Annotated in this window: 52 protein-coding genes, 1 tRNA gene and 1 pseudogene (2 of these 54 cut by a window edge); 29 read left to right on the top strand and 25 right to left on the bottom strand. The window is 55.9% G+C overall.

What is annotated here, in order from left to right; genetic code table 11:
- On the bottom strand, nt 1-1,489 hold the 5' portion of the coding sequence (locus H6G53_RS11570) for a Ppx/GppA phosphatase family protein (protein WP_242030691.1). It extends 152 nt beyond the left edge of the window; only the first 1,489 of its 1,641 coding nucleotides appear in the window; it begins with the start codon at nt 1,487-1,489; its stop codon lies off the left edge, out of view.
- Between the two features lie 156 nt (nt 1,490-1,645).
- Between H6G53_RS11570 and H6G53_RS11565 the strand changes: the two genes are divergently transcribed.
- Nucleotides 1,646-3,226 (top strand): NAD(P)/FAD-dependent oxidoreductase, encoded by a 1,581-nt coding sequence (locus H6G53_RS11565; RefSeq protein WP_190533069.1) that lies wholly within the window; start codon nt 1,646-1,648, stop codon nt 3,224-3,226.
- Nucleotides 3,227-3,253: 27 nt separating this feature from the next.
- Here the strand turns inward: H6G53_RS11565 and H6G53_RS11560 are convergent, their stop codons facing one another.
- The 3 genes from H6G53_RS11560 to H6G53_RS11550 all read right to left on the bottom strand — a co-directional run bounded on the left by H6G53_RS11560 (nt 3,254) and on the right by H6G53_RS11550 (nt 5,151).
- A complete protein-coding gene (locus H6G53_RS11560; RefSeq protein ID WP_190533066.1) occupies nt 3,254-3,868 on the bottom strand; it encodes a biopolymer transporter ExbD in 615 nt (204 codons plus the stop codon).
- A gap of 96 nt (nt 3,869-3,964) precedes the next feature.
- Nucleotides 3,965-4,375: a biopolymer transporter ExbD gene (locus tag H6G53_RS11555; RefSeq protein WP_190533063.1), complete on the bottom strand. Its 411-nt coding sequence runs from the start codon at nt 4,373-4,375 to the stop codon at nt 3,965-3,967.
- 29 nt (nt 4,376-4,404) lie between these two features.
- Nucleotides 4,405-5,151 carry a MotA/TolQ/ExbB proton channel family protein gene (locus tag H6G53_RS11550; protein WP_190353486.1) on the bottom strand — a complete coding sequence of 249 codons (747 nt, stop codon included), beginning with the start codon at nt 5,149-5,151 and terminating at the stop codon, nt 4,405-4,407.
- 1,373 nt (nt 5,152-6,524) lie between these two features.
- Here H6G53_RS11550 and H6G53_RS11545 point away from each other — a divergent pair.
- The 5 genes from H6G53_RS11545 (at nt 6,525) to H6G53_RS11525 (ending at nt 11,437) form a co-directional block, all read left to right on the top strand.
- A complete protein-coding gene (locus H6G53_RS11545; protein ID WP_190533061.1) occupies nt 6,525-7,502 on the top strand; it encodes a PstS family phosphate ABC transporter substrate-binding protein in 978 nt (325 codons plus the stop codon).
- Between the two features lie 174 nt (nt 7,503-7,676).
- A complete protein-coding gene (gene pstC / locus H6G53_RS11540; protein ID WP_099532366.1) occupies nt 7,677-8,603 on the top strand; it encodes a phosphate ABC transporter permease subunit PstC in 927 nt (308 codons plus the stop codon).
- The gene (pstA, locus tag H6G53_RS11535) at nt 8,603-9,544 is read left to right on the top strand and encodes a phosphate ABC transporter permease PstA (RefSeq protein ID WP_190533058.1); all 942 of its coding nucleotides are present in this window, start codon (nt 8,603-8,605) and stop codon (nt 9,542-9,544) included. Before pstC ends, pstA begins: the two co-directional genes overlap by 1 nt.
- Nucleotides 9,545-9,561: 17 nt before the next feature.
- Nucleotides 9,562-10,341 carry a phosphate ABC transporter ATP-binding protein PstB gene (gene pstB / locus H6G53_RS11530; RefSeq protein WP_099532364.1) on the top strand — a complete coding sequence of 260 codons (780 nt, stop codon included), beginning with the start codon at nt 9,562-9,564 and terminating at the stop codon, nt 10,339-10,341.
- Nucleotides 10,342-10,510: 169 nt separating this feature from the next.
- The gene (locus H6G53_RS11525) at nt 10,511-11,437 is read left to right on the top strand and encodes a hypothetical protein (RefSeq protein WP_190533055.1); all 927 of its coding nucleotides are present in this window, start codon (nt 10,511-10,513) and stop codon (nt 11,435-11,437) included.
- Nucleotides 11,438-11,490: 53 nt separating this feature from the next.
- On the opposite strand, the gene H6G53_RS11520 is transcribed toward H6G53_RS11525, so the two are convergent.
- The 6 genes from H6G53_RS11520 to H6G53_RS11495 form a co-directional block, all read right to left on the bottom strand.
- Entirely contained in the window at nt 11,491-12,447 is a 957-nt protein-coding gene (locus tag H6G53_RS11520; RefSeq protein ID WP_190533052.1) for an anti-sigma factor, read from the bottom strand.
- Between the two features lie 4 nt (nt 12,448-12,451).
- A complete protein-coding gene (locus H6G53_RS11515) occupies nt 12,452-13,087 on the bottom strand; it encodes a sigma-70 family RNA polymerase sigma factor (protein WP_190533047.1) in 636 nt (211 codons plus the stop codon).
- A 324-nt stretch (nt 13,088-13,411) separates the two neighbouring features.
- Nucleotides 13,412-14,128 carry a CHRD domain-containing protein gene (locus tag H6G53_RS11510; protein ID WP_190533043.1) on the bottom strand — a complete coding sequence of 239 codons (717 nt, stop codon included), beginning with the start codon at nt 14,126-14,128 and terminating at the stop codon, nt 13,412-13,414.
- A gap of 359 nt (nt 14,129-14,487) precedes the next feature.
- The gene (locus H6G53_RS11505) at nt 14,488-14,895 is read right to left on the bottom strand and encodes a peptide chain release factor 1 (RefSeq protein WP_190353492.1); all 408 of its coding nucleotides are present in this window, start codon (nt 14,893-14,895) and stop codon (nt 14,488-14,490) included.
- Between the two features lie 21 nt (nt 14,896-14,916).
- Complete coding sequence (gene queF / locus H6G53_RS11500) at nt 14,917-15,330, bottom strand: preQ(1) synthase (RefSeq protein ID WP_099534845.1); 414 nt, start codon at nt 15,328-15,330, stop codon at nt 14,917-14,919.
- A complete protein-coding gene (locus H6G53_RS11495; protein WP_190533040.1) occupies nt 15,311-15,478 on the bottom strand; it encodes a hypothetical protein in 168 nt (55 codons plus the stop codon). Before H6G53_RS11495 ends, queF begins: the two co-directional genes overlap by 20 nt.
- An 88-nt stretch (nt 15,479-15,566) precedes the next feature.
- Between H6G53_RS11495 and H6G53_RS11490 the strand changes: the two genes are divergently transcribed.
- Nucleotides 15,567-16,262 (top strand): septum formation initiator family protein, encoded by a 696-nt coding sequence (locus H6G53_RS11490; RefSeq protein ID WP_143473160.1) that lies wholly within the window; start codon nt 15,567-15,569, stop codon nt 16,260-16,262.
- Nucleotides 16,263-16,288: 26 nt separating this feature from the next.
- On the opposite strand, the gene ispF is transcribed toward H6G53_RS11490, so the two are convergent.
- Nucleotides 16,289-16,771: a 2-C-methyl-D-erythritol 2,4-cyclodiphosphate synthase gene (ispF, locus tag H6G53_RS11485; RefSeq protein WP_190353495.1), complete on the bottom strand. Its 483-nt coding sequence runs from the start codon at nt 16,769-16,771 to the stop codon at nt 16,289-16,291.
- A gap of 104 nt (nt 16,772-16,875) precedes the next feature.
- Entirely contained in the window at nt 16,876-18,534 is a 1,659-nt protein-coding gene (locus H6G53_RS11480; RefSeq protein WP_099534848.1) for a DUF2079 domain-containing protein, read from the bottom strand.
- A gap of 376 nt (nt 18,535-18,910) precedes the next feature.
- Here H6G53_RS11480 and psaK point away from each other — a divergent pair, with 376 nt between their 5' ends.
- Nucleotides 18,911-19,177 carry a photosystem I reaction center subunit PsaK gene (gene psaK, locus H6G53_RS11475; protein ID WP_099534849.1) on the top strand — a complete coding sequence of 89 codons (267 nt, stop codon included), beginning with the start codon at nt 18,911-18,913 and terminating at the stop codon, nt 19,175-19,177.
- Nucleotides 19,178-19,650: 473 nt separating this feature from the next.
- On the opposite strand, the gene H6G53_RS11470 is transcribed toward psaK, so the two are convergent.
- Nucleotides 19,651-21,459, bottom strand: coding sequence for a hypothetical protein (locus tag H6G53_RS11470; protein WP_190533037.1), 1,809 nt, complete (start codon nt 21,457-21,459; stop codon nt 19,651-19,653).
- Between the two features lie 428 nt (nt 21,460-21,887).
- Here H6G53_RS11470 and H6G53_RS11465 point away from each other — a divergent pair, with 428 nt between their 5' ends.
- Complete coding sequence (locus tag H6G53_RS11465) at nt 21,888-24,464, top strand: ATP-binding cassette domain-containing protein (protein WP_190526559.1); 2,577 nt, start codon at nt 21,888-21,890, stop codon at nt 24,462-24,464.
- A gap of 72 nt (nt 24,465-24,536) precedes the next feature.
- On the opposite strand, the gene H6G53_RS11460 is transcribed toward H6G53_RS11465, so the two are convergent.
- The 3 genes from H6G53_RS11460 to H6G53_RS11450 form a co-directional block, all read right to left on the bottom strand.
- Complete coding sequence (locus H6G53_RS11460) at nt 24,537-25,493, bottom strand: glycosyltransferase family A protein (protein ID WP_190533034.1); 957 nt, start codon at nt 25,491-25,493, stop codon at nt 24,537-24,539.
- A 74-nt stretch (nt 25,494-25,567) separates the two neighbouring features.
- Nucleotides 25,568-25,771 carry a hypothetical protein gene (locus H6G53_RS11455; RefSeq protein WP_190533031.1) on the bottom strand — a complete coding sequence of 68 codons (204 nt, stop codon included), beginning with the start codon at nt 25,769-25,771 and terminating at the stop codon, nt 25,568-25,570.
- Between the two features lie 55 nt (nt 25,772-25,826).
- A complete protein-coding gene (locus tag H6G53_RS11450; protein ID WP_190533028.1) occupies nt 25,827-26,012 on the bottom strand; it encodes a hypothetical protein in 186 nt (61 codons plus the stop codon).
- A 164-nt stretch (nt 26,013-26,176) separates the two neighbouring features.
- Here H6G53_RS11450 and ureE point away from each other — a divergent pair, with 164 nt between their 5' ends.
- From ureE to H6G53_RS11430, 4 genes are all read left to right on the top strand, one after another.
- On the top strand, nt 26,177-26,773 hold the full coding sequence (ureE, locus tag H6G53_RS11445; RefSeq protein ID WP_347343075.1) for an urease accessory protein UreE: 597 nt from the start codon (nt 26,177-26,179) through the stop codon (nt 26,771-26,773).
- On the top strand, nt 26,700-27,458 hold the full coding sequence (locus H6G53_RS11440) for an urease accessory protein UreF (RefSeq protein WP_242030673.1): 759 nt from the start codon (nt 26,700-26,702) through the stop codon (nt 27,456-27,458). Before ureE ends, H6G53_RS11440 begins: the two co-directional genes overlap by 74 nt.
- A gap of 75 nt (nt 27,459-27,533) precedes the next feature.
- Complete coding sequence (locus H6G53_RS11435; RefSeq protein ID WP_190533022.1) at nt 27,534-28,127, top strand: Uma2 family endonuclease; 594 nt, start codon at nt 27,534-27,536, stop codon at nt 28,125-28,127.
- A 105-nt stretch (nt 28,128-28,232) separates the two neighbouring features.
- Complete coding sequence (locus tag H6G53_RS11430) at nt 28,233-28,592, top strand: nucleotidyltransferase domain-containing protein (protein ID WP_190533019.1); 360 nt, start codon at nt 28,233-28,235, stop codon at nt 28,590-28,592.
- A gap of 259 nt (nt 28,593-28,851) precedes the next feature.
- Here the strand turns inward: H6G53_RS11430 and typA are convergent, their stop codons facing one another.
- Complete coding sequence (gene typA, locus H6G53_RS11425; RefSeq protein ID WP_099532669.1) at nt 28,852-30,645, bottom strand: translational GTPase TypA; 1,794 nt, start codon at nt 30,643-30,645, stop codon at nt 28,852-28,854.
- Nucleotides 30,646-30,958: 313 nt separating this feature from the next.
- Nucleotides 30,959-32,203: a (E)-4-hydroxy-3-methylbut-2-enyl-diphosphate synthase gene (ispG, locus tag H6G53_RS11420; RefSeq protein ID WP_099532671.1), complete on the bottom strand. Its 1,245-nt coding sequence runs from the start codon at nt 32,201-32,203 to the stop codon at nt 30,959-30,961.
- A 47-nt stretch (nt 32,204-32,250) separates the two neighbouring features.
- Between ispG and H6G53_RS11415 the strand changes: the two genes are divergently transcribed.
- The 5 genes from H6G53_RS11415 to H6G53_RS11395 all read left to right on the top strand — a co-directional run bounded on the left by H6G53_RS11415 (nt 32,251) and on the right by H6G53_RS11395 (nt 36,347).
- Nucleotides 32,251-32,514: a hypothetical protein gene (locus H6G53_RS11415; RefSeq protein WP_190533016.1), complete on the top strand. Its 264-nt coding sequence runs from the start codon at nt 32,251-32,253 to the stop codon at nt 32,512-32,514.
- The gene (gene tatA / locus H6G53_RS11410; RefSeq protein ID WP_190353443.1) at nt 32,481-32,687 is read left to right on the top strand and encodes a twin-arginine translocase TatA/TatE family subunit; all 207 of its coding nucleotides are present in this window, start codon (nt 32,481-32,483) and stop codon (nt 32,685-32,687) included. The genes H6G53_RS11415 and tatA overlap by 34 nt, the downstream gene beginning before the upstream one ends.
- 258 nt (nt 32,688-32,945) lie before the next feature.
- A complete protein-coding gene (locus H6G53_RS11405) occupies nt 32,946-33,944 on the top strand; it encodes a zinc-dependent alcohol dehydrogenase family protein (protein ID WP_190533013.1) in 999 nt (332 codons plus the stop codon).
- Between the two features lie 113 nt (nt 33,945-34,057).
- Nucleotides 34,058-34,633: a Uma2 family endonuclease gene (locus H6G53_RS11400; protein ID WP_190353439.1), complete on the top strand. Its 576-nt coding sequence runs from the start codon at nt 34,058-34,060 to the stop codon at nt 34,631-34,633.
- A 25-nt stretch (nt 34,634-34,658) separates the two neighbouring features.
- Entirely contained in the window at nt 34,659-36,347 is a 1,689-nt protein-coding gene (locus H6G53_RS11395; RefSeq protein ID WP_190533010.1) for a glycosyltransferase family 39 protein, read from the top strand.
- A 124-nt stretch (nt 36,348-36,471) separates the two neighbouring features.
- Here H6G53_RS11395 and H6G53_RS11390 read toward each other — a convergent pair whose 3' ends face one another.
- The gene (locus H6G53_RS11390; protein WP_099533996.1) at nt 36,472-37,434 is read right to left on the bottom strand and encodes a protochlorophyllide reductase; all 963 of its coding nucleotides are present in this window, start codon (nt 37,432-37,434) and stop codon (nt 36,472-36,474) included.
- Between the two features lie 68 nt (nt 37,435-37,502).
- On the opposite strand from H6G53_RS11390, the gene H6G53_RS18985 reads away from it, so the two are divergent.
- Entirely contained in the window at nt 37,503-37,634 is a 132-nt protein-coding gene (locus H6G53_RS18985; RefSeq protein WP_255512360.1) for a hypothetical protein, read from the top strand.
- 209 nt (nt 37,635-37,843) lie between these two features.
- Nucleotides 37,844-37,916: transfer RNA gene (locus H6G53_RS11385), tRNA-Met, on the top strand.
- A gap of 446 nt (nt 37,917-38,362) precedes the next feature.
- On the opposite strand, the gene H6G53_RS11380 is transcribed toward H6G53_RS11385, so the two are convergent.
- The 3 genes from H6G53_RS11380 to H6G53_RS11370 form a co-directional block, all read right to left on the bottom strand.
- Nucleotides 38,363-39,670, bottom strand: coding sequence for a dihydrolipoamide acetyltransferase family protein (locus H6G53_RS11380; RefSeq protein ID WP_190533118.1), 1,308 nt, complete (start codon nt 39,668-39,670; stop codon nt 38,363-38,365).
- 174 nt (nt 39,671-39,844) lie between these two features.
- Complete coding sequence (ilvN, locus tag H6G53_RS11375) at nt 39,845-40,363, bottom strand: acetolactate synthase small subunit (RefSeq protein ID WP_099533066.1); 519 nt, start codon at nt 40,361-40,363, stop codon at nt 39,845-39,847.
- 299 nt (nt 40,364-40,662) lie between these two features.
- Nucleotides 40,663-41,385, bottom strand: coding sequence for an ABC transporter ATP-binding protein (locus tag H6G53_RS11370; RefSeq protein WP_370567073.1), 723 nt, complete (start codon nt 41,383-41,385; stop codon nt 40,663-40,665).
- Between the two features lie 115 nt (nt 41,386-41,500).
- On the opposite strand from H6G53_RS11370, the gene H6G53_RS11365 reads away from it, so the two are divergent.
- The 3 genes from H6G53_RS11365 (at nt 41,501) to H6G53_RS11355 (ending at nt 44,162) form a co-directional block, all read left to right on the top strand.
- The gene (locus H6G53_RS11365) at nt 41,501-42,358 is read left to right on the top strand and encodes a sulfurtransferase (RefSeq protein WP_190533007.1); all 858 of its coding nucleotides are present in this window, start codon (nt 41,501-41,503) and stop codon (nt 42,356-42,358) included.
- A 234-nt stretch (nt 42,359-42,592) separates the two neighbouring features.
- Nucleotides 42,593-43,261 (top strand): hypothetical protein, encoded by a 669-nt coding sequence (locus H6G53_RS11360; RefSeq protein WP_190533004.1) that lies wholly within the window; start codon nt 42,593-42,595, stop codon nt 43,259-43,261.
- A gap of 445 nt (nt 43,262-43,706) precedes the next feature.
- Nucleotides 43,707-44,162 (top strand): Fur family transcriptional regulator, encoded by a 456-nt coding sequence (locus H6G53_RS11355; RefSeq protein WP_099531468.1) that lies wholly within the window; start codon nt 43,707-43,709, stop codon nt 44,160-44,162.
- 389 nt (nt 44,163-44,551) lie between these two features.
- On the opposite strand, the pseudogene H6G53_RS11350 reads toward H6G53_RS11355, so the two are convergent.
- Nucleotides 44,552-44,881, bottom strand: a pseudogene (locus H6G53_RS11350) (winged helix-turn-helix transcriptional regulator); the annotation flags it as partial.
- 580 nt (nt 44,882-45,461) lie between these two features.
- On the opposite strand from H6G53_RS11350, the gene H6G53_RS18730 reads away from it, so the two are divergent.
- The 3 genes from H6G53_RS18730 (at nt 45,462) to H6G53_RS11335 (ending at nt 47,210) form a co-directional block, all read left to right on the top strand.
- Nucleotides 45,462-45,557 carry a CDGSH iron-sulfur domain-containing protein gene (locus H6G53_RS18730; protein WP_370567816.1) on the top strand — a complete coding sequence of 32 codons (96 nt, stop codon included), beginning with the start codon at nt 45,462-45,464 and terminating at the stop codon, nt 45,555-45,557.
- 307 nt (nt 45,558-45,864) lie between these two features.
- The gene (locus H6G53_RS11340) at nt 45,865-46,617 is read left to right on the top strand and encodes a pirin family protein (RefSeq protein WP_190532998.1); all 753 of its coding nucleotides are present in this window, start codon (nt 45,865-45,867) and stop codon (nt 46,615-46,617) included.
- Nucleotides 46,618-46,745: 128 nt separating this feature from the next.
- A complete protein-coding gene (locus H6G53_RS11335) occupies nt 46,746-47,210 on the top strand; it encodes a YggT family protein (RefSeq protein WP_190353521.1) in 465 nt (154 codons plus the stop codon).
- A gap of 109 nt (nt 47,211-47,319) precedes the next feature.
- Here H6G53_RS11335 and H6G53_RS11330 read toward each other — a convergent pair whose 3' ends face one another.
- Both H6G53_RS11330 and H6G53_RS11325 read right to left on the bottom strand, forming a co-directional pair.
- Complete coding sequence (locus H6G53_RS11330; protein WP_190532995.1) at nt 47,320-48,825, bottom strand: DUF3685 domain-containing protein; 1,506 nt, start codon at nt 48,823-48,825, stop codon at nt 47,320-47,322.
- 15 nt (nt 48,826-48,840) lie between these two features.
- The gene (locus H6G53_RS11325) at nt 48,841-49,419 is read right to left on the bottom strand and encodes a hypothetical protein (RefSeq protein ID WP_099531474.1); all 579 of its coding nucleotides are present in this window, start codon (nt 49,417-49,419) and stop codon (nt 48,841-48,843) included.
- A 426-nt stretch (nt 49,420-49,845) separates the two neighbouring features.
- On the opposite strand from H6G53_RS11325, the gene H6G53_RS11320 reads away from it, so the two are divergent.
- The 3 genes from H6G53_RS11320 to H6G53_RS11310 all read left to right on the top strand — a co-directional run.
- On the top strand, nt 49,846-52,791 hold the full coding sequence (locus tag H6G53_RS11320) for an S-layer homology domain-containing protein (RefSeq protein WP_199309217.1): 2,946 nt from the start codon (nt 49,846-49,848) through the stop codon (nt 52,789-52,791).
- 295 nt (nt 52,792-53,086) lie between these two features.
- Complete coding sequence (gene metH, locus H6G53_RS11315) at nt 53,087-56,695, top strand: methionine synthase (protein WP_190532989.1); 3,609 nt, start codon at nt 53,087-53,089, stop codon at nt 56,693-56,695.
- A 198-nt stretch (nt 56,696-56,893) separates the two neighbouring features.
- Nucleotides 56,894-56,954 carry the beginning of a hypothetical protein gene (locus H6G53_RS11310; protein ID WP_190532986.1) on the top strand. The gene runs 656 nt beyond the window's last position, so the window shows 61 of its 717 coding nt (coding positions 1-61); the start codon lies at nt 56,894-56,896; the stop codon falls past the right edge of the window.

Here is a 56,954-nt window from a genome sequence, read left to right as displayed (position 1 = left end):
GCCGAAACTGGCATTGCACCCGGCGCACCGCTTGAATTTGACGGCGATCGAGGGCTGCGGCCAGGCGCAAAATGGCGCTCAGCTCGTCCACCATTTGCCGATAGCGCTTGCCAGCCAGGGCCTGATAGCCCTCGTGTCGTTTTTTGGGAGCGCTCTTGCGGTGGTAGCGGGCCAGGTTGGCAATCACTTCAATTTCCGTTTCCGTGTAGCCCAGCAGTTGCCCGTGGCGGATCAGGTAATAGGCGTGCTTGTGGTGGGCATCATGGCCCACGTGATGGCCGCATTGGTGCAGGACGGCGGCGGCCCACAGCAACTCGCGGCTATTGTCATCCCAGTTGTGCAATAGCCCTTGGGTTTGGTCAAACAGGGTGAGGGCCATGGCGGCCACATGCTCGGCGGAAGGCAGGTTCACCTGATATTTTTTGGCCAACGCCAGAACGCTGCGTTCGCGCACGGAGCTTTGGAACCGCAGGCGATCGTCAATCAGTTGGTGCTGCAACATCCAGTCAACGATTACGCCTTCCCGGAGCGATCGCTCGCACACCACCAGTCGATCGACTCCCAACAGATCCATAGCCTCTTGCAACACCACGGCTCCGGCCAGGATAATTTCCGCCCGCCGATCGCTCATTTCCGGCAGGGTCGATCGCTCCTCAATGTCCATGCGGCGCAGTCGATCGACCCATTCTCGCAAGGCCGCCAACGGCAACTCACAGCCCTGCAACGGGGAGGGAACATAGCCCGTGCTGTCCGCCGCATGGATGGCCGCCAAGCATTCTGCCGTGCCCGACGTGCCCACCAGGGTCAGTTGATCTGCGAGGGGATGTTTGACCAGTTCCCCATGCAATTCTTCCACCGCCCGCTCCAACATGCCCCGGGCATAGGCCCGCAGCGCCTCATAGTCCATGTCCGTGATCGGGTCGGTGCGGACAAATTCCGTGGTGAGCCGCACGGCCCCCACCTTGGTGCTGCTCAGGTAAAGGGGTTCACGCCCATCCCCCAAAATCAACTCCGTGGAGCCACCGCCAATGTCGATGATGGCGTGGGGCTTGCCATCTAACTCCATGGCCGACAACACCCCTAGATAAATGCGGCGGGCTTCTTCGGGCCCGGCGATCGCATTCACCTTCATGCCCACATCCCGCGCCACCCGTCGCAAAAAGTCTCGGCCGTTGGGAGCTTCCCGCACGGCACTGGTGGCCACGGCAATCACTTCATCCACTTGCAGGCTCAGGGCCAGGTCATAGCACCGTTGCAGGGCAGCGATCGCCCGATCCATGGCTGCCTCTGTCAAATCACCGGTTTTGGGATCGCGCTCACCCAACCGCACCGTACTTTTCTCGCGGGAAATGATGTCGAAGGCGGGCAAACTGGGATCCACCTGCACAATGGCCATGTGAATGGAGTTTGTGCCGATGTCGATGGCGGCCACAACGGGACGGCTCGATCGAAAAGCGAGCGGGGCAGGCGAAGGAGACAGGGTTTGCATGGTTTGCATGGCGGGTCTAGGCCGATTTTAATACCGCAGTTGATCAGATGCGCATTCCAGTTTGTGGATTGGCTGAACAGCAGAGAAACTCCGGATTGGGCACTTGATTTTGCGAAGTGTATTGCAACGCTGCTTTACACCCTGCGAGTGCGTCCGATGCTGTTGTCTACTCTTCGATCGATTACAGCCCATAGCCAATTGTGGATGAATCCGGTGATGGATCAGGCGGCGGCCACCCACTCGCAGCCCGATCGCGCCATTGTCCTCGGAGGAAGTTTGGCGGGTCTGTTGGCCGCCCGAGTTTTGGCCGATCGCTTCCAAACCGTCTTGGTTTTGGAACGGGATCCCCTGCCCACCCCCTGGGAACGACCCGAAACCCCGGACGAAACCTGGTGCAATCGCCGCCCTGGCACGCCCCAGGCTGACCATGTGCATGTGCTGTTGGCGCGGGGACAGCAGATTTTGGAATCGCTCTTTCCTGGATTCGCCAATGATTTGGCCACATCCGGAGCAGTGGAAGTGAACTGGACAGCCGACTGCGCCATGATGGGCCTCGGCAGTTGGAATCCACGGGTTTCATCGGATTTGGTGACCCGCACCAGCAGCCGATCGCTCTTGGAAAACTTGGTGCGGCGACGGTTACAGGCCATTCCCAACGTGATTTTTATGTCGGGGGTTGCGGTTCAAGGGCTAGTGGTGGCGGGCGATCGGGTGACGGGAGTGCGCCTAGAAGGGAACTCTGCCCAAAACCTGGTGAGCACCTTGGCCACGGAAACCCTCTTGGGGGCCCAATTGGTGGTGGATGCCATGGGACGCAATTCCCAAATGCCCCGCTGGCTGCAACAGTTGGGCTATGGCTCCGTTCCGGAAGTGACGATCGATGCCAAGTTGGGTTACGCCAGCCGTTGGTATCAAATGCCCGCCGACTATTTGGCCCAGGTGGCCCAGGATCCGGAAAACACCTGGAAATCGATTTTGCTGTGGGCCAAGCCGCCCCACCAACCCCGCGCCGGGGTGCTCTATCCGGTGGAGGGTAACCGCTGGGTGGTGACGGTTTCGGGAACCAATGGCGACTATCCCCCGGCCGATGAGGAAGGGTTTCTGGCCTTTGTTCGCAGCTTGCGGGATCCGGCCATTGCGCGGGCGATCGCCTCGGCGCAACCGATTTCAGACATCAAGCTCTATCGGGGCACGGCTAACCGCTGGCGACATTACGAACAGTTGGCCACGTTCCCGATCGGGCTGGCCCTGTTGGGGGATGCGGTTTGCACCTTCAACCCAATTTATGGCCAGGGCATGACCGGGGCCGCACTCGGCGCGGTGACCTTGGGTGATTGTCTCGATCGGGCCCAATCGGAACTGGGCTTAGATTGGGGACAATTTACCCACCTGTTCCGGCAAGAGTTGGCCCGCGTGATTCAGTTGCCTTGGTTGATGGCCACGGGGGAAGACCTGCGTTGGCCCGCCACCGAAGGGCCGCGACCCGATCGCCCTACGCGCTGGATGCAAGCTTATCTGGAGCGAGTTTTGCATCTCACCGATGCCCACAAGGACATCCATGAAACTGTCTGGAAAATCCAGCACATGATCCTCTCTCCCCAAGCTCTATTTCATCCCTCGATCATGATGCGGGTGGGGGGCGCTTGGCTCTATCAACGGCTGCTGGCCAATTGGTTTCCCGCCTGGGGGCCCGAAAACCTGAACCTCACGCCCTCGTTCTTGGGGGCCCGACGTTAGGGGCCGATTCTCCAGGGGCCGATTCTCCTAATCGTTCGTTACGTCCGGCACATCCGAGAGCACTCGGCCGGGAGTCGAAGCCGCTGGGGCTGTTTCTGCCTCGGCGGCTTCGTTGTTGTTGGCATCGTTGGTGGCTTCGTTGGTGGCATCTTCCGCCGGGGCGGCCGCTTCCGCATTCGATGCGGCTTCGCTTTCCGGGGCATTCTCCGCAGGCGTTGCCCATTCTTCCCCGATCGCCAGGGTGACCCGATCGGGGCCGGCGGCCCGCAGCTCACTGACCAACTGCAACACCTTTTCGTAGGGCAAGTTGCGATCGGGCTGAATTAACACCACACCCTTGGGATTCTTGAGGTAGTTCTGAATATCCGCCTTGAGTTGATCCTTGGGAATGGCGCGATCGAGCACCACCGTTTGTCCCTGGCGATCCAGCTTAATCAACAAGGGCGGTGGCGGCGGCCCCTGGTCGGGTTCCGCAGGCGCATCCTCACCGCTGGCGGGCAGGTTCACTTCCAGGCTGTTTTGGCTGCCCAACACCATGGACAAAATGATGAAAAAGGTGAGCACCGTCATCAACACGTCCAGCATCGGCACAAGGTTGACTTCCGGGGGCTTGTGGTGAGTCTGTCGATTGCGCGATCGCATGGTTGAGAATCCACTCCGGTTGAGGGGGGCATGAGCGCCAAAGGAACAAGGCAGCGGCAGGCAACGGCCACAAGAACTAACCGGCCTGGCGGTTGATTAACCCTGCTCGAAGGAAAGACCGACCCGATCGCCCCCCACAGCTTTCAGGCGCGTCAAGACTTCTTCAATCGATCGAAACGGCAAGGTGCGATCGGCCTTCAACACCACCATCCCATCCGGCTGTTTGGCAAAATAGTCCGCCACGGCTTGGTCCAGTTCCGCCGGGGTCACCGGTTTGTCATTCAGCAAAATCTGCTTTTTTTGGTCTAGCCCCACCAGCAGCGGATCCTTGGGAACTGTCGCCGCCGCTGAGGTTTTGGCCTTGGGCAACTGCACGTTGGGCATCTGCGCCCCGGTCAGGGTCATCGACACCAAAATAAAGAACGTGAGCACCGTCATCAACACGTCCATCATCGGCACGAGGTTGACATCTGGGAGCTGATTGGCCGATCGGGTCTTGGGTCGCATGGGGCCTGGTTTCCTGTCCTAATCCACTCCTAATCCACCAACGACGGCGGGCGATCGGCATAGGGCAAGGGGTCAAACCCATGGGTTGGCCGTTCCCCACCGGGCGATCGACCGCCACCGCTGGGCAAGTCTGGCGTGGGGAACAGGGGTTCATACCAAACCTGGCGATAGATCAGCTCCAAGCGACTGCCCACCTCGGTGAAGTAGTCAATTTGCTGAGATTGCAGCACCACCAACACCCGAAACACCACCAAAGCCATAATCGCCACAATCATGCCAAAGGCCGTGGTCAACAGGGCTTCACCGATCCCCGCTGCGGCGGCCGTGGCGGCCTTGGTGTCGCCGCCGCCACCAATGTTCAAGTTATTGAAGGTGGCAATTAGCCCCGTCACCGTTCCCAGCAGTCCCAGCAGGGGGGCAACGGCCACGATCGTCTCCAGCAATTTATCGCCCCGTCGCATTTTCACGAACTCCCGTTCGGCGGCCGTTTCCAGCGCCAAATTAAACGTTTCCGGGGTGGCTTGTTTCAACATCAAGGGAGCCAACAAAAATCGCCCGATCGGGAGGGTTTGGGCCTCGCGAGCCGTGATCGCTGCATCCTCCAGGCTATACTTTGCCGCCGCCAATACATCATGGACAATGCGATCTTCCTGGGCCATTAACCGCACCCAAAACACTGCCCGCTCCAGGGTCACGGCCACCGTCGCGATCGACATTCCCAGCAGGGGCCACATGACCGGCCCCCCTTTCACCAGCAAATCAAAAACCTGAGACATGGCCGCCCTAAAACCCAAAAGCGTTGTGATACCTAGCGTTGCCGATTCCCATTGATCCCGCTCGATCGCCCCTACCAGTCCCAAGCATCCCATTGGTTAGTCGATTTGGTCAGTTGATCGATGTCCTAACCGATCCCCGGGTAGCTGCAAGGTTCGATCGCACCCTTAACTCACGGCCTTCGCCTGATTGGTTCAGTGCGATGGCAGAGTCCGTAATCAATCACAAAATATCAGAAAATACCAATTATTTATCAGTTCATTCGTGTCATTGATTCACAGGTCAATCAATTCACTGATCAACTCGTCAATACAATGCAAGAAAAACCAGGAAATTAATGCAAGAAGAAAAAACAAAAGGAGCCAGAACTAATCTGAATTTTACCAATACAGTTAAATTAAATTCTGAAATTGGCTTGCAATTTTTCAGCAATTCTTAGAAGAGAAATTCTTGAAAAGATGCTCTCTAGAATGCTTTTTAAAAATACTTTCTAAAATGCTTTCTAAGAATCATACAACCTTTACCTAGAATTATTGGCACGCCATATTGCAGATGCCATAAAGCAACGGTTTGGTGGGCACTGCCCACCCTACGGACGACTGTGCTTAGTAATCGAAGTAAGGGCTGTATGGAAGCTTTAGAAGTGCTTTGCTTCGGAAGGATTTTGAAAGAAGCCCTCGAATCTGCTTCGACAGTCGCCCGTGAAATGCTCTTAACTTAGGCGATTCTATTGGGTCGTGCAGATTTTTAGCTGGAAATGTGACTATTGAGAACTAATGAGGGTTGATTGAGCACCTTAATCAATCCATTTAGGCGTTCAAAGCTGTTTTTGATTGCTCTTGTCTAAAGTCAATCTTGCTTAAATTAAGAAAAGTTTAAATGTAATTAAATTTTTGCGTAAGACGCGAAATTACACGATTTTTGGTCACTTTGTTAGAAGTTCACGACGAACCAGAATGAGCTTAAATTTTCTTTAACCCATTCTTAATTCAATAGCAGACTTCCAATAACCGATTTCCGAAATAATGAGGCTGCTAAGTTGGAATTTTTTAACAACTTCTTGAAATTTGTTTGTTTTTGATCACCCACTTCAGGCAGACAGGTGTTGAGTCGGTGATTCAATTGCCAGCAAATTTTCAATGAATCGCAAGCCAACCCAAGGCAATGTCGATGCTCTGTTGGCATCACACAAAAGACTGCATCAATTCCGCACCAATTGAGTGCGGCCAAGATCTGAGCCAGCAGTTTCAATCGCCAATGGTTTTAAGGTTTCGCTATTGGGCCAGAGCTTGAACATTGACTGACGGCTGCGGGCTGGGTCTTGGGGTGGGTTGCTGGTGTTCGTAATCAATCTTTGTGCTGGAGTGAAGTGTTTATGATCTCTACGAAGTTGCGTCGTCGGAGCGCGATTTTGGCCGGAGCAGTGGCAGCGCTGGCATTTGTTACGAACTGGGGTACCCAAGCCGCTCAGTCCCAGAACAACACGATCGCCATTGATGGGTCGAGCACGGTGTTCCCCATTACGGAAGCGGTGGCTGAAGAGTTCCAAGCTTCCAAGCGGGGCGCGGTGCGGGTGACGGTTGGAATCTCGGGAACCGGCGGTGGTTTCAAGAAGTTCTGCAACGGTGAATTGGATATCAGCAACGCATCGCGGCCGATTAAGGAAAGCGAGCAACAGGCTTGCGCCGCCAAGGGAATTGAGTACGTGGAACTGCCAGTTGCCTACGATGCGCTGACGGTGGTGGTGAACCCCCGCAACACTTGGGCCGCTAGCATGACCACCGCAGAATTGAAGGCGATGTGGGAAGGGGCTGCGGAAGGAAAAATTACGAAGTGGAGCCAAGTTCGTCCCGGCTGGCCGGATGTGAAGTTCACGCTGTTTGGCCCCGGTGCAGATTCGGGCACGTTTGACTACTTCAATGAAGTGATTTTGGGCAAGGACAACAAGAGCCGCACGGACTACACGCCCAGCGAAGATGACAACGTTTTGGTGCAGGGCGTTTCGCGCGATCAAAACGCCTTGGGCTATTTCGGCTTCGCCTACTATGACCTGAACAAGAGCCGCGTGAAGGCGGTGGCCATTGACTCGGGCAAGGGTGCTGTGATGCCGGCCGTAGCAACGGTGAATGACGGAACCTATAAGCCGCTGTCGCGCCCCATCTACATCTACGTGAAGAAGTCGGCGCTCGATCGCGCGGAGGTGCGCGAGTTTTCGGAGTTTTACCTGAAGAATGCGACTCGTCTGGTGCGGGAAGTGGACTACGTGCCGCTGCCGGATGCGGACTACCAAGCGGCAACCCAACGCTTGAGCCAACGGGAAGTGGGCCGCAAGCCGTTGCGGGCGGGCCTGTAGGCTCGATCGCCCAGATAGCAGGCGGCTCTGGGCAACTGCGCATCGATCGAACTCCACTGGGGATTATGGGTCGATCGCGACGGTGGCCCAGTGCTTGAGCGAATCAAACCGAATGAACTGGGGCAAGCGGTCTGCCGATGGGGTCGATCGCTTGCTCCTTTGATATCAAGACCTATGGCTTTGCGAGATTCAACTCCCCTCAACCCTTGGCGGCGATCGCGCGATCGACAGCGCTGGACTGAACGGGCGATCGAACTGTTGCTGTTGCTGGCGGCCCTCTCTTCGATCGCCACCCTGCTCGGCATTCTTTACGTTTTGGTGGGTGAATCCCTACAGTTTTTTCAGCAAGTTTCCCTTTGGGAATTCATTACCGAAACCCGCTGGACACCGCTGTTTGGCGATCCTAAATATGGCATTTGGCCGCTGCTGTCTGGAACCTTAACGACCACCTTTGTGGCTTTGCTCATTGCCATTCCCTTCGGCACTGCGATCGCCATTTATTCCAGTGAATTTGCACCCGCCACGGTGCGCGAAATTCTAAAACCACTGCTGGAATTATTAGCCGGTGTGCCCAGCGTTGTTTATGGCTACTTTGCCCTGTTGGTAGTCACGCCCCTATTGCAACAGGTGCTTCCTTGGCTCCCTGGTTTCAATATGATCAGCGCGGGCGCAGTCATGGGATTAGCCATTATTCCGCTGGTGAGTTCCATCAGTGAAGATGCCATGCAAGCCGTGCCCAATACCCTGCGCGAGGGATCCTATGCCATGGGGGCAACCAAGCTACAAACGGCGTTGAAAGTGGTGTTTCCGTCAGCTATTTCCGGGATTATGTCCGCCTATATTTTGGGCACATCCCGCGCCTTGGGGGAAACGATGATCGTGACGATCGCGGCGGGGTTGCAACCCACCCTCACCTTCAATCCCTTTGAGCAAGCTGCCACCATCACCGCCTACATTGTGCAGGTCAGTATGGGCGATTTGCCCCACGGCACTTTGCAATATCAAACCATTTTTGCCGCAGGATTAACGCTGGTTCTTTTAACCCTTGTCCTGAACATTATTGGTCACTTACTGACAAAACGTTATCGCGAGCGTTACTGATGTTAGCTGCCAAATTTTCAGACCTCATTACACCCCAATTGGGTCACCAACTCCATCAACGCAAGCTGCTGAATCTGGGCTTTATGGTGATGGGTTTGGTGGCAATTATGGTGGCATTGTTCACCCTGGCAGCCTTGATTATTCATATGGCCATGAGTGGCTGGCCAAGGCTCAGTACCTGGGAATTTTTCACGGCTTTTGCCAGCCGCCGCCCAGAACGCGCCGGTATTTTAGCCGCTTGGGTTGGCAGTTTGTTAGTGATTTCGGTGACTGCCATTGTGGCAGTGCCGATCGGGGTAGCAGCGGGTATTTATTTGGAAGAATATGCTCGCAAAAATTGGCTGTCAGAATTGATTGAGATAAACGTCACCAACTTGGCTGGAGTTCCTTCCATTATTTATGGACTCTTGGCCTTGGGTGTGTTTGTCTATGAATTCAAGTTTGGGCGTAGTGTTTTAACGGCTGGTTGCACGCTGGCGCTGTTGATTTTGCCGATCGTAATTGTGACCACGCGAGAGTCCTTGCGATCGATTCCGCAAATGGTTCGCGAGGCAGCCTATGCGGTGGGAGCCACCCAATGGCAAGTGATTTGGCACCATGTTTTGCCCTACTCGATCGGGGGCATTTTGACGGGAACGATCATTGGTTTGTCGCGGGCGATTGGTGAAACCTCTAGCTTGATCACAATTGGTGCTTTAACCTTCATTGCCTTTTTGCCCGAGTCTCCTTTTCAAGGCAAGCCACCTTTTGTGTCCTGGGAATGGTTGAATTCTCCCTTCACCGTGATGCCAATTCAAATGTTCAATTGGGTTTCTCGGCCCAATCCTGAATTTCAGGTTAACGCGGCAGCAGCAGGCACAGTGTTAATGACCATGACTTTGCTGATGAATGGCCTTGCAATTTATCTCCGCTATCGTCTGCGTCAAGGAATCAAATGGTAACCAGCAGTTCACAGACTATGCAGCGACTTGATAGCCAATTTCCCATTAAAGCCGAAGTGCGATCGCTTGATTTCTACTACGGCCAGTCCCAGGTGCTGAAAGATATCAACCTTGCGATTCCCGATCGGCAAATTACAGCCCTCATGGGGCCTTCGGGGTGCGGCAAAACAACCTTGCTGCGGTGTTTTAACCGAATGCATGATCTATATCCTAACAATCGCTATCGGGGCGAAATTCTCTTAGATCAACGACACAATATTCTCAGTCCCACCATTGACCCGATCGAGGTGCGGATGCGAATTGGGATGGTTTTTCAGAAACCGAACCCTTTTCCAAAATCGGTTTATGAAAATGTAGCCTACGGTTTACGGGTTCAGGGTCGAACTCAGCGATCGGACTTGGATGAAAAGGTGGAAGCGGCCCTCAAATCAGCCGCCCTTTGGCATGAGGTAAAAGATCGCCTAAAAGAGCCGGCTTTTAATCTTTCCGGTGGTCAACAACAGCGGCTTTGCATTGCTCGTGCCCTCGTAACCAACCCCGATTTAGTGTTATTTGACGAGCCAACCTCTGCGTTGGATCCAATGTCAACGGCGCATATTGAAGAATTAATGCGGCAACTGAAAGCCCAAGTCACGATCTTGATTGTGACCCACAGCTTGCAGCAGGCAGCACGGTTTTCAGACTATGCCGCTTTTATGTATTTGGGAAAACTTGTGGAATTTCAAAAAACGACAAAGCTGTTTGCTGAACCACAAGATCCACTGACCCAATCCTATTTATCGGGCAGTGTTGGCTAAAGAATTTTGAGATTTTTAGCATTCATTGCTGAACTGTTAATTGGCGTTGCTTTTGATTTTGGCTTTGATTTTAACTTTGGCCTTGACTTTGATTTTGGCTTTGATTTTGGCTTTGATTTTGATTGCTATTTAGACCGGTTGCCATTACTCACTTGGACGATCGCCTCCCATGGGTTCTTCACCAATGCTGAACTTTAAACTTGATTCCCTACCCTGGGCTGCCAACCAGTGGAAACAGATTCAGCGATCGATTCCCTATTTGCTGAACCTGTGCAATCGGCCATTGCTGTTTGTGGCGATCGGGTTGCATGTGGCGGTGTTGATGTTGCCCACACCCGATCGCACTGAAACCGAAAAACAGCCCCCCAAGGAAGTGATTAAGGTTTCCCAATTGAGCGCCGCCCCCCCAAAACCGAAGCCTCAAAAACCCAAAAACGCCAAGCCCAAGCCCCCAAAACCGAAGCCCCAAAAGCCCAAAGCCACGCCCCCCAGGCGATCGCCCGCGTTGGTAGCCACGCCGCCCAAACCCAAACCCCAGCCTACGGAACCAGCCAAACCCACCCCCACCGCAAAGCCGGAACCCACCCCCAAGCCCGATCCCCAAGGCGAAGATCCCTTAGCCAATACGCCACCAGTCAACACGCCCCCCGTGAATCAGGCGGGCGGCGACAGCACCGGCAGCGGCAAGGGATTGGTGGATGAATTAAGCAAAGAAATCCTGGCTAAATTGCTGGAAAGTGGCACGAATGATGAGGCCACGCTTCAGGAATTTATGGTCAGTATTCCTGAAACTATTCCTGAGGGAATTTATGGGGATTTTGTGGGAGCCGATGGCCAAATTTTGGTCGATCGCGGGGCCTTTGCCTCGTTGGCAATTCCTCAAATGTCTGCCAATGCTGCTTATTTGGATTACATTGAGCCAACCCTGTCGCAAAAACTGGGATTTGAAGTCACGGAAATGGATCCCAACTACGGCGGATCCAAATTGTTCATGGCTAAAAATACCGGTGGGATTACTTTCTTTTTCAGTTTGGTGAAGCTGACCAATAGTAGTGGCGCTTTTATGGTGCTTTGGAAAACGGATCCGAGAACCTAGGCAAATCTGGGCTGAAGTTTCAGATCACTGAAGGCTAGATCAGCGGCACTTGATTAAAGACGTTCAATCAAAATGGGCGGTGACTGGTGGCGTTGGGGCGCTTTGGCATCTTCAACCGAAATGGCCAACGCCTTGACATATTCAAGATCTAAAAAAGCCTTCGGCAACACTAAATTTTGAACCCGATCGCTTGGTTGATTCACCGAAAACACATGGGTCAAGATGGCATTTTTATGATCCGTTGTGAATGGAGCCTGGGGATCCACCACCGTCCAGAGCACATAGACCTTGCCCGGCGCGAGGGGCGGCAATTGATCCACTCGCAAACGACCGACCATCCGGGACGGATCAACCTCGATCGCCACCGCTGCGTTGGTTCGGCCAGCAGGCGATTCCTGATTGGCGGTGCGCAACACCACGACGATCGGGCGGCCGGGCGCTTGGGCCTGTTGGGTTTGCAACGATCGCCACAACCACCAATTACTCGCCGTCAAGGCCGCAATGATCGCCGCCGCCGCCCAACCGGCCCGCTGGGCCCAACGAGGCAATTGCTGAACTTCTGCCCACCAGGTCGATCGGGTCGATCGGGTGAAGGGAGGCGATGGTAAAGCCGAATCCGACGCGGCGGACAATGCCAATGGCTCCGGTGGTGCAGAGTCCAGCGATCGAGCCGCTGGGTCAGCTTCCGCCAAAATGCGCGATCGCAAGGCAGCAGCAGGCTGCACGGGCGCAGGCAAGTTCACCAAGTCCCAACTGGTTTGCAGTTCTTGCAAGGTTTGTTGAATCGCCGCCTCATCCCACCGTTGGGCCAGGGCGGCCGCCTCATCCGCATCCAAATCATTCAACACATAGCCCGCCAACAACCAATCCATCTCGATCGGCTCGATCGGCTCGATCGGCTCCAGGGCGCGATCGGCTGCGTCAGCATTGGCCAACGGTTCAGCGGTGGGGGCTGGCTCGGGCACGGGGTTGGAGCCGTCGGAATGGGGGGGAAGGATGGGAGAAGTCATGGGGCTAGGCATCCTCCACAGCGGGCTGCAAGGTTTGGCGCAGCTTCAGCAATCCCCGTCGGGCCCAAGCTTTGACCGTTCCGAGGGGAAGACCAAGGCGCTCGGCAATGGCCGACTGGCTCAGGCCGTCGCTGTAGGCTAACTGCAAAACTTGGCGCTGATTTTCAGACAGTTGGGCCAGGGCCGCACGCACCTGGGCCGCCGTCTCGGCTCGATCGAGCGACTCCGCCAACAGATCCGGCGGTTGAGCAATGGCCTGTTGTTGTTCCGTTTGCCAAGTTTCCAAGGAAGCCCGCGCCCGGCGTTGGGCCCGCAGCCGATCAAGGCCGCGCGATCGCGTCAAAATTGCCAAAAATGTGCGCAAGGATCCCCGATCGGGGTCATAGGCACTGCGCCCAAGTTGCAAAAAGATTTCCTGAGTTAAATCTTCCGCATCCTGCACATTACCCAACAATCGCAGGGCGATCGCATAGACCACCCCCACATGGCGATCGTAGAGCTGCCCCAAGGCGGCCCGCTCCCCCCGTCGCAGCGCCTGCCACAGAACCGCATCACTCGGCTCGGGCGGGCCCACAACTTGGCTTTTTTCCTCCGCTGCCCAATCTGGGCCGGAGCCAAGCTCAGGGGATTGGGCATCCATAGGCAATGGCGGTGGATCTGGCTGTCTTGATACCGGCAATCCTGGGCCTCTGAGGGCTGGGGCCACGGGCGAAGCATCGGTCTGCGTAATGCTGTTGGCATTCTCCCCGCCACAGGCAGCTCGAGAATTGCAAACCCACAGACTGAAGCCACGAACCTCGCGGCCAATTGCAGCCTAGCACGCTCCAAAAGCGCGGAGTTTCAGACCCTAACTTTCTGCAATTTCCCGATGTACTCTAGCCAGCGGCCGGCTCCCCGTCGATTGATCGCGGGGAGTCCGTCAACCCCAAAGCTGAGCGCCTCCGTGCTTCAGCCAAGGGAGAAGCTAAAGCGGCTTCAACACGGCCCGCAGCTCGCCACCACGGTTTTTAGTGGTGTGCAAATCCACATAGAGCATCCCCTTGCTCAACGCATCCAACTGTTCCACCGTGAGCATGTAGTCACCCATGGCGCTGCCCAGTAAGCCACTGTCATCGGTCATCACTTGCAGGGCGTATTGGAAAGGGCCATTTTCGGTGGCCATGCCTCGGTGAATGTGAAAGGCGGAGGTGATGTTCGGGTTCGGGGGGCTAACGGGATCCGTAACGTAGTTGCGCAGGGGGCTGGATAGCTCCCGAAAACTGCCCCGCACCACCAAGCGGTTACCCGACAGGACGGCTCCCACGGTTCCCCAAGCGCCGCTGTTGGCTCGCACGGGCACTGTCTCAGCGGTGCTCATTTTGGCCACAAAGGTTTTTAGCTCGCTGGCTTTGGCTCCGCTGGCCAACAGGGTTGCCTTGGCCGCTTGCAGATTTTGATACACGGCGCGATCGAGCAAATTTGCTGGCTGCATCGGGCCAAACTGGCTCGCTTCCACGAGCATAGGGCGATCGCCCGCCCAGGCCGCCCCTGGGCCACCCACTGGAGCCAGGGCAAAACCGTGAAATACAACGGTTAACAAACCACTAAGCACAAACAACAGGGCCGATCGCACCCACAATCGCCAGCGAACGGCAGAAACAGCACCTTGGGCAACAGGACGGGGCAATGGATTATGGCGCATGAAAGATCATCCTGAAATCAAAATCGGGTTTGAGACCTCGGGGCGATCGCGCAGAAGCAAGGCCGGTTGCACTAACGGCCGGTTGTACTAACGGCCGGTTGTATTGAAAGTTGCACAAAAATATTGCGCGCCTATTGCACACCAGGCCCATTGACCAACAGGCTGCACTGAGATCAGCCACCCTGCGCGATCGCTCGATTGGAGTACGTCACCCGATCGCGTTTTGGATGCAGTCTTTTAGAAATTTAGAAATTGGGATTCTAGAAGTCTAGAAATTTAGATTTTGGAAATTGGGATTTTAGAAATTTAGAAATTGGGATTCTAGAAATCTAGAAATCTTGGAAAGCTGGCAATCTGGCTCAACGCCAGTGGGCCCGGCCCCGCCAAAACACACCGACCAAAATCGCCATCACCATCAGCTCGCTGAAGGAAATCAGCAACACCGGCAACGGCAACAAACTCAAAAGACCCAGCTCGCCCCCCACACAAGCCACCAGGGTCCACAGGCTGCCCCCATTGAGTCGCACTTGCGGAAACAGCCGCTCGGCACAATGCACCGCCAAGGCTCCCACACCCAGCCCGATCGCCAGGATTAAAAAAATAGACCAGGATCCCAACCCCATCAGCCCCGCCGCGAGGGGCGGCCAGGCTTCGGCCAGGACAATTACGCCTTGGTCGATCGCCATGGCCAGGGCGAGGCTGAGGGCCGCCGCACCGGCCATGGATCCCCAGGGTTGTTGGGTAATTTGTCGCCAAGGTTGGCTCACGCGATCGACTCCGAAATTGGGCTAGGCTTGGGCGGGTTTTTGGTGGCGCACTTCCACCACGGTGTGGACATTGCCACGGGGGTTAAAATCACCAACGATCGTCGCTTCCAACGGATCAGCGGCTGCCACAAAGTCGTCCAAAATTTGGTTAATGGATTCCTCGTGGGAAATGTAGCGATCGCGGTAGCTGTTGATATAGAGCTTGATCGCCTTCAGTTCCACAACTTTTTGATCGGGCACATAGTCGATCGAAATTTTGGCAAAGTCGGGATAGCCGGAAAAGGGGCATTTGCAAGTAAATTCCGGCAAGCTAATTTGCACATGATAGATCCGACCCGGCCGCGGATTGGGGAAGGTGATCAATTGCCCTTCTTCGATTTGGCGCTCACCGTATTTCACGGGTTCGTGGGCGGTGTCAGCGGTGGCTTGGCTCATGACTGTGGCTCTGTGAGGTTGCGAGACTGGAGAACAGTTTACAAAACTTGATGGACTGACTCCAGCCAACTAGCCCCATTTCGGCCACGGGCGATCGCGCGGCCGATCGCCCTAGCCCGATCGGGAAATCCACATCGCGCCAGTCCACAACCCAGATTGGGCAGTCGATCCTGAGGGCGATCGTTGATAATGGCCGGGAGTCTTTGCCGTTATTCAACGTTGGGTTGAGTTGAGCTATGGATAGCAACGTTTCGCCGAAGTCCCTTGTGTCATCCGGGCCAAGCGGTTCCCAAGGCACAATTCCCGTGGCGGTTTATCGCCAATTGGCTTCGGAGCTGCAAGCTACCCGCGCCATGTTGGAAGCGGTGCAAAAGCACAATGCCCAACTGACCCAACAGCGCGATCGCCTGCGATCGGACTTGGATGCCTTGGCGGAAGCCGTGGCCACCCTGCGGGCCAACGCCACGCCCCAGGATGCCCCGCGCCCCTTAGATCCCAATCCCTTGAGTGTTGCGCCCAGCGCCCCGATCGCCCCGCCACCGCCGATGGCCGCCAGGCCGCCCCAGCCCGCCTTGGCCCCCAACGCCCCGATCGCGGGAGATCCGTTCCAGCAAGCAGCCGTGAGCGATTGGAACGCCTTGCCAGACTTGGAACCCATGGCAGAGTTCTATGGAGCCGCCAACGAACCGCAATCGACCCGGCTGGGAGGCTTGGGCAACTTTGGGCGATCGACCCCCAACGGCGGCTCCGGCGAGTCCAGCTCTGGCATTTGGCCCATTTTAGCGATCGCCCTGATTGCCATGACGGCCTTTGGCATTAGCTTTGCCCTGGTGCGGCCGATCATGGACAGCAAGCAAAAACCCTTCCAGCCAGCCCAACCCCAAATTCAGCCCAACCCCAGCCCCAACGCAGCGCCCGCCAACCCTCGCTAGTTGTCGCCACCGGCCTCAAACATCCCCTAGGCAACGGTTTCCAAGAGCGCCACGGCATAGGCACAGATGCCCTCCTCGCGTCCCGTGGGGCCCAATTTTTCGTTGGTGGTGGCCTTCACACCAACGCGATCGGGTTCAATGCCCAAAACTTCCGCAAGGCGCGATCGGATGGCGTTGATGTGGGGTTTCAGTTTGGGCCGTTCCGCCACCACCACCGAGTCAATGTTGCTGACCTGCCAACCCCGATCGCGCAAAAGCTGGTTCACCTGCGCCAAAAGCTTCAGGCTGTCTGCCCCTTTCCATTGGGGATCCGTGGGCGGAAAGTAGTGACCAATATCGCCCAAGCTGAGGGCCCCCAACATCGCATCCATAATTGCGTGGGTCAGCACATCCGCATCGCTGTGGCCTTCTAATCCCAACTCGTGATCGATTTTGATGCCGCCCAAGATCAAGTCCCGATCGGGCCCCAGGCGATGAATGTCATAGCCATTGCCAATCCGAATTGCCATCGTTTTTCCTCCTGTATTTGCATCCCCAATTCAGCCACTGTTGAGCATGTCTGAACAGCCCAAATTGATTTGCTTAATCCTGCTTAATCCTGCTTAATCCACCTCTAGGATTGGGTAGGTTGAATCAGCGGCAATAGCTCCGATCGCCGTTGATTCCAAGCAGCCAAAGCCGCCGGATCCGAAGGGGTATTGAGCTTCAGCAAAACTACCCCATCTTCCACCATTTGCACTCCATATTGACCTTGGGCCAACGTGCGATCGACTAAGGGAACAAACTCCCGCAATTCCCCCCGTTCCTTGCTGAAGGCCACCTGATAGCGGGCTAAATGCCAAGTATCCGCCACCAAATAATCAGCGAAATAAATCTGTTGATCATCACGGCGAATTTCCGTCCAAGGGAGGCGAATAATCGCTCGGCGGCTGGAAAGGGGCGGAACCAAATAGGTCGTGGCCGCAATGCTCGCATCTTCAGGAATTTGGGCCAAAACCTTGCGCACATGGCCCACATGGCTCCACTGTTCCGGCAGCGACACATAAACCCAAGGCTGCACCGAATCGGGAATCAGAAAATATAAAGCTCGATGGGGATTGGAGGTGAAGGAAAACAGCAGCGAGAGGGCAATGCAAGCGGCCCAAAACCGCCGAAATTTCGGTTGTTTGAATCGATCGCCATGGGACTTCCACCACAAAATCGCCCCATAGAACATCCCCGGCACGATCGTGATCGCGTAGCGAATATTAATGGACAGGGCCGATTCCCCTTGCTGCAAGAAAATTTTCAGCAACCCGAACCCAGAAATAATCCAACTGGCGGGAGACAAGGCCGGCACAAAAGCCAAAGGCAACCAATGACCCGCCAAATATTTCAATGTTTCAAAGGGCGGATTCACCAGTTCCCAAACCAACAGCCAAGGCTGGGTCAACATGGCTTTCAAAATGTCGATCGAGGAAGCCTCCTCTTCTCCCACATATTGCCCAAAGCGCTCGATCATGAATCGCTTGGAAATATCTGGCGAAAAGAAGGGCATGAAGACATTAGTACAGGTCACCACATACAGAAACGACAGGGTACAAAGCCCCAATCCTTGGGATGGAAACCGGCGACTCAAGACCATGTAAGCCCCAATGCCAAATAACCCAATCCCTTGATCTTCACGCACCAATAGGCTGAGGCCTGCCACCAGCCAAAACAGCCACCAAATCCGCTTTTCCATGGCCAACAAAATGGTGAAGAAAAAGAGCGGAATTTGGCACAGATCGTGAAAGTTGGAAAAGGTGGGGCCAATGACGGCGTTGGCCGCATAGTAGCCCGTGACAATCCAAGCGGAAACGGGGCCACTGAGGTGTTGCCGGGCCAGGGCATACAGCACAAAGCCAGCGGCGGTAATTAGCCCCACTTGCAAAAACACCAGGGTGACTGCTTGGGAATGGAGGGCATAAATCGGCAGCCACAGGAGCAAGGCGGGGGTGAAGTGTTGCCCCAAACGGCGATAGAACACTTCGGCGGCTTGCCCATCTTGTTTGACGGCACTGGAGAGGGAGGAAGAGAGAGAACTCTCGAACCAGCGCCCGTGCAGGTTATTCCAAAAAACTTGGTTAAAGATGCCCTGATCGTAGGAGGCGTAGAGGGTGAAGTAGCGGTGCAAACCCAGGATCAGGGTCACTGCGCCGAACAGGGCGGCCACGATGCAAACATGGCGCAGATTGGGGCGATCGCGCAGGGTATTGCGCCCGAGGGTGAACCATTGGTTAACGACTTGCATGGTCGATCGCGCCTTGAGCCGGTTGATGGGGAACTGAAGCGAATGGGGAATCCGGGGGCTATTGTGCCACGCGGGGTTGTCCTTCGTGGGCATCCGAGGGCCAAACTGGTCTGGGGTGCGGCTGGGGCGAGTCTGGGGGCGGGCGATCGGGCAATCTTAGGCGATCTCGGGCGATCGGTTGGGTCTGGAGGATCAGAATAGGGGATCGGAAGATTCGCAATATTCCGTAGGGCCCCTGAGGGGCCCGCTTAAGAAATTGCTGGAACTCTTCAAAGAAACGTTAAATCTTGCAAACAAACTCCACCGTTCCCCAAGGTTTCGGTTCAAGATAGCCTCAAATTTGCTGTGTTTCGGGCGTTTCACCCCTTCAGAATCTATGCTGAACGTTTCCTTGTCCTTGCTGGCGGCTGTCCCCACAACTCTCGAATGGAGTCCGAAGGTGGGTGCGGTGATGATTGCTTGCAATGTGCTGGCGATCGCCATCGGCAAATACTCGATTAAGTATCCCAGTGCGGCTCCGGCCCTGCCCTCGCCCGCTTTGTTTGGGGGGATGGGTTTCCCGGCCCTGCTGGCCACCACGAGCTTTGGCCACATTCTCGGGTTGGGGACGATCCTGGGCTTGTCCTACCTGGGTGCGCTGTAAGGGGCGATCGCCCGATCTTGAAACTACCTGGTCATTCAGGGTGCATCGAACTCACCCAGGTTTTGGCAGGGCGCGTGTCCAAAGGAGACCTGCAATTTCGCAAGACTCGGGCCGCAATGTGCTAAAAGTTGGTGTGCCAAAAATAGTTTCCACTCCTCGCACCGCCATCGTCTAGCAATCGTTTGTGTGCCGATCGGGTAGGGTTGCGTTTTGAATTCCAAAGCGACTCCTCTAATCCAAAGCTTCTTCAGAACTGATTGATAACGAATGGTTGACGCGCCAAACTCCGGGACAGCATCCCCCGGGTTTGGCGCATTTTTTTGGGCTGGCCAGGGCGATCGACTAAGCATTCACCAAGCATCCGCTGCAAGAGTCCCAGGGGCCACAGGATCCTCGGGGGCAAGGGGTTTAAACCCCTTGTGTGGTGGGTGGGTGCTCTGGTGAGTGGGTGCTCGGGGCAGAAGGGCGAAGGATTAGTGGGTGAGGCGATCGATCACGGCCGGCAGCCATTGGCCGGGAATGCTGGAGAGGGCGCGGCTTTGGCCCTCAAGGCCCAGATGTTGATAGATGGCGCGAATGGTGGCAATCGCCCCGCTGAGGGCCCGATCGCGCAGGGGAGGCTGATCCCCATGGACGGTCAGAATTTGCACGTAGGTCGCGAGGGCCCGATCGAGCTGGACTGCCCGATCGCTCACCGTCAGGGGCAAGTAGGAATCGATGCCCAACTGTAAGTAAATCCAGGCCAACTGGCTGGCGGCGGCGGCGCGATCGAACCCAACGGGAATGGTGGGGTCAATGGTCAGGGCTTGGGCATAGGCCTGGGCGGCCCGTTGCCAGCAGTCTCGCCGCCGTTGGGGATCCAGCGGTTGCAGTTGCCGCCCCAGTTGCCAATAGGTTGTGCCCAGGTTGTTTTGGGTGGCCGCATAGGCAGCAGGGCGATCAGCCGGGCTGCGATAGGGCAAGGCCGCTTCAAAGGCGCTGGCGGCCAGCAGCAGCCATTGTTCTTGGGTATCCACTTGGGCCAGGTTTAGGTAGGCGGTTCCCAAATTCGCCTGCACCGTGCCATAGAGCAAGTCGGGTGGCAGGCGCTCATCACCGGGATGCGATCGCCCGGCGGCCGGTTCGGCCCCTGGCTGTTCTGCATAGTCCGCCAAAGCTGCTCGGTAACTGTCGATCGCCCCTTGCAACCGGGTCACCGAGTCGCCATAGCGGGCCCAACTCCAAAGGGCCGTGCCCAAATTATTGCGGGCCGCCACTCGCCAAGCCCGATCGCCACCGGAGCCATCCCCGATCGCCGCTCGGTAGGCCAGCACCGCCCGCTCCCAAGCCCAGGCCGGATCGCCCCAGCGCACCCAATCGCCATAAACTCCGCCCAGATCGTAGTAAAGCGATCGGAGGGCGGCCGGCTCTCCGTGAGTTTTCACCCAGTCGATCGCCCGTTGATAGCACTGGGCCGCCGTTTCCAAGCTGGCCCGGGCCACCTCCGCCGCCACTCCCTTGACCGCAGCCTTGGCGCGGGCCGCCGTGGCTTCCATCACCCACCGCTCCCAAATCGTCGGCGCGGGCGGACAGGGCGGCACAATCGGCTTGGCTCCTTCGTTGGGTCGGGGCAACACCGTCAGGGTCGGCCGTCCCCGATCGCGCCCAACCCAGGATGCTGCCCGATCGGCTCCCGACAAGGGATTCAGCAACACCGCTGGCTGGCCTTCAAACTCAAACGTGCCCGTGCAACAGGCCCAAAACTGCGGAGCCGATTCCCGAATCGTGTATAGCCAAGGTCGGGGAACCCACAACAACAGACTCAAATTCCCATGGGCCCAATTGCTGGCCAAGGCTTCCAATTCCGCTAAAAATTGCCGTTGCAGCCGGGCCGCTTGCCGGGTCAGTTGTTCCACCCCCAACAGTTGCACCGTGGTTTCGGAAAGGGACTCGATCGCCCCCGCCAGGGTGGGTTGATGGGGTTCCAGGCGCAAAGTGGTTAACTGCGGCGCGGGCAACTCCTGGGCCAACCGTCCCGCCAGTCGATCGCGCAGGGGCAAATCATCACAAACCACTAAAAACACCTGCCGCCGCAACCCCAACCCCAAGGACAGCCGCAACCGTTGATATAGCTCTTGGTTCCAACTGCCGGCCGCGGCGGAACGGGCGATCGAACGGCTGGCCCGAGGGCGATCGGTCAAACTCTGGCTCGATCGACGGGCAGACCGAGCAACCCCCGGCACTTCCAGCAAGGACGAACCGGAACCGGCAAAACTTGACAGGATAGGCAGCAAAGTGGGCATGGCCAGCGTCCAGAAGCACGAGCGTAATCTCCTCTTCAGGACAGGGCGCGCCGCTTCGGGATTTCCAAGGGCGATCGCCCGCCAATCGCCATTCAATTGCCGTTCGATAGAAAATATTGGCGAAAATTGGTAAAAATTGGCGAAAACCGATTGGCGCGTTAGCCATAGCCCCTGAACATTTCGCGATACTTTGATCGCAGGACTCGATCGCCCCGCTTTCCTGTTCCGCTGCCCCAAGCAGTCCATGCAGAAACGCTGGCCTTCAATGGGGCCTCCCGAATTCTGCATTTTCTGTCACGATTTCAACAGAGCACCCCGAGGAAACCGCCAGGAAGCCGCAGCAAAGTAATCACCGTTTGATCACTGTCTAGCCCCTGTTCAATTCCTGTTCAATTTCTGTTCAATCGCTGTTGATTGGCCCCCTTGGCATGAAACTTTCGCCCAGCAACCGTTTACTGTTTGCCATTGCCCTTCGCAATTGGCTTTGGATTCTTGGGACGGTGATTCTGAGTTTCTGGAGCGGCATCTTTAACGGTGTCAGCATTGCCCTCCTGGTTCCGGGCATCCTGGCTTTTTTGGGTCGCAAAATTGACCTCGGAGCCGATGCCCCAGAACTGGTGCGCAACCTCCTTTCCACCTTTGATGCCTTGCCCGAAGAGCAGCGGGGTGCTGCCATGGTGGCCACCATCGTGGGAGCCATTTTGATTAAAAACATCCTGGCTTTTTTGAGCACCGCCGTTGGGGGGCACTTGTCCCGGGCCCTGGTCAATGACGGCACATTTCAAGGAATTCGGATGCTCCTCGGGGTGGGTTTGGATTTTTATAGCCGCACCAAAGCTGGCGATTTAATTCAACGCCTTGGCTCGGAAATGAGCGGAGCCGTGGGCACAATCAACACCGTGGTGCAAATTGTGGCCACCATGGTCACCTTGCTCACCTTCATTGGTTTATTGGTGGCCATTTCCTGGCAACTCACGATCATTTCCAGTATTTTTGCCCTATTGGTGGTGCTTAGTAACCAACGATTTGCCAAAAAACTTAAGGAATATGGCAAACGGGGGGTGCAGCTCAGTCGGCTTTATACCAGTCAGCTTTTGGAGGCGATCGGGGGGATTCGGTTAATCAAGGCCACCAGCAGCGAGGATTTGGAATATAACCGCTTAACGGGCACATTGCTGAAGCGGCAACGGGTGGATTTACATTCCCAAACCTTCAGCTCTTTTGTGGCTTCGGTCAATGAATTTTTGGTGGTGGCTTCGTTGCTCTCGATCGTCTGGATTGGGCGATTTGTATTTCCCGGATCCCTCGAAGCCTATGCGGCCATTCTATTAACTTACCTATTCTTAATTTCGCGGGTTTTTGCCTTTGTCACCACCCTCGGGAAGGCGCTCAATAACTTAGCCCTTTGCTCGGCGGCGGTGGATGCCATGGTGCGTTTTTTAAGCCGCCAAGGCAAACATTTTGTGCCCGATGGAGCAGTGCCCTTTCCCGGTCTGCGGCAAGAAATTCGGTTTGAAAATGTGTCCTTTGCTTACCCCAGCCGCGACAAAAGCCGGGTGCTCGATCGGGTCAGTTTGCGCATTCCTCGGGGGACAACCCTGGCCCTGGTTGGCTCCTCAGGGGCCGGCAAGTCCACCCTGGCGGATTTGATGATTCGGTTTTATGACCCCACGGGCGGCCGGATCACGATTGATGGCCAGGATTTGCGCACGTTTTCCCTCCGCAGTTTGCACCAGTCCATGGGCATCGTCAGCCAAGACACCTTTTTGTTTAACGACACGGTGCGGGCCAATATTGCCTATGGCTGCGAGGAGTTAACAGACAAGGCGGTGATGGAAGCGGCCAGGCGAGCCAATGCCTATGACTTCATCATGGATTTGCCGGAGCAGTTTGAAACCATGCTGGGCGATCGGGGGGTGCGCCTGTCTGGGGGTCAACAGCAGCGAATTGCGATCGCCCGGGCCCTGTTGCGCAACCCCGATATTTTGATTTTGGATGAGGCCACCAGCGCCCTGGATACGGTCTCGGAGCGCCAGGTGCAACAGGCCATTAACGAGTTAAGCCGCGATCGCACCACGATCGTGATTGCTCACCGCCTGTCCACGGTGCAAAATGCCGACCAAATCGCCGTGCTCGATAAGGGGCAGGTGGTGGAAGTGGGAACCCATGCGGAGTTGCTGAGCAAGCGAGGTTACTATGCTCGCCTTTACGCGGTGCAGTTTTCCGAAAGCGCCACGAAAACCCCCGTGCGCTGCGACAACGCCATGGAAAAACTGGTGATGGAGGAAACCATTTCCCAGTTGGGGGCACTGGAAGCGGAGGGGGTGAAGATTGCCTTCGATCCGGGCAGTGTGATGGCTTGGGCCCTGAACCGGTTGCCGTCGCTCTATGCGGCCACCCAAGAAGGGGCTGCGTTTCAGCGCTATGTGGCGGAAGATGTGTGGCGATCGACGGTCAGCGATCGGGTGGCGGAGGCGATCGAACAAGTCCAGCAATCCCATTGGGAAGATGAGCGGCATCCACTGATTGAACAAATTCGGATGCGATCGGTGGTGTTGGTGGAGCGGTTGTCCTACGAAGGACGGTTGCGGTTGAATGCGGTGATTGGCACGTTGGCGCTGTTGGCGGATGGGTTGGTGGAGTCGCCCCAGGAGGAATATGAATCCTTGAAGGAGGCCTACCGAGCCACCATGCAATTGCTGGCCACGCTGGAGTTGTTGGAGGATGCCACCGGGGGGCTGGAGTTCAAACCCCGATCGGGCAAAAAGGGCGATCGCGATGAGGCGCAAACCTCCATTTCCCGCGCGGTTTATCCGCAGGTGAAACAGTTGGCGGAAATGCTGGAGATTTTGGCCAGCGAGTTGATTGATGAATTACTGCCCGATCAGTCCATTTCCCAACAGGCCAATCGTCAAAATGACTATCGCGCGGCCTACGATGTGTCGATTTCGCTGCTCGATCGACTGGCGGCCATTGAAACCCGCGCCACGCCCTTAACTGCTTAGGCGCAGAGGGTTGTTGAGTATTACGGGTTGGGTATCACGAGTGTTGATCAAAAAAAGTTGATCAGAAGTTGATCAACCAAATTTGGACGCACCCGATCGCGACCACAGGCGATCGAACCGCGTTGGCCCCAACAGAATCGTGAGGCCAATCTTGCCGCTGAGGATTGCCAAAAATCGCCATTCTCGCCACAGGTGCGGCCCAAACCACAGGGCCAACAACAGCAACCGAGCCGATCGCCACCCACGCCCCCGATCGCGCGGCCCCGCCGTCAGCGCTTTGCAGGCTAATCCTTTGTAAAACCGCGATCGCGCCGATCGCCCCAAAGCCTGAGACCTTGGCCCCGCCTGGGCCAAATGGCGCTCTAACACCGCATTACAGGCCCGCTCCAACCGCCGCAAATTGGCCGAGGACGATCGATCCGAAACCCGGTAGCGCACTTGGGCCTCGGGAATCATCACAAATTCACCCAACCCAGCCAAGCGCAACCACAAGTCCCAGTCTTCCGCCGGAATGAGTTCCGTTTGGAAGCCCCCCACCTGCTCCAGGGCCGATCGACGAATCAGGGGATTGGAGCCATTTTCAATGAAATTATTCAGCAACAGGGCGGTGAACACCTGGCCCTGATGGCGATCGCGAAAACCCGGGTGACGCAGTTGGTTGTCATCATCCACATAGTCCGTCCAACTGTAGGCCAACACAGCGGCCGGGTTCTCCTCCAAGGCCGCCACCCGATCGGCCAAGGCCGTTGCCGTCCACCAATCATCCGCATCCAAAAAGGCAATCAGGGATCCCCGCGCCGCCACCAAGCCACAATTCCGGGCGATCGCCTGACCCCCGTTGGGTTGGCGCAACACCCGAATTCGCGGATCAGCCGTTTGCAGGGCAATCTCCCCCGTCTGATCCGTGGAGCCATCATCCACCACGATCGCTTCCCAATCTGTCCAAGTCTGCGATCGCAAGGCGGCGAGGGTTTCGGGCAAGGTGGCCGCCGCGTTATAGGCCGGAATGATGACTGAAACCTTAGGCATGATCTACCCACACCAGGCAGCGACTCAGAAATTTCAGAAATTTCAGAAATTCCAGAGATTAACGTTATGGGCAATTATGGGCGATCGCTCCATTCCGCAAAATCCATCATCATAGCCTGTTCAAAGTTCAAGACTGGGGCGGTTGGGAACTGGTCGATCGGCAGATCGGTTAACGAGATTGTTGACGGCGTTATTGATGGCGGCCCACCGTTGATCATGCCGGGGCCGTGGTCAGTACTCCACAGTGCAGACCACGATCGCACGGTCGGGGCCGTCATCATCAGCGCTGTCTTGACATTCTCTCCAGCTTAAGCGGTGTCAGAGTTGCCAACCCTAATTGCCGCAATTCGTGCAGGTACAGTTCACACCGCAGGTACAGGAACCGGAACCACCGCAACCACAGCCTGAGGCATAGGCAGCAGTCGGCGCGATCACGGTCAAAGCAGCAGCCACAGCACCCACAATCTTGATCGTGCGGCGACCCTTAGGCGATTGCGATGTCGAAGTCTGTTGAGTCATGGGTTCGTTCTCCTGCTTGCACAAGGGCAAGTTTGACTAACAGCTCAACTCTATTCTCTCTAGTGAGCTATAGAGTCAAGAGGCGGCGCGATCGGGTAAGACAATTTATCGGGTAGGACAATTGAATGGGTAATGATCAAATGAGTTGTGCTGGAGTAGCCCTCGTGATCCCGGGAAATTTGACCCAACAACCCAATAACTCAACTGAGTCCACAGTTCCGCCTCACTGGGTGTTCACTCAGGTCGATCGCCCGGAACTGCCCAAGACTCAGGCCCAGGATTCTGCCGCCTTCGATCCCGCCGCTGCCGATCATGGCCTGCATCAGTTGGCCTTGGTTGCTGAAGATCGGGTCAAGGTGCGCCGACAGGTCACCCTTGATGATGGGACGGTGGCTTGGTTGCAACTGGCTCGGGGCACGGTGCTGCGGCCGGGCGATCGACTGCGCACTGCCCAGGGCGACTGTTGCCGGGTGGTGGCGCAACCGGAACCGGTGCTGACGGTGCGATCGCCCGATCGGCTATCCCTGTTGCAAGCGGCCTATCATTTGGGCAACCGCCATGCGCCCCTGGAAATCGCGATCGACTATTTGCGGCTTGCGCCGGATCCCACCCTGAAGGATTTGCTGGAACGGCGCGGCCTCCAGGTGATTGAGGAAATTGCTCCCTTTTTGCCGGATCCGGGAGCCTATGCAACGGTCGATCGCGCCCACCATGCCCATAACCATCACCACGACCACGCCCATTCCCACCACCATGAGTGAGCCACTGTCCCGATCGCTTGCCCTGTTGCAATTGGCTAGCCCGGCCTTGCCCGTGGGAGCCTTCAGCTATTCCGAGGCGATCGAAACCTTGGTGGACAAGGGCCGGGTGCGATCGGCAGCCGATTTGACCGACTGGTTACGGCAGGAGTTACAGGTGGGCAGCATTCGCCTGGAAGCGGCGGCCCTATTGAAGGCCCGACAGGCGATCGAGCAGGGCGATCGGGACTCCATTCACCACTGGAATCAATGGATTTCGGCCCTACGAGAAACGGAGGAGTTGCGGTTACAAAGTTGGCAAATGGGGCGATCGTTGGTCACCTTGGCCAAAGATCTCAACCCAACCGATGCCACCTTAGTGGCACTGAACTTGCAACCGGTAAACTACGCGATCGCCTTTGCTAGTTTGGCTGCCCATTGGCAACTGAGCCATGCAGAAATGTTGACCGCCTATCTACAATCTTGGGCTAGTAATTTGGTGAGCGCCGGGGTTCGCTCGATCCCGATCGGTCAAACCCAAGGTCAGCAAACATTACTCAATTTATGGCCCGATTTAACCGCCGCCATCGCTGAAATTCAGCAACTCGCCACCGCCGACACCGATGATGATTGGTTTGCTTGCGGTTGGGGTCTCTCGATCGCCAGCATGATCCACGAAACCCAATATAGCCGCCTCTTCAGAAGCTAGTTAGACGCTTGGCTGATGTTTTTCTCGTTGACCTGAAGCACAATAGAATTAGCCCAAAAAGCCAGGAGAAAAACAATGGTTGCTGCAAGAGAGAATCAGCCCCATTTCACACCGGAAGCCTATTTTGAGTGGGAAGCCCAACAGCTCGAACGGCATGAGCTAATCGATGGTCATGTCTACGAAGTGGGAAGTGACAGAACAAACCATAACTACAGTCCGAAGGATCATAGTTTGATTGCCGGTAATATTCTGCTGAGAATTAAGCCCCACTTGCGGGGAGGGAAATATAAAGTTTTCAACTCCGATATCAAGATTAATATTCTGAACACATCGGACTATGTCTATCCAGATTTAAGCATTACTTGCGATTCAAGGGATCGAGAAACAACGCTTTACAATACCTATCCCTGCTTGATTGTGGAGATTCTATCACCGAGTACGGAAGCTTACGATCGCGGTAGGAAGTTTGAAAAATATCGCCGCAATCCGAATCTGATTGATTACGTGTTAGTCAGTTCCGAAGAGGTGGCCGTTGAGATTTATCACAGAAACAGTGCGGGAGATTGGGTGATTTTGAGCTATCGATCGGGCGATCGGGTCGAACTGCAAAGTATTGGGCTAACCGTGGCGATCGAGGAATTCTATGAAGGAATTATATTTGAGGAATAGTCCAAATTTGCCGACACAAGATCATAAGGGTAAGGGGCTTAAGCTCCTTACAATAAAGTCTGGGAATAAGACAATCAATCACTCTATTTTTACTAGGAGTGTTGAATGATAAATTCATCGATTCGTCTGATTACCGATCAACAGATTTCAGAAATTTGTCAGGCTATTGTTGAGCAGTTTCAACCTGAAAAAATTATCTTGTTTGGTTCCTATGCTTACGGTCAACCTCACGAGTGGAGCGATCTCGATTTGTTGGTAATTATGGATTTCGAGGGACGGGCAATCGATTTATCTGTGGAGCTTTGGCGAGCAACAAAGCCGGAATTTTCAGTGAATTTTATTGTCAAGACCTCCTATGAAATTCAATGGCGATATCAACAGTTTGATCCGCTAGTGCGAGTAGCGATTGATCAAGGAAAGGTTCTTTATGACGCAAGTTATTCAAGAGTGGCTAAAGCAATCTGAAGAGGATTGGCAAATTGCAAACCTTCTCATTCAGTCAGATTTAGATAGCTATGGATCAAGGTAGTGCCGTAATTCAGTAATAATGAGCTGGTGAAAGTCTTGCGGTGTAGGCGATCAGTCACCAAAAATCATCACCTCACAGGCACTACCCCCATCGAGGCTAGCACAAAATTCTAGACAGCAAAAAGGCAGAAGAAATCAGTGCCTCTCCTGCCAGGTGGGGAAGACGATCGCCCCGGAGCGATCGCCCTAAAACGACTTAGCGCTTAGCGAGCTTTTTTGCCGGGAGCTTCCGCAACCGAATCGATTCGGGAGTGACCTCCACCATTTCATCGGAGCCGATATATTCCAGCGCCCGTTCCAGCGTCATTTGTACCGGCGCTTGCAACTGCACCAATTCATCGCCACCGGCTGCGCGATGGTTGGTGAGCTGCTTGGTTTTGCACACGTTCAGGTCAATGTCTTGCGGGCGGTTGTGCTCACCCACAATCATGCCCTTGTAAACCTTCGTGCCCGGTTCAATGAAGAACACACCGCGATCTTCAGCGTTCTTCATGGCGTAGAAGGTGGCCACGCCTTCTTCAAAGGAAATCATCACCCCGTTGCGGCGGGTGTCGATGTCTCCCACGATCGGGCGGTAGTCATGGAAGCTGTGGTTCATGATCCCTTCGCCTCGGGTCATGCGCATAAACTCGCCCCGGAACCCGATCAGACCCCGCGCCGGGATGATGAATTCCAATTGGGTGCGGCCGTTTTCGCCCACACGCATGTCCTGCATTTCAGCGCGACGAGTCCCCAGCTTTTCGATGCAACTGCCGGATGCATCGTCGGGCACATCCAACACTAACAATTCGTAAGGTTCGCAGGGTTGGCCGTTCACTTCGCGGAAGATCACCTGTGGCTGCGACACTTGGAACTCGTAGCCCTCGCGGCGCATGGTTTCGATCAAGATGCCCAGGTGCAGTTCACCCCGACCGGACACGGCCCAGCGATCGGGCGAGTCCGTTTCTTCCACACGCAGAGCCACGTTGGTTTCCAATTCGCGCATCAGCCGATCGCGCACTTGCCGCGAGGTCACAAACTTGCCCTCACGACCGGCAAAGGGCGAATCGTTGACCACAAAGGTCATTTGCAGCGTCGGCTCGTCCACCTTGATCAGCGGCAGCGCTTCGGGGTTTTCGGCGCTGGCCAAAGTTTCCCCAATGTTGGCATCGGCAAAACCGGAAATGGCCACCAGGTTACCGGCCGAAGCCTGCTCGATTTCCACCCGTTGCAGCCCTTCAAAGCCCAACAGCTTGGTAATCCGCCCCTTGGTGATTGACCCGTCTTCCTTAATCAAAGCCGCTTGTTGACCGGCGGTGACCGTCCCGTTATGGATCCGGCCAATCACAATCCGACCCAGATATTCGGAATAGTCCAGGGTGGTCACTTGCAGTTGGAAGGGTTTTTCGGGGTCGCCCACGGGCGCGGGCACATGCTCCAGAATCGCTTCAAACAAGGGCTGCATATCCTTGTTTTCGTCGGCCAAGTCGTTCTTGGCAAAGCCAGCCATCCCCGAAGCGAACAGGTAAGGGAAGTCGCATTGGTCGTCATCGGCTCCCAGCTCGATGAACAGATCCAACACCTTATCTACGGCGGTCATGGGTTCCACACGCGGGCGATCGATCTTGTTGACCACCACGATCGGGCGGAGACCCTTTTCCAGCGCTTTCTTCAGCACGAAGCGCGTTTGGGGCATCGGCCCTTCGTTGGCATCCACAATCAGCACGCAGCCATCAACCATGCCCAACACCCGCTCCACTTCGCCACCGAAGTCTGCGTGGCCAGGGGTGTCAACGATGTTGATCAGTGTTTCTTTGTAACGAACCGCAGTATTTTTTGACAGAATCGTGATGCCGCGCTCCCGTTCGAGGTCGTTGGAGTCCATCACGCAGGTGGGCACTTCTTCGCCCTCGCGGAAAATGCCAGATTGCTTCAGCAGCGCGTCAACCAGGGTGGTTTTACCATGGTCAACGTGGGCAATGATGGCAACGTTACGAATCGGGAGGCTCATAGGTTGATTAGCGATGGGTTCACACGGGCCCCGCTGACAGCAAGCAGTCCAGCAGGTTGGGTCTCGGAAAGACGATTTTTGTAAAAATCTGTAATGATTCTAGCCCAGGATTGCCAATTCGCATGGGCAATGTTATTGGCAAGTGTGATTGGCCACTGACTTTTGCCGCCAAATGTGCCAAACAGTGATGCCAAATGGCTATGCCAAACCAGCTCGCCAGCGTCCGGCCACCAAGCGCAAAGGCGAGCTTGAGGGACAGTCTGGGAAGCTGGTTGGGGGCTAGGGCCGCATCAAAAACAGTCGATCGCCCGGTTTAACTGGTCGGCGGATCCACCCAACGGCCATCGGCCTTAATCAGCTCAATCAGCGCCGATACGCCTTCGGTTTCCGGCACGCGCTTGATTTCGTCGCGACCCCGATACAGGGCGATCGTCCCCGGCGTTTTGCCCACATAGCCGTAGTCCGCATCGGCCATTTCGCCCGGCCCGTTCACAATGCAGCCCATCACGGCAATATCCAAGCCCACCAGGTGCTTCGTCGCTTCCCGCACTTGGTGCAGCACCTCTTCAAGGCTAAACAGCGTCCGCCCACAGGACGGGCAGGCCACATATTCCACCATCGTTTTCCGCAGGCCCAGCGATTGCAGAATGCTGTAGCAAACGGGGATTTCCTTTTCGGGGGCTTCCGTCAGGGAAACGCGGATCGTGTCGCCGATCCCTTCCGCCAGCAGGGTGGCGATCCCGGCGGTGGACTTGACCCGGCCATAGTCGCCGTCGCCCGCTTCCGTCACGCCCAAATGGATCGGGTAGGGCATCCCGGCTTCATCCAGCCGCTTGGCCAACAACCGATAGGCCGCCAGCATCACGGGCACGCGCGAGGCCTTCATGGAAATCACCAGGTTTTGGAATTGCATGTCTTCGCAAATCCGCAGGAATTCCAGCGCCGATTCCACCATGCCCAAGGGCGTGTCGCCATAGGTAAACACCATCCGCTCCGCCAGGGAGCCGTGGTTCACGCCAATCCGCATACATTTGTTTTGCTCGCCCAGGGTTTCCACCAGGGGTTGCAGGGTTTCGCGGATTTTCTTACCGATCGCCTCAAATTCGGCGGCGCTGTAGTCCTGGTCAGCGCGGGGCTTTTCAAACACATACAAGCCCGGATTAATCCGCACCTTATCAACGTGTTTTGCCACTTCCAGGGCGATTTTCATGCCGTTGTGGTGAACATCGGCCACCAGGGGCACAGGGCGATAGGTGTCTTCCAGGGTTTTGCGAATGCTTTCCATAGCCTTGGCGTGGGCCAGGCTGGGGACGGTGACGCGCACAATTTCGCAGCCGATTTCGTGGAGGCGACGAATGGCGGCCACAGACCCGGGAATGTCGAGGGTGTCTTCATTGATCATCGACTGCACCACGACCGGATGGCCGCCACCGATCGTGATGTCGCCCACTTGCACGGGGCGGGTTTGGCGACGATGGATCGTGGTGTCAAACAGTCGATCGTCTAGGTTGGTGGCGATGCTGCCGTTGGGAACGGGGGGTTTCGGCAGGGTTTGCATGGCTTCGCTCCGATCGCGGATGGCGCGGGGTATGTCTGAAGGCGCGGATGGTTCAAGGGGTTGCCCAAATAAATGGGTTTCCCAGTTTTTTAGGTTGCCATACTTTGGGCGATCGCTTGGGGTTTGTGGCGGATTTGACGATTTGCGCTGGTGATGGAGTCAGTCAGATCCGACAATTGGTGCTATCTATGGGGGCAGCGGTACAGGCAGCGATCGACAATCATGCGGCGATCGCAACTGGGATCGCGGGCATTCGTCGTTTAGGAGAGGCGCGATCGTGTTTGGACTGGGCTGGCCGGAAGTGCTGTTGATTTTGCTGGTGGCGATCCTGATCTTTGGGCCCAAGAAGTTGCCCCAGTTGGGCGGGGCCTTGGGCAAAACCCTGCGCGGTTTTCGCGATGAGCTGAACCCCGATGAAAAAGAACTCGATCGCCCCGCTGGCCCGCCGGACGTGGACGGAGAAGTAATCAAGGGCGATCGGTAACCAGCCACAATTCCCAGAGCTTCTAGAGCATTCTGAGAAGCTCTCGACTGAAGAGCCGATCGCCCCAAGGTCAGTTCAGCCAAATTGAGTTTGATCAAGCCAAGCTTTCTCTTCTAGAAATTAGCTCATAATCAATTCATGCTTGTAATTCTTGAGCTGAAAAACTCAAGATGCTGAATGAGGTTTGAAGCCAGATTAACTAGCTCAGAATCAGCCGGTAAAATTGGATTTTACTGTAAAGAAAACGAGCTGAAATCCATGAAAGCGATCGCCCTGAGTCAGTCCGGTGGGCCGGAAAATTTGCAGCTACAGGATTTGCCCCAGCCGGAGATTACGGCGGGTCAGGTGTTGGTGAAGCTCAAAGCGGCTGGCATTAACCCGATCGACACCAAGTTGCGATCGCGCGGCACGTTTTACCCCGACACAACGCCCCAGGTGTTGGGGTGTGATGGTGCGGGGATCATCGAGGCGATCGGCTCCGAGGTGACGGGGTGGCAACCGGGCCAAGCGGTTTATTTTTGCTATGGCGGGTTGGGCGGCCCGGCGGGCAACTATGCGGAATGGGCGGCGGTGGATGCCCGTTGCCTGGCCCCCAAGCCCGATCGCCTGAGTTTTGCGGAAGCGGCGGCGGCTCCCTTGGTGTTGATCACGGCTTGGGAGGCCCTGCGCGATCGGGCACGCATCACCGCTGGTCAAAAGGTGCTGATCCATGCCGGGGCTGGCGGCGTGGGCCATGTGGCGATTCAGTTGGCCAAGCTCTGGGGCGCGGAGGTAGCCGCTACGGTCAGCACGCCCGAGAAGGCGGATTTTGTGGCTGGGTTGGGCTGCGATCGCCCGATTCTCTATCGCCAAGAGGATTTTGTCAGCGCCTTGCAGGGCTGGACGGGCGGCCAAGGCGTAGATATTGCCTTTGACACGGTGGGTGGCGAGTTGCTGACGGCCACCTTTCCGGCCGTGAAGCCCTACGGCGACGTGGTGACGATTTTGGAACCCGCGGCCAACACCAACTGGAAAGTCGCCCGCAATCACAACTTGCGAATTGGGCTGGAATTGATGCTCACACCGCTGCTGAAGCATTGGGATGCGGGCTTACGGCATCAGGCGGAGATTCTGCGTCAATGCGCGGCCTGGATTGATGCGGGTCAACTCAAAATTCAGTTGCACCAAACCTTCCCGCTCGATCGCGCCGCTGAGGCCCACCAACTGCTGGAGCGAGGCGGTTTGATTGGCAAGCTGGCCCTGGCGATCGATCCCTAATTTCAGACTGAAAGTTGACGACTTTGAGCGGCTGGGCGATCGTGTGGAATCATCCCCGAATGGGATTTGAATTCAGTGGCTATGCTGGAGAGAGTTATTGCGATCGTCTTGCCATGACTGCTTCTATTGCCGCCCAGTTAATTGCTGCCAGCCTCACACCCGACGAGTATCGCGCCCTTGAAGAAAAAAGCGAAACCCGTCATGAATATTGCGATGGAGTATCAATCCCTATGACCGGTGGTACTTCAAGTCATAACCAAATTGGTCTGAACCTGATTCGGCTTCTAGATCTAGATCCACCCTTCACAGTTTTTGCATTGGATATGCGTCTTTGGTTGCCGACCTACAATCACGGAACTTATCCTGATTTGATGGTGATTGAAGGTGACCCCAGCTTTTCCGATGGACGGCGAGATGAAGTGTTAAATCCCACGCTGATCATTGAGGTTTTGTCGCCTTCAACGGCGGATTATGATCGCACGAAAAAGTTTAGTAAATATTGCTCCATTCCTGAGTTCCGAGAATATCTGTTGGTGGCTCAGGAAGAACCGGCAATCGATCGATTCTGGTTGGGTGAAGACGGCGACTGGCGTTGGCGAAGAACCGAAGGATTGACAGAAACCTGCTCGATCGCCACCGGCAATTTAGCGTTACCCCTGTCCAAAATTTATCGATCGGTTAGCTTTTAAATTCGGTTACCCATCAGCATTGCCCATGAACCCGACTCGATCGAGCGCCTCATCTTGGCAAACCGTCATCCGTTGGGTGGCGATCGGCTGTGTTGTGTTGGGCATTGGCCTGCGTCTTTGGGCCATTGATCACAATATCCTTTGGCACGACGAAGTACTAACGGCTGTCAGTGCCGCCGGCCATCGTTTGCCGGTGCTCCAGGCTCGTGAATTTGCCAACAAACTGGTCATGCAGCCGGAGTTGGTCGCCTATTTGGGGCCCAAGGGACAGCCTTGGCACACCGTTTTTGCTTCCGTGATTGGCAATCCAGAGCATCCACCGCTCTATTACCTGTTAACGCGGTTTTGGATGGAATGCTTTGGCAGCAGTGCCCTTGCCCTTCGGAGCTTGCCCACGATTTTTGGGCTGGCGGTTTTTCCTGCTCTGTACTGGGTCTGTTGGGAATTAACCCGATCGCCCTTGGTGGGTTGGGTGGCCATGGCGCTGGTGGCCCTGTCCCCGTTTCATGTGCTGTATGGGCGAGAGGTGCGGGAATATAGCCTGTGGGCGGCGTTGCTGTTGGTGTTGGGGGCGCTGCTGCTGCGTGCTTTGCGGTTAACAGAACGGGCGGCCACTTGGGGCGATCGGGTGCGGGCCTGGTGGCCCTACAGTTTGGTTTTGGCGCTGGGGCTATACACCTCCCTGTTGACGGTTTATGTGTCCGTAGGTCAAGGGTTGTATGTGCTGTGGCTGGATCGGGGGCGACTGGGCTGGCGGGTGCGATCGCTCATTCTGGCCGGCTTGGCCGGTGGGTTGCTGTTCTTGCCTTGGGCGCTGGTGTTGTTGAACCATTGGGAAGCCGCTCGCCAGCTCACCGCCTGGATGACCGCCTATGAAGAGCCGCGCATTCAAGTGCTCCGCCGATTGGTCACCCAAGTGTTGCGAGGGTTCACGGATTGGGTTCCCGTGGGCGCTGGTTGGTGGGGGGCGGGGCTGTTTTGCGCGATCGCCCTGGGAGTCTTGATCTGGCTGCAACGGCAGTTTCCCCTGCGGGTGAGCGGTTGGGTGCTGACCCTCACGTTGGTCTCCACCAGCCTATTGGTGATCCCCGATCTGTTCGATGGCGGGCTGCGCTCCGTCTCAACGCGCTACTGGACTCCGACCTATCTGGGGTTGCAAATTGCCCTCGCGATTCTGATTGCCCAATCCCTGACCCAAGGGCAAACCCTGCGCCGCAGTCTCGCCGCGATCGGGGCCAGCCTGTTATTAACCATTAGCCTGCATGGTAGTTGGCAATTAATCACCGCTACCACCAATTGGGCCAAGGGCATTAGTGTTAGCTTGCCTGCTTTTGCGGAACAGATTAACGCCGCCGCGAACCCCTTGGTGATTGCGGATGGATTTGGCTATCGAGTTGGCAACACCATCGCCCTGGCCCTACGTCTGCGGCCCAATGTGCCGTTCTATTTGGTCTCAGATTTTCGACAGGTCAACCCCGGTGATTTGCAATTGTTGAAAACGGCGATCGGGCAAATGACTCCACCGATCAGCGATCTGTACGTCCTAAACCTGATGCCCCCGTTTCGCGAGGCGATCGAGGCAGAATTAAAAGGGCAAATTCAACCCCTCGGCGGTGACAACATGGCCTGGCTCGATCGATTGCAACTGCCTTCCCCGATCGCTGCCCAAAAGCCCATGCCGTTAAATTCAAACCTTGAGCAATTCAAACTTTAACGAAATTCAGACTTCAACAAAAAAGATCAGAATCAAAAAGATCAGAACAAAAAAGACAAGAGGTTTAAACCCCTTGCCCTTGAACGATTGCCATTGACCGCAAATTGCTAATTGCTAGCAATTTCTAGGCCAAATTCACCAGCTTCAGGGTCAAATCCCACATTCTTTGACCCCGTTGCTCATCGCGGGCCTGAGGTGAGACCCGTTGCAGGAAGGCTTCGCGACCCTTCTTCTGGCGGTTGCCCCAGCTAAAGTAAGCCCCCGACTGCTTGAAGTCAGGATCTGCCACCACCTGAGCCACTCGATCGCCCGCCAACTCCTGAGACACATAGCCCCCAGTGATGTTCTTTTGGAACCAGGGGAAGATGGTTTGGAACAGGGGATAGTGATTGCGGAAGAGGGGCGTATCGGCCACGCAACCGGGATAGAGCGAAGAGAACGTAATCCCAGTGGACTCATGGAAGCGACGGTGCAACTCGCGCATGGTCAGCACATTGCAAACCTTGCTTTCCTTGTAGGCCCGCACCGGCTCAAACTTCTTGCCATTGGCCATGCAAATCGGATTTTTGAAGCCCTGTGCAAAGCCTTCCAGATTGCCCAAATCGGGCTGAGGCGGAATTTTGCCCCCCAATTCGTCGGGGTTGTGGGTCACCGTGCCCAAAATCACCATCCGCCGATCGGGATAGTTTGAGAGCTTCATGTCATCCAACATCAGATTGCACAACAGGAAGTGGCTCAGATGGTTGGTGGTCATGGTCAGTTCATAGCCCTCAGGACTCCAAAGCGGTTCCTTAATCAAGGGCATATAAATGGCAGCGTTACAGACCAGCGCATCGAGCGATCGACCCAGCGATCGAAAAGCACTGACCAACATCCGCACGCTGGTGAGGTTCCCCAAGTCCACTTGGAGCACCGTATAGCTATCTTGAGGAATGCCCGCCTCGGCCGCCGCCGCGTGGGTTTTTTCCAAATTCCGGCAAGCCATCACCACATACCAGCCACGATTGACGAGGGCCTTAGCGGCGTACAGCCCGACTCCCGAGGAAGTACCGGTGATGAGGACGGTGGGTTTTTGCTGTTCTGCCATTGCTGTTGTGCGGTTTTATCGTGATGGGTTACTAAAAAAGGGGGCAGAGCAACTGGCTCTTGCGCCTCATGCCGATCGAAACCGACGGTAATCGCCTCGATCGCGATCGGGAACGCTTTGCTCTGTTGAATGATGCCACCGGGCCCAAACGGGGCCAGGCGATCGCATCCTATCGAGAATCGCCTAACTGCGCGTCGTGAAAGGCGAAAACCTCAACCAATCTTAAAATCTTGGCCGGTTGTTGAGAATTTTGCAGGGTGGCATCCAAATTATTTGGCTAGCACCCTTGCGATTTTTCATCCATGGCGTATAATACATACTCGCGTCAAAAATATTGAGTTTTGTTCCGTTAGCCAAACGATCACCACTCAATCAATCTCCATAACCTAGAGATTTGAAGACGCATTAAGGCTCAGTAGCTCAGAGGTTAGAGCAGGGGACTCATAAGCCCAAGGTCGCAGGTTCAAATCCCGCCTGAGCCATCGCTGAAACACTTGTGTTGCAAGGCTTTTAGATTACTTGCAACAGTATTTAGAACTGTAAAAGTAAGATCATTTTAAGATCATTGGCCATCGAGCTGATTTTCAAATGGTCAGACTCCCTGTTTGCCGCACTAGCAAGCTTGAAGCGGAACATTAGGCTAGTAGACTTCTTTCACGAATCAGTTAGAAGCCCTCATCCTTAACCCCTTTCCCAAAATGGACTGATCAACGGTCATTGTGTAGGTTGGGTTGAGGCACGAAACCCAACAACAGTAAGGCTCGTGGTGATTGAGTTGGGTTTCGCAAAGCTCAACCCAACCTACCGGAGAACTGCAAGCGATCGGAAGTTAGCCTCCAACAAGAACGCGATCGACTGTTTAGGTCGATCGCGCTAATGATGCTCAACGAACAATTGGAGCCAGCCGGAAAAATGCGCTAAGGAAAACCTACAGCGTCAGGGATTGCACATCGCCTTCGATCAGGGCGGCCAAGTCGCGCAGGAAGCCTGCCGAATCTGCACCGTAGATGATCCGGTGATCAGCGGTCAGGTTCACTTGCATCACCCGCTTCACGCCCAACAAACCGTCATCGGTGGCCACCACAGTCGGCTTGGAAGCGCCCACCGCCAAGATCGCCCCTTGGCCTGGCGGCAAAATCGCATCAAAGCGATCGACCCCGAACATGCCCAAGTTCGACAGGGTGAAAGTGCCGGTGGTGTACTCATCCGGCTGCAACTGCTTGCTGCGGGCCCGGGTCACCAGGTCTTGCCAGTTGCGCGACAGGGAATAGAGATCCACCTGATCGGCATTCTTCAGCACGGGCGTGATCAGGCCACCATCGGGCATGGCCACGGCCACGGCGATGTTGATGTCGCTGCGGTAGGCGATCGCATCGGTCGCGTAGGCCGCGTTCACCACCGGGTGCTTGCGCAGGCTGAGGGCCACGGCCTTGGCCAGCAGGGCGGTCATGGTCACGCCCTTGGACTTCACTTGTTTGTAGAGTGCGTCCAGCTTGTCGGTGGTGATTGAGTAGCCCACGCGGAAGGTGGGAACGCTCAGGCTGACCATCATGTTGTTGACCACGGCCTTTTGCAGGGTGGTCATGGCCACGGCTTGACCGGGCATGGGTGGCAAGGGTGCAGCAGCAGCGGCAGCCGGAGCGGGAGCAGCGGCGGGCACGGCCACGGGTGCGGCGATCGGGGCGGGGGCAGCGGCCGGGGTGCGACCGGCGGCCCGTTCCACGTCTTCAGCCACGATCCGACCGTTGGGGCCCGAACCGGTCAGGCCACTCAGGTCAACTTTCAGTTCTTTGGCCAGCTTCTTGGCGCGGGGCGAGGCGATCGTGCGGCCGCTGGGGCTGGCTGCGGGGGCGCTGGCTCCATTGCTGGGGGCAGCGGCCACGGCCACCGGGGTGGCAACGGGCGTGGCGGCCGGGGCCGAAGCGGCGGCCGGGGCAGCGCTGGCTGCGCCACCGGACAGACCGGCCGCTTGGGCCTTGGCGGCTTCAATTTCCGCTTCGGTTTCGGCAATCAGGGCGATCGTGGAACCCACAGGGGCGGAACCACCGGCATCAACAACGATCGCGGCCATGTAGCCCTCGTTAAAGGATTCCACGTCCATGTCTGCCTTGTCGGACTCGACGATGAGGATCGTTTCGCCTTTGGCTACTTTGTCGCCCGGCGCTTTTTCCCACGAGACGATTTTGCCTTCGGTCATCGTGGAGCTAAGGGCAGGCATGAAGACTTCGTGAATCATGGGCCGATCGTACCGGGGAACGCTAGGACTTGAATGGTTGGGCTGCAATTCGCCAAAGTCAGATTTTACCGTCTGTTGGGGACGGTGGTGGCGTTGGTTGGCGATCGAGCCGTCGGAGTCAGGGATCGATCGTGTCACGCCGGGTGCTCACCGGTCGGTGGCCCCGGGAGCGCCCTAGTTGCGGAGGTCAGCAGATTTCAGATATTCCGTGTTCACGCCCGATTCACGGGTGAGGGCAATTTTGCCGGTGCGGGCCAGCTCGCGAACGCCAAATTTTTCCAGCAATTGCAGAATGGCTACCATCTTGCCCGGGTCGCCCACCACCTCGATCGTCAGGGAGTCGTCAGACACATCCACCACCCGCGCCCGAAAAATTTGCGCCAGTTCAATAATTTCCGATCGGGCACTGCTCGGCGCATTCACCTTCACCAACATCAACTCCCGTTCCACACAGGGCACTTCGGTGATGTCTTGGACTTTGATCACGTTGATCAGTTTGTAGAGCTGTTTAACGATTTGCTCAATGATCCGGTCATCGCCGGACACGATCATCGTGATTCGCGATACGCCCCCTTGCTCGGCAGGGCCGACGGCCAGGCTTTCGATGTTGTATCCCCGGCGGGCAAAAAGACCCGCGATGCGCGTCAAAACGCCGGCTTCGTCCTCGACAAGTACAGAAAGGGTGTGTTTCATGGTTCGGTGAAAGGCTGATGGCCAGAGCGGGCGATCGATCGGGTGCATCCCAAAGGTGAATTGCACCCAATAAGGTGAATCGCACCCAATGCTGATCCCAATTCCCAATCGCATTCCAAATCTTGCGACAGCCTTTCAGTATAGAAGGCTGGCGAGATCTGTGGGTGCAAGGCCCAGGTTCGGAGTCTGTGGACTGTTCTTGGGGATAACCGATCGAAGATCGCACAGCCAACGGATCTTGAAGTAGGAATTAGAGCAACGGAATGGAAGGATGGGCGACCAACCAACTATTGGGCGGCCTAGTGGGCGGCAGCGCCACCGAGGTAGAGTTCCGCCACCTTTGGATCGTTGAGCAGATCGCGGCCGGGCCCCGTGAAGCGATCGCGCCCTGCTTCTAGCACATAGCCCCGATCGGCCATTTCCAAAGCCTTGCGGGCGTTTTGCTCAACCAAAATAATCGAAGTGCCCGTGCTGTTGATGGCCTTAATTTGCTCAAACACGTCGTTGACCAAAATGGGCGAAAGCGCAGCGGAAGGCTCATCCAACACCAGCAACGCCGGTTCCAGCATCAGGGCCTTGCCCATGGCCAACATTTGCCGCTCACCGCCGGACAATGTGCCCGCTCGCTGGTGGCGGCGCTCGTGCAATCGGGGGAACATGGTGAAGATGCGTTCCTTCAACGACCCGATCGGTCGTTCTAGGATGAATGCGCCCATTTCCAGGTTTTCTTCAACCGTGAGCGATCGAAACACGTTGGCAATTTGCGGCACATAGCAAACGCCCCGTTGCACCACCTCATTGGCCTTCAGGTGCCCGATCGACTCGCCATGGAACAAAATCTGGCCCCGATTGGGGTTCAGCAGCCCCGCGATCGTTTTGCCTAAGGTGGATTTACCCGCACCGTTGGGGCCAATGATCGCCACCAGTTCGCCAGGGGCCAGGGTCAAATTCACCCCTTGTAAGATGTCGAGGCCCTTCAGGTAGCCAGCGTATACGTCTTGGACTTCAAGGAGAACTGACACGATCGAGCAGGGGTGGAAGTTTCAACTAATCGTAATACCATTTTTGGCAAATGCCATTTCTGGCAAATGCCTTGTTTTGGCGAATGACCTGGGGTTCAGCATGGAAAACTCAACCATGGCCGCGAAATTGCTGTTGGAGCAACTGATTTCTCCGGAACAGTTGGCCCCAATGCTGTCGGATCCGGATTGGGTGGTGGTGGACTGTCGGTTTTCCTTGGGCGATCGCAACTTGGGACAACAGCAATACCAAACTGCCCACATTCCCGGCGCGGTCTATGCGGATTTGGAGCGGGATTTGTCTGGGCCCGTTGGCCCCCATGGCGGTCGGCATCCGCTGCCCGTGATCGATCGCCTGGTGGATCAACTGGGCTTTTGGGGCATTGATGCCGATCGGTGGGTTGCGGTCTACGACGATTCCCAATTTGGGTTTGCGGCCCGGTTCTGGTGGCTGTTGCGCTATTTGGGCCACGATCGAGTGGTGCTGCTGGATGGCGGTTGGTCAGCCTGGCGAAGAGCGGGTTTGCCCACCACCAGCCAACCCAGCCACCCGATCGTCCGTCAGTTTGTGCCCCGCCCGCGCTTGGAACTGCTGGCCTCGATCGACACCATCAAACAAGCCCAGCGGTTGGCAGAAGGAACCATCATTGACTCCCGAGAACCCGCTCGATATCGCGGCGAAGTGGAGCCGATCGACCCCGTAGCTGGCCACATTCCCGGAGCCATTAACTATCCTTGGGTGCAGGTTTGCGACCCAGAAGGCCGCGCCCACTCGATCGCCTCCTTGAAATCCCACTTTCAGGACTTGCCCCCCAATCCACCCCCGATCGTCTACTGCGGTTCCGGCGTGACGGCCTGCGTTAACCTGTGGGCCCTGGCCCGCGCTGGACTGCCCCAAGCTCGTCTCTACGTCGGCAGTTGGAGTGACTGGTGCTCCTATCCCGATTTACCCAAAGTCACTGCTCCGGCTGAGTGAGTATGTTTGAGGAGCCTAAATGATCACGCTGCTGACTGATCGATCATTGAAGACAAGGGGCTAGCAATTACCAAAAACAAGGGGCTAGCAATCACCAAAAACAAGGGACTTAAGCCCCTTGCTCCTATGGTTGTTGTTCTTTGAATCAACTTTTCAAGGTAATTTTTCTAATCAACTAGCTTCTCAAAAGTTTCTCTTAAAAAAGCTTGAATCTTCCAACGGAGCATCATCAACATGGCCCTTTCTGAAAAACTCATTGAACTGGTTGTTGATAAAGTGCTCATTGGCGGCATTGTGCTAATTGCCGGTTATTGGTTAAACAAGCGATTTGAAATTTTCAAAAGTGACATTAATGAAAAATATCGCCAGCGCCAAATCCTAATCGATTTAGAAAATCAGCAGAAACAGCGCGTTGCCGAATTAGAACAAGAAATTGTGCTGGCTCGTCATCAAGCGGAACTGGAATTCTTGGAGCGCCAAATTTCCGAATTCTATTGGCCAATTTACTTACGCCTTGAAAAAGATAACGCCATGTGGCAGCGAATCGCCACTTTGGGCGCAAGAGATCATGCGTTGCCGGATTCTGCCGGAGAAATTATTGAGCGAGACTTTATTTTAAAAAATCACGATGAAATTGTTGCAATCATCGAATCCAAAATTCACCTAGCTGAACAGGCGGAAAATAGCCAAGAGTTGATTGAAGAATTGCTGAAATATCTGAAACATGTGGCAATTTACAAAGCTGTGCGATCGATCGAATCCATGCGCGGGGTGAACCCAATGGATTTAAACGAACCCTTTCCGTCCAAGCTGTTTCCCCTCATTCAGCACAACTTTCGATCGCTCCAAGCTCGGTATGAGCAACTGAAGCGAGCCAAATTCCGGGACTTGAACCCCTCCTGAATCAATCCGGGCGATCGCCCAGGCCTCGGCGGCCAATTCACCAACCATGACCAGCGCGATCGCTGCAATTTCTCCTTTTTGGTCGCTTTAGCGTCCCGATCGCGCCCATATTTGCAAAGATCTGCATTTAAACAGGGTGGTTGTCGCCCTTAATCGCAAGTTAATCGCTCTGATCCCTCGGGATCTATAAACTTTTGCAAAGGGGCGATCGTCCTCCAATTGACCCGGCCCGATTCCGGCGCGATCGCCCTAAAGCCCCACCCCTCAACAACTTGATGGCTCACCCGATCGTCAGGGCGATCGGCCCGGGAAGACCCCAGCGACCCATTCTCTGAAACTCGACTTAAGATTTATTCTCAATAATGCGAGCTTCTTGCAAATGCTCATTTATACCTGTTACCATTTGGCAGAGGGAAACGCTTCAGGTCAAACCTCGCCAACCCCTATGTTTTCCTACACACCACAGTCCCTAAAAGCCGAGTTAAACGAGCGCGGTTGGCGGATGACTCCCCAACGCGAAGTGATCCTTAATGTCTTCAAGGATCTGCCCGAAGGTCGCCACCTCAGCGCCGAAGATCTGTATCACTTGCTTGAAGAGCAAGACCAAGGCATCAGCCTTTCTACGATCTATCGAACTCTGAAATTAATGTCGCGCATGGGCATTTTGCGCGAACTGGAATTAGCAGAAGGCCACAAGCACTACGAACTGAATCAGCCCTATCCCCATCATCACCATCACTTAATTTGCGTTAAGTGCAACAAAACGATCGAATTCAAGAACGATTCGGTTTTGAAAATGGGAATTAAGCAATCGGAAAAAGAGGGCTACCATCTGCTCGATTGCCAGTTAACCATCCACGCCATTTGCCCCTCCTGTCAGCGATCGCTCTTGCCGCTTTAGTCTGTGAATAATGATCTTGAATTAGGGGTTGGCTGAGTGGAAAACCATTGAGCCAACCTTTGATTATGATTGGGCGTGCTAGGCTCTGGTGTTCTGAAATTTCGGTATTCTGAAATCTGGGTGTTGTAGGGGTTTAAATTTTGGTTCACCTGATTGATTCGGGGCTATAAAAACGGTTTCAGCACCTTGAACTATCTGAGAACTATCTGAACCCAGTGAACTAATCAAGTGAACTAATCGATCGAGTCTTGAGCATCCAGATTGTGATCGCCAGAGTCTTGATTGTCTAAGTCTTGAGCGCCATAGCCTGGATCACCATAGTCGATCGGCAAACGTGGCAATGCTGGTTCCCCATGAACCGGATGATCAGCGATGCCTTGGGCGGTTTGATAGTGCAGCCCCCAAGTATGCATCGCTTCCAGCACTGACCACAGGGATTCGCCCAGCGGCGTGAGGGAATATTCCACCCTGGGCGGCACTTCTGGATAAACTTGCCGGTGAACAATGCCATCGGCTTCCAACTCCCGCAACTGCTGGGTCAGCATTTTTTGCGTCACGCCCTGAAGCGCTCGCCGCAGTTGAGCAAAGCGCATGGTTCCTGCAAATAGCTCGCGCAAAATCAGGACTTTCCATCGCCCATCAATAATGTTGAGTGTTGTCTCAACGGCACAACTGAGGCGCGTGAAGCCTGTGGTGGGTGCTGGATTCGGGGTAATCATGGGCGATCGATCCTCATACAGCGAAGGAAGCCATGGCAAACCATATCAAAAGCAATATAGATCAATTTCTTCAAGTTGATGGTTGAAATGTTTCTTGAACATGCTTTTGAATACTCGCTTGAGTTTTTTAGAAACTGCGCTGAAAAACTGCACTGAAAAACTGCACTTAGAAATTGCACTTAGAAATTGCATTTTCAAGAAAATCTAAAATTGAATTTTGACTTAAGAATATTCTCAAGCTTTTCCTATTCTTAGGTCTCTTCATTGAATTAGTTAATTCGGTTGATTGGGTTGATTGAGTGACCGGGTGGTTTCTTTTTGGTAACTACCGCACTTTTTTGTGCGTACTTGTTGCTGCCAAGAGAAGCCCCTAGGATCAATTCAATCGCCTAGTTTACTGAACCGAGAGAGAGTTTTAAGCATGACTGCTCCTAATGAGGCTGTGATTGCTGATACAAAGCCTGAAGTGATTGAACTGACACCGGGAAAATATTTCTGGTGTACTTGTGGTTGATCGGCTGCTAAGAAATTCTGCGATGGTTCCCACCAAGGAACGAGCTTCACGCCCTTCGCCTTTGAGGTGACAGAAACGAAGAAGGTCGCGATTTGTAATTGCAAGCAAACTCAAAATTCACCTTTCTGTGATGGTTCCCATCAGCCGCTGGTGGCTGGTTAGAACTCGAATTCGGTGAAAATGGCTGATTTTTCGGTGCATTGAAATGGTCAAAGGCTGATCAGTTGCCTGTAGGGTGGGCAGTGCCCACCGAACCGTTGATTCATGGCATTTGCGATATGACGTGCCAATTATTTTAGGTAAAGGCTGTAGTCAGAGGCTGATCAGATCATGATCCTGAGGTGAATCGGCGTTACCGGTGGTTTCGGTTGTGGATGTGATTTGCTGATTGCTGGATTTTGCATTTCTGAGTTTTGCGTTTCTGGATTTTGCAGGGTTTGATTAGGTTGAACAGTGGAGTAATTGAGCCATGACTATTTCGTCTTCTGCTGCTGCCTCGATCGCCCCGACCGCTGCGGGCAACATCACGATTCGGCGATCGGGCGATCGGGGCCATGCCAATCACGGTTGGTTGGATAGCTATCACAGTTTTTCGTTCAGCAGTTACTACGACCCCAATCACATGGGATTTCGGACGTTGCGAGTGATCAATGAGGATGTGATTGCTCCCAAGCAAGGGTTTGGCACCCATGGCCATCGCGACATGGAAATTGTGACCTATGTGCTGAGTGGGTTGCTGGAGCACCGGGACAGCATTGGCAACGGCTCCCTGATTCGGCCGGGCGATGTGCAACGGATGAGCGCCGGAACGGGCATTTTGCATAGCGAATTTAATGCGTCGGATTCGGAGCCGCTGCACCTGTTGCAAATTTGGATTTTGCCCGATCGCAACAACTTGCAACCGGGCTATGAGCAGGTGTTCTTTGCGCCGGAAGACAAGCAGGGGCGGTTACGGGTAGTGGCTTCGCCCGATGGTCGCGATGGCTCGGTGACGATTCATCAGGATGCGCTGATTTTTGCCAGCTCGTTGGCGGCGGGCGATCGGGTGGTGCATCAATTTGCCAGCCCTGAGCGTGGCGGATGGTTGCAGGTGGCTCGTGGGGCGATCGCCCTGAATGGGGTGATGCTGGAGGCGGGCGACGCGGCGGCCATCACGGCCCTGGAGCAGGTGGAAATTACGGCTTCCGAGAATGCGGAGCTGTTGCTGTTTGACCTGGCCTAAGGCTGGCTTAAGGCCGAGCCAATGGCCGCTGCGTGGATCATGGATTCGGAGGGGCGATCGCTTGACGACGGAGCCGCAAAACGATTGCATGGATTCGATCGCTGTTTTTAGGGCCTGATCCCGAATCCATGAGCACCAACGGCAATCCGTTTCACGATCGCCCCTCTCAACCGGGCGCTGATAGCCTGCCGGGTGACCAACTGCCCCCCGAAGACTACGCCCGCAAGCTCTATGAAATGCAGTTGCGGGCGGAGGAGCGCCGCTTGCGGGAAGAGGCCCGGCAAATGGCGATCGCACGGCGCAATGAGGTGTTGCGGCGGGTGCAACAGGGAACCTATTACCTGATTGTGGCGCTGGAAATTTTGATTGGGATGCGATTCCTGTTGCAATTGACGGGAGCGAATCCCCGCAGTCCCTTTGCTCAGGGCATTGAGTTTTTGGCCAGTCCCTACATTGGCCCCTTTTCGACGTTATTCCCGGTGTTTCGGTTTGGCCAGTTCAATGCGTTAGATCTGAATGCGATCGTGGCGATGCTGACCTATGCCCTGTTGGGGGTGCTGTTTGTGCGGCTGCTGAAGATTGTGTCGGATTAGCCGATCGGGGCCAGTGATGATCCTCGAAGGCGAGCGATCGAGGGCGTTGGGTCGCAGGGGAGCAATGCCCATCCGGCAGCCCCAAAGAAAAGTCTTGACTTGCGATCCATCAAGTCTTACGGCGATCGAGCGCATCGCCCAATCCTTGAATGATGCCGCGGCCAATGAAGCCGAGGCCTCGGCCGATCGCCTGGAGCACCATCAGGGCCCCACGACCGGCCAGGGTGACCGTGGCCCGCACCCGAGGGGCGATCGCGTCGCGGGCTTCAATCAGCAATGTGACCCCCAAGGGCACACCGGATAAGGCCCGCCACTCCTGATTGCGAGGCGCATAAACCGGCAGGGCCACAATGCCCCGATCGCTGGCCGTCAGCAGCCAATAGCGACTTTCGTAGATGGCTTTGGGTTCGCTGACCCAGCGTTGCACTCGATATTTCCAAGCCAGGTCATTCCGAAACCGTTCCACTTCCCGGGTGGGCAACCAGCGCCGATCGAACAGAGCCAGCTTCAGGCCTTCCCGATCGCCATAGCGATTCAAAACCGGTTGCACCACGGCGCAGGCCAAACAAAGCACCAGGTTATGCAGCAGGGCGCTGGCCCGATCGAGGGCGGCCCCGGTTCCCGCCTCCACCGTCACCCCATCCACCGTTAGGGGCAGACCCCACAGCAGATGTTCTAGCAGGGGGCCCAATTCCACGGCGCGATTCAGAATATCTGTGGCCACGATCGGCCAATCCTGAAGCAATCGATCTCGTTGGAGCCGCAAGGCCCCACTGCCCGATCGCAGGGTTGAGCGCTCCGTGAGCCAGTCGCCTAAAAAGTCATCCAGAAGCTGAACCCACCAGGTTTGCAACAAGGCTTCCTGTTGGGCCAGCAGCCGATCGCCCCGCAGTCGATCGCGGCGCACTTCCTCCAGTCCCCGTTCCACCCGCCGCAACACCAGGGCCAACAGTTCCCGACGGCGATCGGGATGCAAAATTTCAATTTCCAGGGGGGAACCGGTCAAATTCACCAGTCGATCGACCGTCAGCCGGGCCACCGCATCGTCAAAGAGAGTTGATCGCCAGAGGGTCAGGTCTAGGGCGGTTGGTGTGGAACCACCTGCCGGATCCTCAGGGGGCGGGGGTGGATTACGGCTGGAGTCGATCGCTCCGGAGCCGATCGGGCGATTGGGTGGCGCATTGGCCGATGGATTGGCCCCACCCGCAGCCTGATTAGCGGCTGAATTGGCCGGTTGCGTTGGTGAGCGGTTAATCGGGCGCGTTGCCGATCGACCCAAAGGCGAATTGAGCACCGATGCTGACGATGCCGTATCGTCCTCCGGATCCCAGCCGCTCCCGCCCCGATTCGTTGGATCCACATTGGTTGGATCCATATTGGTCGGATTGGTCGGATCGATATTGATCGATGGGTCGGGAATGCCACCCGCCAACCAGCCCAAAACCGATCGGGCCGCCCGCAACTCGCGCTGCCGGCCCGCCAAGACCCACTGATCCCACCAAGGGCGATCGCGTCGTTGGGCCAACGTGGCCCCGTCTCGTAGGGCCCGATCAACCTCCAGCCACTGGGATTGGAACCAGCGCTGCCGATTGCTGAGGGCTGGCGGTCGGCTCAATTGTCCCTACCCCAACTAGCGAGGTGTGGCAGCGGGAGCCGGTGCGGGCGCTGGACGCAGGGCCCCCGGACTGATGAAGCCCAGCTCCGCCAGTTGTTGATAGGCCTTGGTTCCCAAATCTCGCGTGGGGCTTTGGCTCGAAACAATCTGCACCAACAGAGGAATGGCTAATTCCGGTTGATTTTGGGCCCGGTGAACCAAGGCAAGCTGATAGGTCGATAAATCGCGCATTTGGGCCGCTTCAAGGGCGTTCTTGCGCTGTTCTTGGGAAATGCGGTTGTCGATCGCGGAAAATGCACCAGACAATTGCTGATGGAAGTTCGACAACTGGTTAAACACCTGTCGAGCTTGCTGCAAGCGCTGTTGAGCCAAACCGTAGTTTTGGGACTCGATCGCGCGGGCAGCTTCGTCCATCAAGCGTTGACCGCCGGCCATGCTCAACAGTCCCGTTGCTTGAACCACCGCCGGTTCAGGGTTAGCTGGCGTGGCATCGGGCAAATTCGTTTCTTGGGCCCGCACGCTGGGGGCCAGCGCGGCAACTGCCAACAGGGGAAAAACAACACGCAGCAACCGGGGGAATCGAAGGGCTAGCATGGGCTGGGTGGATTGATTAGGAGCCGCTTGACATCCTCCCCACCCCAAAGGCGTGGGGGTTCTGGTGCTAACCAAGCAACCGAGGTTGCTCGACTAGACCATGGGTTGACGCTTCATGGGCCGCCACCAGCGAACTGGATTCACGCTGGCCTCTGCGTCCGTTTTGAGTCTCGGACTGCCCGCCCGCGACTGGGATCAAGCCACTCTCCAAGGGCGAGGCTTGTATCCATTACTTTGGTCAAATCGGCTCTATTCTACGACAAGGTTCGATCGCCCTTGGGCCCCTCCGCGCCCGATCAGCCTAGATTGGTGGCGGCATTGACCATTCTGGCTGGCTGATTTCCGTCGCCGTCGATGATCCCCCTGTCGTCTTCAGGGCAATCTGCTTCCCAGCCTGTTTCCAGCCTGTTTCAGGAGATATTCCCCGTGGCGGATTTGCAACCTTCTTCTCATCCCGTGCCGTCCGATTTGGACTCTGTGGGGGCTGTTGGTGTGCCACCCCAGTTTCTGGGCCTGGTGTTGCAACGGGGCGGAGATGAAGTCCTCCTAGAAAAAGTGCCCGATCGCTTCGTGGTGCGCCCCAAAGCCGCCCAGTCGATCGATCCCACCCGTCTGCCGGACGTAACCCAGGTGCGACCTCTGGGGCGAGGCGTGGCCCTGGTGGAGTTGCTGGTGGCTCCGGCCCGGTTGGATTCGGTGATGGACGAGGCTCGCCGATCGGGAGCCTTTGACTACGTGAGCCATGTTTACCAGTACCAAGGCCAGGGGGCCACAAGGGTTTATTTGGGGGATGAGGTGACGATCGTGTTCCATCCCACCCTGGTGGCCCAGGCGGTGGATGCGATCGCCCAAGGCCTGGGGCTGGTGTTGGTGAAACCCCTGGACGGCATTCCCAATGCGTTCATCTATCGCCTGAGCGATCGAACGCCCCTCAACCCCCTGAAAATTGCCAACACCCTGCTGGAAAATCCGGCCGTTCTGAGCGCCGAACCCAACGCCATCCTCGAAAGCCAACCCTTCTACCGGCCACGGGATGGGTTTTACAGTTCCCAGTGGTATTTGCAAAACAACGGGGGCAGCAGCATCACCGCCGGTTCCCACATCGATGCGGAAAAAGCCTGGGACATTACCCGGGGCGATCGATCCATCATCATCGCGATCGCCGACGATGGCATCGACCTCAGCCACCCGGACTTTCAGGGAACCGGCAAAATTGTCAGCCCCAAAGACTTTAAAGACAACGACTTTAACCCCCTGCCTGGCACGCGGGACGACAGCCACGGAACCGCCTGCGCTGGGGTTGCCGTGGCCGAAGAAAACGGCAGCGGCATTGTGGGCGTGGCTCCCCGTTGTGCCTTGATGCCCATTCGCACCACCGGCTATTTAGATGACCAAGCGGTGGAAGAACTGTTTGATTGGTGCGTGTCCCGGGGGGCCGCCGTGGTTTCCTGTAGCTGGGGCCCAGGCAGCATTTACTTTCCCCTGTCCACCCGGCAGCGAGCAGCCCTCAACCGAGCCGCCACCCAGGGCCGCAATGGCAAAGGCTGTGTGATTGTGTTTGCGGCCGGCAACGCGAACCGGCCCGTGAATGGCACGGTGAATGAGCAGGGTTGGCCCAACAAGGTGTTGTCGGGATCCACAGAATGGCTGTCCGGGTTTGCGGCCCATCCGGACGTGATTGCCGTTGCCGCTTCCACCAGCTTGAACCGCAAAGCCGCCTACAGCAATTGGGGCGATAACATTTCCGTTTGCGCCCCCAGCAACAATGCATCACCGGGAATTTGGTTGCCGGAAACCGGCGCAATTCTGACTCCGCCCCAGGTGACCAGCAACCTGGCCGGAGCCGGAGTGTTCACGACCGATCGCCTGGGGTCAGCGGGCTACAGCAGCACGGACTTCACCGCCGACTTTGGGGGCACATCCAGCGCTTGCCCGGTGGTGGCGGGTGTGGCGGCCCTGGTGTTGTCCGCGAATCCCAACCTGACGGCGCGGGAGGTGAAACAAATTCTGGAATCAACGGCGGACAAAATTGTGGACACCAACGCCGATCCACAGTTTGGATTTCGCTACGGTTCCTATGACAGTCGCGGGTTTTCCCGGTGGTTTGGCTACGGCAAGGTGAACGCTTACAAGGCGGTGTTGGAGGCCCGGCGACGGGCGGGCGGCGGCAGTCCGGTTCCGAGTCCCGGCCCAACCCCCAGTCCTGGCCCGCTGGGGGATGACGTGACGGGCCATTGGGCCGAAGCGTTTATTCGCCAGTTGATCCAACGGCAAATCATGAGCGGCTACAAGGAGGATGGCACCTTTCGCCCCAACACCAACCTGACGCGGGGGCAGTTTGCGGCCCTGTTGGTGAAGGCTTTTCCCAGTTTGCCTAACCTGCGATCGGGGGCGAAATTTTGGGATGTGCCGGCCAGTTTTTGGGCTGCCGGGGCGATCGACCAATGCTATCGACGCGGATTGCTGGCAGGGTTTCCCGACGGCAGCTTTAAGCCCAACGCCAACCTCACCCGGGCCCAAGCGTTGGTCGCCCTGGTGAATGGCCTGGGTTTGACGGGGGGAACCTTGAGTGTTTTGAGCTATTACAGCGATGCGATTCGGATTCCCAACTTTGCCCGCGACGCGATCGCCACGGCCACAGTGCGGCGCATGGTGGTGAACTATCCCGACCTCACCCGCCTGGAAGCCGAGCGGGCCATCACCCGGGGGGAAGTATCCGCCTTCCTTTACCAAGCCCTGGTCACCAAGGGCCTGGCCAGCGCCCTGCGATCGCCCTACATTGTCGATTTGGGCAGCAACAACGCCAACAGTGATCCGGCCAGCAGCGCCTTCAGCGACATCACCGACCATTGGGCCGCCCCCTTCATCAATACCCTGGCGGCACAGGCCATTCTCAGCGGTTACGAGGACGGCTCGTTCCATCCCGATGAGCCGATTAACCGGGCCCAATTGGCGGCGGTGTTGGTCAAAGCCTTCGATCCCGGCGATCGGCGATCGGGCAAGGTCTTTCAAGATGTGCCATCGGGCTATTGGGCGGCGGCGGCGATCGATCGCGCCTACCGGGGTCAGTTCCTCTCGGGGATGGATGCCGATCGATTTGGCCCCGAGTTGGGTGTGCCCCGTTGGCAGTTGGCCGCAGCCCTGGCCGGAGGGCTGGCTTGGCCCGATGAGTCCCCCGAAGGCTTGGCAGTGCTGGACGATCGCGCCGAAATTCCCAGCGCCGTGCAGGGCAAAATTGCCGCCGCCCTCAAGCGCCAAATCCTGCAAGGGCAACCCAGTCCCGATCGCCTGAATCCCAACCAACCCACCACCCGCGCCGACCTGGCCAGCTTCATTCACCAGGCCCTGATCGCTGAAGGGCGACTGTCTTAGAAGTGGTCTGAGGAGTCACCTGGGTGACTGGCCAAGCCCTCGTAGTCCTGGGGGCCAGGGCTTGAGCATCTGGTCTCTGCTGATTGATGAGGCTCACCCGGTGGCGGTTTGGGCTGTTTAGACCTTCCGGGCGATCGGTGCTCCCTGGTTGCGGAAATCACGCCGGGCCTAGACCTCTCGGCCAAATCCGGCACAATAGGGACATTGGCCCCATGGGCTAATCAACCGCGCTGGTCAACAATACAGTGCCACGCCCCAACCCATTCGCATTCCAATTGCTGCTCCATCCCTGACCATGACTCATCCCTTTTTGGAACGGTTGCATCACCCTTCGCGTCCGGTCATCGTTTTTGACGGCGGCATGGGGACGCTCCTCCAGGCGCAGAACCTGACGGCCGAAGACTTTGGCGGCCCGCAGTATGAGGGGTGTAATGAGTATTTGGTGCAAAGCAAGCCGGAAGCCGTGGCCTATGTGCATCGGGAATATCTGAAGGCGGGCGCAGATGTGATCGAAACCGACACCTTTGGTGGAACTTCGATCGTCCTGGCGGAATACGATTTAGCCGACCAAGCCTATGCGTTAAACCGCAAGGCCGTGGAGCTGGCCAAGGAACTCACCCGCGAATTTTCCACCCCTGAAAAACCGCGTTTTGTGGCCGGTTCCATGGGGCCGGGAACGAAACTACCGACCCTGGGCCACATTGACTACGACACGATGAAAGCGGCCTACGCGGAACAGGCCCGAGCGCTCATCGATGGTGGGGCTGATTTGTTGATTGTTGAAACCTGCCAAGATGTGTTGCAAATTAAGTCAGCACTGAATGCGATCGAAGAGGTTTTTGCCGAGCAAGGATCGCGGATTCCGTTGATGGTTTCGGTGACCATGGAAACCACCGGCACGATGTTGGTCGGGACGGATATCAACGCCGTTGTGGCGATTTTGGAACCCTACCCGATCGATATTTTGGGGTTGAATTGTGCCACTGGCCCCGATCGAATGGCGGAGCATATTCGCTACCTGTGTGAGCGATCGCCCTTTGTGGTCTCCTGCATTCCCAACGCGGGCTTGCCAGAAAACGTCGGCGGCCATGCCCACTACCGCCTGACCCCCATGGAATTGCGGATGGCCCTGCACAAATTCGTGGAAGATTGGGGCGTGCAAGTGGTGGGCGGCTGCTGCGGTACGCGCCCCGATCACATCAAGGAATTGGTCGGTATTTCCGAATCCTTGCAACCGAAAGCCCGCGAGATTCGGGTTCCTGAAAACTTGGAACCGGGCCGGTTCGATCGCAACCCATTGCATTACGAACCCGCCGCTGCATCGATCTACGGAACCCAGCTTTATCAGCAAGATAATTCCTTCCTAATTGTGGGTGAGCGGCTCAATGCCAGCGGTTCCAAAAAATGCCGCGAACTGCTGAATGCGGAAGATTGGGATGGGCTGGTTTCCCTGGCCAAAGCCCAAGTCCGCGAAGGGGCCCACGTGCTGGATGTGAACGTGGACTATGTGGGTCGCGATGGCGAACGGGATATGCGGGAGCTGGTTTCGCGGCTGGTGAATAATGTCACTTTGCCGCTGATGTTGGACTCCACGGAATGGCAAAAAATGGAAGCCGGTTTGAAGGTGGCCGGCGGCAAATGTTTGCTGAATTCCACCAACTATGAAGACGGCGAAGAGCGCTTTTTGAAAGTGCTGGAGCTGGCCAAAACCTATGGCGCTGGGGTGGTGATCGGGACGATCGATGAAGATGGGATGGCCCGCACCGCCGAAAAGAAATTTGCGATCGCCCAGCGGGCCTATCGACAAGCGGTGGAGTTTGGAATTCCCGCCCATGAAATCTTCTTCGACACCCTGGCTCTGCCGATTTCCACCGGCATTGAAGAAGACCGCAAAAACGGAGCCGCCACGATCGAATCAATTCGCTTGATTCGGGAAAATCTGCCCGGCTGCCACATTTTGCTGGGTGTTTCCAACATCTCCTTTGGTCTGAATCCGGCGGCGCGGCAGGTGCTGAACTCGATGTTCCTGCATGAATGTATGCAGGTGGGAATGGACTCCTCGATCGTCAGTGCGGCCAAGATTTTGCCCCTGGCCAAAATTGAGCCGGAACACCAGGAAGTCTGCCGCGATTTGATCTTCGATCGTCGCCGGTTTGAGGGGGATGTTTGTGTTTATGATCCCCTGACCCAGCTCACCCAACTCTTTGAAGGAGCCACCACCAAAAAGGCAGCAGGCGTGGATGAAAACCTCTCCCTCGAAGAGAAACTCAAACGCCACATCATCGATGGCGAACGGTTGGGTCTTGAAGCCATCTTGCAACAGGCCATGACCCAATATCCACCCCTAGAAATCATCAATACCTATCTGTTGGATGGGATGAAAGTGGTGGGTGAATTGTTTGCTTCGGGTCAAATGCAATTGCCCTTTGTGTTGCAATCGGCGGAAACCATGAAAGCGGCGGTGGCCTTTTTGGAACCGCACATGGAGAAATCCGAAACCAGCAACAATGCTAAGGGCACTTTCGTGATTGCCACGGTCAAGGGCGATGTGCATGACATTGGCAAAAACCTGGTGGATATCATCCTCACCAACAATGGCTATCGGGTGATTAATTTGGGCATTAAACAGCCCGTGGAAAATATCATTGATGCCTACGAGCAACACAAGCCCGATTGCATTGCCATGAGCGGTTTGTTGGTGAAATCCACGGCGTTCATGAAGGAAAACCTGGAGACCTTCAACGATCGCGGGATTACCGTGCCCGTGATTTTGGGCGGCGCGGCCCTCACGCCGAAATTTGTCTATGAAGATTGCCAAAAGACCTATCGCGGTCGGGTGATCTATGGCAAAGATGCCTTCTCGGATCTCAGCTTCATGGATAAGTTGATGCCCGCAAAAGCGGCTGAGAAATGGGATGATTCCCAAGGCTTTTTAGGGGAATTTGCCGATGATCCGGCGGCGCTGGGTCGCTATGGCCAAGCCAAGGCGGATGGTGACGATGCGGCTGAGAAACCCGCCAAAGCCGAGAAACCCAAGGTGATTGACACGCGGCGATCGGAAGCGGTTGACCCGCATATCGATCGCCCCCAGCCGCCGTTCTGGGGCAGCCAATTGCTGAACCCCACGGACATTGCGATCGAGGAAGTTTTCAACTATCTCGACTTGCAAGCCTTGTTCGTCGGTCAATGGCAGTTCCGTAAACCGAAGGAGCAATCCCGCGAGGATTACGATGCGTTTATTGATGCCAAAGTGCGACCGATTTTGGCGGAATGGAAAGCCAAGGTGCTGGCGGAAAACCTGCTGCAACCGCAAGTGATCTATGGCTATTTCCCCTGCAATGCGGCGGGGAATACGCTCTATATCTACGACCCGGAAGCAGTCAGCGCGGGGCAAATCAACCTGGAGCCGATCGCCCAATTTGAGTTTCCGCGCCAAGGTTCCATGCGTCGCCTTTGCATTGCCGATTTCTTTGCGCCGAAGGAGTTGGGCATCTTTGATGTGTTCCCGATGCAAGCGGTGACGGTGGGCGAAATTGCCACGGAATACGCTCAAAAACTATTCGGGGCGAATCAATATTCCGATTATTTGTACTTCCACGGGATGGCGGTGCAAACGGCGGAAGCCCTGGCGGAATGGACGCACGCTCGCATTCGGCGGGAGCTGGGATTTGGCGCGCAGGAACCGGATAGTTTGCGGGACATTTTGGCGCAGCGTTATCAGGGATCTCGCTACAGCTTTGGCTATCCGGCTTGTCCGAATATTCAGGATCAATTGATTCAGTTGCAGTTGCTGCAAACCGATCGAATCAACATGTATATGGACGAGAGCGAGCAGCTTTACCCGGAGCAGTCCACCACGGCGATCGTTTCTTACCACCCGATCGCGAAGTACTTCACAGCGTAGGCTGTAGCTAGCATGATGCCCGCAGCTAGTTAAGAAGCAGCAGTTTACTGTTCAGCAAAATTCCAAAAGCCGTGAAATCCTTGTCAGACGAAGGTTTTGCGGCTTTTGTTTTTTTCCAAAAATCTTGGCCTGGAATCTTGACAGCTTCTCAGTTGTTTGCTAGATTGATTCCATAAATCCTAGATCAGATTCTTGGAAATGAGCAAAGTTATCTACGATTTGATTCAACGCTTTGAAGTTGAGGATGGAGTTCCGCGAT

This window comes from Limnothrix sp. FACHB-406 (assembly GCF_014698235.1).
GTDB lineage: Bacteria > Cyanobacteriota > Cyanobacteriia > CACIAM-69d > CACIAM-69d > CACIAM-69d.
The sequence above is the reverse complement of the archived record's forward strand: the minus strand, read 5'-3'. Positions and strand labels throughout refer to the sequence as shown.

What these genes read in the sequence shown, in the direction of transcription:
- H6G53_RS11565 (WP_190533069.1), top strand. Translation starts at nt 1,646, where the DNA reads ATGCTGTTGTCTACTCTTCGATCGATTACAGCCCATAGCCAATTGTGG.
- H6G53_RS11560 (WP_190533066.1), bottom strand. Translation starts at nt 3,868, where the DNA reads ATGCGATCGCGCAATCGACAGACTCACCACAAGCCCCCGGAAGTCAAC.
- H6G53_RS11555 (WP_190533063.1), bottom strand. Translation starts at nt 4,375, where the DNA reads ATGCGACCCAAGACCCGATCGGCCAATCAGCTCCCAGATGTCAACCTC.
- H6G53_RS11550 (WP_190353486.1), bottom strand. Translation starts at nt 5,151, where the DNA reads ATGTCTCAGGTTTTTGATTTGCTGGTGAAAGGGGGGCCGGTCATGTGG.
- H6G53_RS11545 (WP_190533061.1), top strand. Translation starts at nt 6,525, where the DNA reads ATGATCTCTACGAAGTTGCGTCGTCGGAGCGCGATTTTGGCCGGAGCA.
- pstC (WP_099532366.1), top strand. Translation starts at nt 7,677, where the DNA reads ATGGCTTTGCGAGATTCAACTCCCCTCAACCCTTGGCGGCGATCGCGC.
- pstA (WP_190533058.1), top strand. Translation starts at nt 8,603, where the DNA reads ATGTTAGCTGCCAAATTTTCAGACCTCATTACACCCCAATTGGGTCAC.
- pstB (WP_099532364.1), top strand. Translation starts at nt 9,562, where the DNA reads ATGCAGCGACTTGATAGCCAATTTCCCATTAAAGCCGAAGTGCGATCG.
- H6G53_RS11525 (WP_190533055.1), top strand. Translation starts at nt 10,511, where the DNA reads ATGGGTTCTTCACCAATGCTGAACTTTAAACTTGATTCCCTACCCTGG.
- H6G53_RS11520 (WP_190533052.1), bottom strand. Translation starts at nt 12,447, where the DNA reads ATGACTTCTCCCATCCTTCCCCCCCATTCCGACGGCTCCAACCCCGTG.
- H6G53_RS11515 (WP_190533047.1), bottom strand. Translation starts at nt 13,087, where the DNA reads ATGGATGCCCAATCCCCTGAGCTTGGCTCCGGCCCAGATTGGGCAGCG.
- H6G53_RS11510 (WP_190533043.1), bottom strand. Translation starts at nt 14,128, where the DNA reads ATGCGCCATAATCCATTGCCCCGTCCTGTTGCCCAAGGTGCTGTTTCT.
- queF (WP_099534845.1), bottom strand. Translation starts at nt 15,330, where the DNA reads ATGAGCCAAGCCACCGCTGACACCGCCCACGAACCCGTGAAATACGGT.
- H6G53_RS11490 (WP_143473160.1), top strand. Translation starts at nt 15,567, where the DNA reads ATGGATAGCAACGTTTCGCCGAAGTCCCTTGTGTCATCCGGGCCAAGC.
- ispF (WP_190353495.1), bottom strand. Translation starts at nt 16,771, where the DNA reads ATGGCAATTCGGATTGGCAATGGCTATGACATTCATCGCCTGGGGCCC.
- H6G53_RS11480 (WP_099534848.1), bottom strand. Translation starts at nt 18,534, where the DNA reads ATGCAAGTCGTTAACCAATGGTTCACCCTCGGGCGCAATACCCTGCGC.
- psaK (WP_099534849.1), top strand. Translation starts at nt 18,911, where the DNA reads ATGCTGAACGTTTCCTTGTCCTTGCTGGCGGCTGTCCCCACAACTCTC.
- H6G53_RS11470 (WP_190533037.1), bottom strand. Translation starts at nt 21,459, where the DNA reads ATGCCCACTTTGCTGCCTATCCTGTCAAGTTTTGCCGGTTCCGGTTCG.
- H6G53_RS11465 (WP_190526559.1), top strand. Translation starts at nt 21,888, where the DNA reads ATGAAACTTTCGCCCAGCAACCGTTTACTGTTTGCCATTGCCCTTCGC.
- H6G53_RS11460 (WP_190533034.1), bottom strand. Translation starts at nt 25,493, where the DNA reads ATGCCTAAGGTTTCAGTCATCATTCCGGCCTATAACGCGGCGGCCACC.
- H6G53_RS11455 (WP_190533031.1), bottom strand. Translation starts at nt 25,771, where the DNA reads ATGACGGCCCCGACCGTGCGATCGTGGTCTGCACTGTGGAGTACTGAC.
- H6G53_RS11450 (WP_190533028.1), bottom strand. Translation starts at nt 26,012, where the DNA reads ATGACTCAACAGACTTCGACATCGCAATCGCCTAAGGGTCGCCGCACG.
- H6G53_RS11440 (WP_242030673.1), top strand. Translation starts at nt 26,700, where the DNA reads ATGCAACGGTCGATCGCGCCCACCATGCCCATAACCATCACCACGACC.
- H6G53_RS11435 (WP_190533022.1), top strand. Translation starts at nt 27,534, where the DNA reads ATGGTTGCTGCAAGAGAGAATCAGCCCCATTTCACACCGGAAGCCTAT.
- H6G53_RS11430 (WP_190533019.1), top strand. Translation starts at nt 28,233, where the DNA reads ATGATAAATTCATCGATTCGTCTGATTACCGATCAACAGATTTCAGAA.
- typA (WP_099532669.1), bottom strand. Translation starts at nt 30,645, where the DNA reads ATGAGCCTCCCGATTCGTAACGTTGCCATCATTGCCCACGTTGACCAT.
- ispG (WP_099532671.1), bottom strand. Translation starts at nt 32,203, where the DNA reads ATGCAAACCCTGCCGAAACCCCCCGTTCCCAACGGCAGCATCGCCACC.
- H6G53_RS11415 (WP_190533016.1), top strand. Translation starts at nt 32,251, where the DNA reads ATGGTTCAAGGGGTTGCCCAAATAAATGGGTTTCCCAGTTTTTTAGGT.
- H6G53_RS11405 (WP_190533013.1), top strand. Translation starts at nt 32,946, where the DNA reads ATGAAAGCGATCGCCCTGAGTCAGTCCGGTGGGCCGGAAAATTTGCAG.
- H6G53_RS11400 (WP_190353439.1), top strand. Translation starts at nt 34,058, where the DNA reads ATGACTGCTTCTATTGCCGCCCAGTTAATTGCTGCCAGCCTCACACCC.
- H6G53_RS11395 (WP_190533010.1), top strand. Translation starts at nt 34,659, where the DNA reads ATGAACCCGACTCGATCGAGCGCCTCATCTTGGCAAACCGTCATCCGT.
- H6G53_RS11390 (WP_099533996.1), bottom strand. Translation starts at nt 37,434, where the DNA reads ATGGCAGAACAGCAAAAACCCACCGTCCTCATCACCGGTACTTCCTCG.
- H6G53_RS18985 (WP_255512360.1), top strand. Translation starts at nt 37,503, where the DNA reads ATGCCGATCGAAACCGACGGTAATCGCCTCGATCGCGATCGGGAACGC.
- H6G53_RS11380 (WP_190533118.1), bottom strand. Translation starts at nt 39,670, where the DNA reads ATGATTCACGAAGTCTTCATGCCTGCCCTTAGCTCCACGATGACCGAA.
- ilvN (WP_099533066.1), bottom strand. Translation starts at nt 40,363, where the DNA reads ATGAAACACACCCTTTCTGTACTTGTCGAGGACGAAGCCGGCGTTTTG.
- H6G53_RS11365 (WP_190533007.1), top strand. Translation starts at nt 41,501, where the DNA reads ATGGCCGCGAAATTGCTGTTGGAGCAACTGATTTCTCCGGAACAGTTG.
- H6G53_RS11360 (WP_190533004.1), top strand. Translation starts at nt 42,593, where the DNA reads ATGGCCCTTTCTGAAAAACTCATTGAACTGGTTGTTGATAAAGTGCTC.
- H6G53_RS11355 (WP_099531468.1), top strand. Translation starts at nt 43,707, where the DNA reads ATGTTTTCCTACACACCACAGTCCCTAAAAGCCGAGTTAAACGAGCGC.
- H6G53_RS11340 (WP_190532998.1), top strand. Translation starts at nt 45,865, where the DNA reads ATGACTATTTCGTCTTCTGCTGCTGCCTCGATCGCCCCGACCGCTGCG.
- H6G53_RS11335 (WP_190353521.1), top strand. Translation starts at nt 46,746, where the DNA reads ATGAGCACCAACGGCAATCCGTTTCACGATCGCCCCTCTCAACCGGGC.
- H6G53_RS11325 (WP_099531474.1), bottom strand. Translation starts at nt 49,419, where the DNA reads ATGCTAGCCCTTCGATTCCCCCGGTTGCTGCGTGTTGTTTTTCCCCTG.
- metH (WP_190532989.1), top strand. Translation starts at nt 53,087, where the DNA reads ATGACTCATCCCTTTTTGGAACGGTTGCATCACCCTTCGCGTCCGGTC.